Source organism: Paenibacillus sp. J53TS2 (genome assembly GCF_018403305.1).
Lineage (GTDB): Bacteria > Bacillota > Bacilli > Paenibacillales > Paenibacillaceae > Fontibacillus > Fontibacillus rhizolycopersici.
On the sequence record NZ_BOSK01000007.1, the window covers coordinates 171,837 to 229,507 of the forward strand.

Consider the following 57,671-nt stretch of genomic DNA (forward strand, 5'->3'; position numbering starts at 1 on the left):
CCGTGGATTAGCATTCTTCAGATCATAGATCAGCTCCGCCAAGTCTTCGATCGAATAGATGTCATGGTGCGGCGGCGGCGAGATCAGGCCGACACCCGGCGTCGATCCGCGCACTTCCGCCACCCAAGGATACACCTTGCGGCCTGGCAGTTGGCCGCCTTCGCCCGGCTTAGCCCCCTGGGCCATTTTGATCTGGATTTCGTCGGCATTCACCAAATAGTTGGACGTAACGCCAAAGCGCCCCGAAGCAACCTGCTTGATCGCGCTACGGCGCAGATCGCCGTTCGCGTCCGGCACATAGCGCGCGGGATCTTCGCCGCCTTCGCCGGTGTTGCTCTTCCCGCCGATCCGGTTCATCGCAATCGCAATCGTCTCGTGCGCTTCCTTACTGATCGAACCAAAGGACATGGCCCCTGTCTTGAAACGGCGCATGATCGATGCCGCCGATTCCACTTCTTCCAGCGGAACTTTCGGCCCGACCGGTTTTAGCTCCAGCAAGGAACGCAAGGTCAAATGCTTCTTATTCTCCCCCTGCACCAGTGCGGCGAACTTCTTATACAGCGGGTAGTCGCCCGTCCGGACTGCCTGTTGAAGCAAATGCACCGTCTGTGGGTTGAACAGATGCTCTTCCCCGCCGCTGCGCCATTGATATTCCCCGATGGAATCCAGCACCTTGTCGCCGCCGTCTTTATCGGTGAACGCCCGGTAATGATGGGCCAGCGTCTCGGCCGCCACTTCCTTCAAGCCGATGCCCCCAATCCGCGACGGCGTCCAGGTAAAATAACGGTCTACGAACGAGGGTTCCAGGCCAACCGCTTCGAAAATTTGCGCCCCACGGTACGATTGGATCGTTGAAATCCCCATTTTGGACAACGTTTTGACGACCCCTTTGGTAGCCGCCTTGATGAAGTTGTACACCGCTTTGTCATGCGAAACTCCCTGCAGCATACGTTGACCGATCATATCCTTCAGCGTCTCGAACGCAAGATACGGATTCACCGCACTAACGCCATAGCCGAGCAGTAACGCGAAATGATGCACCTCGCGTGGTTCGCCCGACTCCAGCAGCAGGCTAACCTTGGTCCGCGTCTCCTCACGGATGAGATGATGATGCAGGCAGGACACCGCAAGCAGTGCCGGAATGGCCGCGTTCTCCGCATCCGCATCACGGTCGGACAAGATTAGTATATTGTGGCCTTTGGCAATAACTCGATCCGCCGCTTCGCATAATGTATCCAGCGCTTTGCGCAGCCCCTCCGCCCCTTCAGCGGCCGGGAACAGAATCGGAATCGTGATCGCCTTGAAGCCTGGCCGATGCAGATGGCGGATCTTCGCGAAATCCTCATTGGACAAGATTGGCGAATCCAGCCGGATTTGCCGACAGCTCTCCGGTTCCGGCTGAAGCAGGTTGCGCTCCGGCCCGATCGTTGTTGCGGTTGAGGTGACCAACTCCTCGCGGATCGCATCGATCGGCGGGTTCGTGACCTGTGCGAACATCTGCTTGAAGTAGTTGTACAACCGCTGGGGCTGCTCCGACAATACGGCGAGCGGCGCGTCATAGCCCATCGAAGCGATATTTTCCTGACCCGTTAAGGCCATCGGTTCAAGCACTTTCCGAAGATCTTCATACGTATAGCCAAACGCCATTTGGCGTCGCGCAATGTCTTCATGGCTTTCCAGCGGCAGCTCTTTGGCTTCCGGCAGGTCTTCCAGCTCGACGAGGTGCTCATTCAACCATTCGCGGTACGGATTCTCGCGAGCGATCGCCGATTTCACTTCCTCATCGGAAATGATTCTTCCTTCCCTCGTATCGACTAGCAGCATCCGCCCTGGACGCAGACGGTCCTTGTAAAGCACATCCTCCGCGGGAATATCGAGGACGCCGACCTCCGAGGAGAGGACGATCAGATCGTCCTTCGTCACGTAATAACGCGACGGACGTAAGCCGTTCCGGTCCAGGATGGCTCCGATCTGGATCCCGTCGGTAAAGCCCATCGCCGCAGGCCCGTCCCATGGTTCCATCATCGTGCTGTGATATTCGTAGAACGCCTTTTTATCCGGGTCAATATCCTCCCGGCCGACCCACGGTTCAGGCACCATCATCATGGCCACATGCGGCAAGGAGCGTCCACTTAGATACAAGAACTCAAAGGTGTTGTCGAACATTGCGGTATCTGAACCGTCCGGATTGATAATCGGCTTAACCTTCTCCAAATCGGTTCCAAATGCCTCACTCTTAAACATTGACTGACGAGCATGCATCCAGTTCACGTTGCCGCGCAGCGTGTTGATCTCGCCATTGTGAATCATAAAGCGGTACGGGTGCGCCCGCTCCCAGCTTGGGAACGTATTCGTGCTGAAGCGTGAATGCACCATCGCGATCGCCGATTCCAGTGTCTCGTCCCGCAAATCCAAGTAAAACTGCCCCACTTGCTCTGTCGTCAGCATCCCCTTGTACACGACCTTGCGGCAAGACAGGCTGGATACGTAAAAAGCATCCCCATGTTCTCCGCCGCTGTAGCGGATCGCAAGTTCAGCCCGGCGACGGATCACATAGAGCTTGCGTTCAAAGTCCAAATCGTCCTGGAGATCCGCGGAACGCCCGATGAATACCTGACGAACGAACGGCTTCGCCGCTTTGGCCGAATGCCCCAGCGTCTCGTCGCTAGTAGGCACCGTCCGGAAACCGAGGACCCGTTGCCCTTCCGCTTCGGCGATCCGCACGAGCTCCTCCTCCTGTTTGGCCCGAGCCGCTTCGTCATAGGGCAGGAACAGCATGCCAACGCCATACTGTCCCGCATCCGGCAAAGAGAATCCAAGTGTTGTCGCTTCGGCGGCAAAAAAACGGTGCGGGATTTGCAGTAAAATACCTGCTCCATCCCCCGAGTTTGGTTCGCTGCCTTGCCCCCCCCGGTGTTCCATATTCGCTAGCATGGTCAGCGCCTGGCTGACGATATCATGGGAGGCTTTCCCTTTGATATGGGCCACGAAGCCCATGCCGCAAGCGTCCTTTTCGAAAGCGGGATCATAAAGTCCTTGCTTGGGAGGTATAACGGTATGTTTCATCATCTGACGCAACCTTTCTATTTAGAGGTAGTTCAAACATCATAAGCGAATATATATAGATCATTCTTCATGCCACGACACAGTGCCGGATAAGCCCGGATCAATCTTTCTTACTATTCTAACGGAAAATGTCACGTCTGTTTTTGCATTATATTCTCTTTATTTTGCACTATTGATTAGAACTTTCAGGCCATGACAGGGCGATTTTGCCTCGAAAGCGTCACCAAATGAAGCCGGATTGTTGTCCTGCTTGGCTGTTTGCACCATTATCCCTTTCATTAAGGGGGGAGACGTGAAATCCTGTGAAGGGAAAGTGTTGCTTTTTCCCCCTCGCATGTTCTCCCCTTAGGGGGGGGCGGTGACCCTGTGTCCTGATCATTCGGGATAATCGTGCAAAGCGTTCGATAAAGACCATCAACCTGACGGCAGCGCATGCCCAATGCAAAAAGATCCGCCCACCGGATATCCGGAGAGCGGATCTTTTATTTCGATATAATTACGATTAATGCGATTGGACGCTCAGATTGGCTTCGGGACTAACGTCCGCACTGCGTTCATGGCGCATGAAGTACACCAGCGTAATCGCCAGGAATACGACGCCAAATGCGGCCAGCAAGCCGATGTTCTCCCAAGCGATCGGCATATCGCCGGTTGAGATGACCGCTTTGAAGCCTTTGACGCTGTACGTCATCGGCAGGATCGGGTTGAAGGCTTTCATCCAGTTCGGAATCAGTTCGAGCGGGAATGTCCCGGCGCTGGTCGTCAATTGGAAGATCAGCATGAGGATAGCCAAGAACCGTCCCGGGTTCTCCAACCAGGTCACCAGCGCTTGAATGATGAACATGTAACACAAGCTGGTGATAAAGGCGAACAAATAGAAGAGCGGAACACTCTTCACCTCAAGCCCCAGTCCGTACAAGACCAGGACGACGGCCAGTAGGGACTGAATAAGGCTCATCCCTGCAAAAGCCATCGAACGGCTCACGAATCGGTTCCAGCCGCTGGCTTCCGCCACCGAGGTTCCCCGTACCGGTACGACCAGCGTCGAAATCAACGCCCCGACGAACAGACCGAGCGACAGGAAGTATGGAGCAAATCCGGTCCCGTAGTTTGGCACTTCGTTGACCTTCTGCTCGTTGATTTCAATCGGCTCAGCATACATGTTCACAAGCGCGTCGGTTTTCTTCACGCCGGACGTTTGTTCTGCCGCATCGGTCAGCTTCGAAGCCAACTCGCCCGAACCTTCCGTCAGTTGATCCATGCCGTTCTTCAACTCGCCGGCACCCGCGTCCAACTGCTTGGAGCCGTCAGCCAGCGTGCCTACGCCACCGGACAATTGCTCGACGCCGCCAAGCAATTGTTTCGCGCCAGCGCTAAGTTGTCCGGCACCGCTCGCGAGTTTCTGTCCACCGGCCTTCGCTTCTGAAAGCTTGCTGCCAAACAGTTCAAGGCCGCTTGCCAACTGCTCTTGTCCTGCATTCAACCGCGTCGCGCCTTGCAGCAGTTGCTCTTGGCCCGCCGCCAATTGTTGACCGCCTTGGGCCAGTTGTTGCTGGGCGCTATGCAGATTTTGGCTGCCTTGCAGCAGCTGTTGGTTGCCTTGGTGCAGCTGTTCACTGCCTTGGGCCACTGCCTTGCTGGCCGCGACCAGCTGTTGCACCGCAGCGCTCTTCGCTAGTTCTGGATTCGATTGGGCGAGCTGCTCCAGGCCTTGCGCAACGCTGTTAGCGCCCGCAGCCACTTTCGCGCTGCCTTGAACCGACGATTCCAAACCGGTCTGCAGTTGGGCGCTGCCTTGCTCGGACGCTTCTAGGCCAGCTTGCAGCTTCTTCGCGCCTTCAAGTGACGACTGAAGCCCTGCTTGCAGCTGCGTGCCGCCTTGATGCGCCTCTTTGGCCCCATTCTCCAACTGCTGATTTGCCGCTTCCAACTGCGTCAAACCGCTAGCCAAGCCGCTGGCCCCGGTTTTGACCTCATTGATGCCTTGGTACAGTGACTGCGTGCCTTTCTCCAATGGTGCAACGCCATTCTCCAGTTTCATCGTGCCATCAACCAGTTTGGCTAGATTCTCCTTCAGCTTCTTCGTGCCGTCGTCAAGCTTGGCCGCCCCATCGTTCAGGGTGCTGGCACCGCTGCCGGCGTCGCTGAGTCCGCCGGAAATCTTCTCCACTTGGTCGAACAAGGTTTCCGTATAAGCTTCCGTCACCTTGGCGGAAACTTTCGATTTGATTTCCTTGACTGCCGTGCCGCCGATTTGCGCCGCGAGGAAGTTATAGCCCTCATTCGGTTCGAAGATCAGCTGTGCCGGCGTTGGATTCTCATCCATCAGCGTGGTCGCTTGCGACGAGAAATTGTCCGGAATCACGATGGTCATGTAGTAGTCGTTGTTCTTCATTCCGGTTTCTGCTTGCTCGTGAGTGACGAATTCCCACTGAAAATCGTCGCTTTTCTTCAGCTCGGTTACAAGATCCTCACCGGCTTTGAGTTCTTTTCCCTCGTATTGTGCCCCTTGGTCTTCGTTCACCACCGCAACCGGCAGCTCGTTCATCTTCCCGTATGGATCCCAGAAGGCCGTCAGGAACATGCCGCTGTACAGAACGGGAATGAACAGCACAACAAGAATCGGGATGAACACTTTAGGATTCTTGAAGGTGGCTCCCATATCCTTGAAAAATACGCTTAATGATTTCATTTTTGCTTTCTCTCCCCTTGGTGGCTTCTTTCTCTAATAGTTGATCGGTTCCTTTATGCTCTCGCCGGCAGAAGTAAGCCTCCTGCTAGAAAGTCGCGGATAAACTCCTTGATTTGTTCTTTACTCAAAGGCTCATTGTTTTTGTTCCAGTCCGATGTTATCGCGATATACAGCTTAAACACGACAAAAGCGACCAGCTTAGGATCAAACGGGCGAATCTCCTCCCGTCTGGCGGCCCGAGACAGATGACGCTCCAGATACTCCAGAATCGCGTTCTCGATCTGCTCCAAACCCTCCCGGGCCTTCGGAGTTCCGAAATCGCGCACCTCTTGGGATAACTTGATTAGGAGCTCATGCTCGCTGCGGAATTCCAGCAGCGCATCCATCGCTCGGTGCAAGTTCTCGAAGAAAGTCTTCTCCTCGTCAATCTCCGGTTCGATGACCCGCTTCATTTCCGTGATGACGGAACGCAAAATTTCATCGAACAGCTCCTCCTTGTTCGTGAAGAAGGTGTAGATCGTTCCTTTGGCCACATTTGCAATTTTCGCCACATGGTCCATCGTCGTTGCTTTGTAGCCGAATAAAGCAAAGGACTTCTCTGCCGCTTCGATTACGAGTTTACGGCGATCTACCACAGCCATCCTTGTCACCTCCCTGCGTTGGAATTGTCGATTCTCATTATATCGGCCGAAAATGACTAAAATTCAATTCCGGTCATTTGGTCATTCCCTACTTTACTCCTCCCGTATCCGAAATGCAAGCTGTTTTTTCAGTTTTTTTCATTTGTTTTCATTTGCTTGTCCCACGCCTCGACTCCCCCTGCCGTCCCCCCGACCTAAGTCCAGTCGGCTCACCCGTCCGGAGCCTCTTTAATCCAGCATATAAACAACATAAACTTAGTATCAGAGGCAATGAAACGGAACTATCTTGGAAGCAGGTGAAATGAAGATGCGAAAAAGAAGAGTGTTGATCTTATCGGAAGGCTTCGGAAGCGGGCATACACAAGCCGGACATGCGCTGGCAGCAGGGCTAAAACGAATGGATCCGCAAATCCGGACGAAGGTGTTGGAGTTAGGTTCGTTTTTGAATCCAACCGTGGCGCCATTGATTCTCTCCGCCTATCGGATGACGGTAAATACCAGCCCCGCGTTAGTTGGCTTATTTTATAAACACAAGTACGAGAAACCGGTAAGCCGGTTTACCCGTTTGGCTCTGCACAAAATGTTCTATCAGCACGCAGCCGACGTCATCGCGCAGCTTCAGCCCGACCTGATCGTTTGCACGCATCCGATCCCGAGCGCCATCGTTTCCTACCTTAAGCTGGCCGCCGGCCTGGACGTGCCGCTTTGCACGCTGATCACAGACTATGATGCCCACGGCTCCTGGATGAGTCCCGGCGTGGACCAGTATCTCGTCTCCGCGCCCGAAGTCAAGGCACTGCTCGTCCAGCGCGGCGTGGCTCCTTACAAGATACAGGTCACGGGCATTCCCGTGCACCCGGATTTTTGGAGCAAGCAAGAGAAGGCGTCCGCCCGGGAGGATTTGGGGTTGAAAAATATGCCGACCGCCCTCGTGATGGGTGGCGGGTGGGGATTGCTGTTTAGTGAGGAGCTATTAGCGAAACTGGCTGCCTGGCGCGAGGAAATCCAGATCGTCTGCTGCATGGGCAGTAACGAGAAGCTCGCCGCGAAACTGCGAGCCCACCCCGCTCTTCAGCACCCGAATATCAAGGTGATCGGATTTACGCGGGAGATCGGCAAATGGATGGACGCCTCCGATCTTCTCATTACGAAACCTGGCGGAATGACCTGTACCGAGGGGATGGCCAAAGGCATTCCGATGTTGTTCTTCGAATCGATCCCCGGCCAGGAGGAAAAGAACCGCGAATATTTTGTTAAGCGCGGGTTTGGCGCCGAGCTGGATTCTCCGAACGTTTTGGACGTCTGGTTTGAAGCCATCTGTGACCGGCACGCCGCAGGCGACCGGACCGTGCCGGAATCGGCAGCGCGGCAAAGCGGCTATCGACCTGACCTCTGCGCGGGAGCCGTCATCAACTTGCTCCGTCCGATCGTCGCCCCGGCCCGCGTACGTCTGCAAACGGCCGGCCCTGCTGAACAGCGGGCCAACTAACCCAACTCCGCCGTCCCGACCACTTCGTACATCGGGCGCTCATGCATATGCGTCCGATAGATGACCAACCGATCAGCCGTCCAGTGGCCGAAATCCGCTGATAAGGCCTGCAGACTCTGCGGGTCTATTTGGGTTTCCTCCCGAAACTTCCGAGCCAGCGTAATATGCGGGCTGAATCGCCGTTCTTCCGGCTCAAAGCCGAGAGAACGATTCTCCGAAGTAACCTTGCTATGCAGGCTTTCCAGCTCAGTTATCTCTCCGCGTACGCCGGCCCAAAGCACGCTGGGACTTGACGGCCGTCCAAAGGTGCCGATCCCCATCGCTTGCAAGCCAAATGGAGTCGCCCCCTTTGCCGCCCGCTCGATTGAAGCCGTTAATTCATCTAGACGTTTCGGCGAAGTGTCACCCAGAAACTGAACAGTAATGTGATAGTCCCCGGCATGCACCCATTTTTTGAATGGAAGGAATGCCTGTTGCTCTCTACACCATGCCTCGAGTTTTTGTTTTACCTCCAGTGGAAGGGGCACCGCGATAAACAATCTCCATTTTTCATCATTTCCTGACATCGATTGTCACCTACTGTGATATTTTTCTCAATTTATTCATTTTTTTCGACAAACTGAAGTGCGATTGATTACATCCCGCAAATTTATTCTCTATATAATGTGTCTTAGTGCTACTTACATATACAGTCATCAAGCCTTATTGACGGGAGATGGAATATGAGCTTTGCACAAAAAATTACCTCTGTACTGATTGGACTTCTTATCCTGATCGGTTCGCTGATCGGGTTATTTGGGTATCAGATGACGTACCGCCAGGTGGAAAAATCGGTCGGAATCGAAACCGTGGGCTGTGCCAATATCACGACCGGGCTCGTCGATCCAGAAGCGATCGCACAGCTCGCTGAAGGAGACCGTACCAGCCTTGCGGAGCTCGAAAAGCGGCTAAACTGGACGGTCGAACATAAACCGCTATTCAAAGAAGTGTTCCTGATGTCACTCGACGGTACCATTCTCGCCGCCGATCAGAACCTCCAAAGCCGGGGATACAAAGCCGGAGATGCTTTTTATTTCAGCGCGCAGGATAGGGACATGATTCTCCAGATGAAACATTCCGTATATACGAAGGTGTATTCTTATGACGGTGTGAAGCTGCTTAGCGGCTATGGTCCCATCTACAAAAATCACGATCCGAATCAAGAGATCGTCGGATTAATGGTCATCAACTTTGACGCGTCCATCATTGGGGAACGAACGCGCGACATCCTGCTCCTTCCGTTCCTTATCGGAGGGGGCGTCCTGCTTGCCGCGGTTATATTCGTGTATTTCTTTATCCACCGAATGATTCGTCCGCTCGAAACGCTATCCCGGCATGTGGAACAAGTGGCTAACGGAGATTTGACCGTTCAGACGCACCTTCTTAGCAGCCAAGACGAGATCGGCAAATTGACGCGCAATTTCGCGATGATGGTTGGCAGCTTGCGACAGTTGATCACCGAAGTCAACGATACATCGATGCAGGTCGCTTCCTCCTCGCAGGAGCTATCTGCCAGCGCACAACAAACCGGGAAGGCTAGCGAGCAAACTGTAGGGATCACCTTGTCTCTTGCCGAAGGCGCAGAACTGCAGCAGCAAAACCTGGAATCCGGGTCGGCGATGCTTCGCGCGATGTCCGAACAGATCAAGCATATCGCACGTCATGCCGAAGGGGTCTCTGAATCAGCCGAGCAGGTCTCCGCTGCATCCAACCACGGAGGACAGGCTATTGAGTTAGGCGTGAAGCAGATGGCGACGATGGAAGCCCAAATCGTTCACCTCTCCGCAATCATCGAAGAGCTGGGCACCCATTCCAAAGAGGTGCAGAGTATACTCGATATTATGACCGATATTGCAGCTGAGACGAATTTGCTTGCGTTAAACGCTTCGATTGAAGCGGCCCGAGCTGGAGAATACGGCAGCGGATTTGCCGTCGTTGCTTCCTCGGTCCGTAAACTGGCTGAGCGTTCCGCCGTTTCGGCGCAGCAAATTGCCGAACTCATCGCCCATATCGTCAGACGGGTGGAACTCACCGGAGAAGCGATGGATGTGACCGTACGCGAAACGAAACGCAGCTCCGAGCTGGTGCGAAGCGCCGGAGCCTCCTTTGCAGACATCCAAACCTCAGCACAGTACACCGCGGAGTCGATTGCCGATGTCAGTGAAGGCGTTCGCCACTTGTCCGATCACTCGCAAAGACTGGTGCAATCCATTGAAGAAATTGTTCGTTTTGCGGGCGATACGGCAATCAGCGCACAGAACATGTCGGCAGCCTCTGAGGAGCAATTGGCCGCCATGCAGGAGGTTGACGCTTCAGCCAGCTTCCTTTCCGGCTTGTCGGACAAGCTACACACCTTGATCGAACGCTTCAAAGTGATTTGACCCAACAATAGCAAAAAGACCTTGCCCAACAAGCCTTCATTCGCTTGGGCAAGGTCTTTCTATAACCATCAAGTCTTATTTGCCAAGATAAGCATTCAGCATCCAGCGGTGTTTCTCGAGCGCGGATACAATGCCGAGCAGCAGGTCACTGGTCGCTTCGTCTTCCGATCTTGCCGCTGCTTCCATGCCATCCTTCAGTTCGCTGCCCAATTTCTCAAAATCAGCGATCACGGCAGCCACCATCTCATCCGCGGACTCCTTGCCGCTCGCTTCGGAAATGCTGGCAAGTGCAAGGGATTCGCGCAGGGTTGCCACGGGTGTGCCGCCAATTGCCAGCAGGCGTTCGGCGATATCGTCGATATAACCTGCCGTTTCGTTGTAGAAGGATTCAAATTTCTCATGGAGCGTAAAGAAGTTCGGGCCTTTCACGAACCAGTGGAAATTGTGCAGTTTCGTGTACATTACCGTCCAGTTTGCGATTTGCAGGTTCAGTTGTTTTTGCAGTTCTTGATCCGCTTGTGTCATTGTTTGGTTTGCCATCGTTATTTCCTCCATTCACCATATCAAAATTTGAAGTGCAATCCGTCTAATGGGTCTCCTGATTGAAATGCTTTAAATTTAGACTAAATCTAAATCTTGTTTATATCATACCACTCCGCTTTCAGAGATGCAACCACTTGCTTCATGAACATCACATGAAATTCCAAAAACCATCAGGTCTATTCTGTACCTCTTTCATCCTTGATATGCAAAGGACCGAACCGGAAAAAATCGTCCGATTCGGTCCTTTGGTATTATCTTTCGCTGCGGATATGCAGCTTAAACTGCTCCAAGCTTCTTTCCATTTGGCGAATGCCATCCTCCACCAGTCTGCGGTCCACCGCATTCTCCAGATCAAACTGTGGTTTGCGGGCAGCCATCGCCTTCTTTTCCTCTTCCCAATAGGCTTGCCGACGCTGGATTTCTTTATATTTGTCCAGCAGATCGGTAATGATATCGTAGAAGCGCTCGTAATCGACGATAATGTCATCCAGGAATCGGTCGACTTCCTCCTTATCGTAGCCCCGCATCTTGGCGTCGAAATCTTTTTCATGAATGGAGAGCGCATCCAGTTTGATCCCTAGTTGCCGAAACAGGCTTTTTTGATCTTCCAGTTTGCGCGCGTATTCGTCTTGCATTCCAAATCCCTCCGTACCTGCCTAAAAAGGTTATAAAACGCGTTTTCCTTGCAAAAGCAATCGTATCTTTTATAATGTACCACATTTTTGGCCTTCCGTTCATCTTCACGGTATGCAGCGAGTGATACAAGTATTCGACAATGTCCGAATTTCTTTCTATAATAGTCATTAGCTGAGTCTAACATCTGGTGGTGAGTAACGATTTTATACTTATTAACTTTTTTGTTATCGTTTCTGATTGTGTATTTTCTGATTCCGCCGCTCGGTAAGCTGGCTTTCCGCCTCGATTTCGTGGACAAACCCCGTGCGGACGTCGAGCGCAAAATCCATCGCCAGCCGATCCCGCTAACGGCAAGCTATGCCATATTTGCCGGGTTCTTCGCCTCGTATCTGTTGTTTACGCGCAACTTCTCCTGGGAGACAGGCGCGTTGTTTGCTGGCGGCGTGCTGCTGCTGGCCATCGGTACGATCGATGACTGGTACAAGACAAAAGGCAAGGATTTTCCCGCGCTGCCCAAGCTGATCGTGCAAGTATCTGCGGCTGTCTTGGTTTATGCGGCAGGTATCACCTTTAGCGGCTTCGTTAATCCATTTAGCGGCGACTACGTCCTGCTTCCCGCATGGCTCCAGTTCGTATTGACCATCCTGTGGATCTTTGGGGTCACTACGGTGATCAACTTCTCTGACGGATTGGATGGCTTGGCCGGGGGATTGTCCGCCATTTCTGCAGTAACGCTGTTTGTGGTGGCGTTGACCAAAGGACAAACCAACTCCGCCATGCTATCGATCGCCCTCATCGGGGTGACGCTTGCTTACCTGCGGTATAACAAGCCGCCGGCGAAAGTATTTATGGGGGATGCCGGAGCGACCTTCCTTGGGTTTATGCTGGCAGTGATCGCACTGGACGGTGCCTTTAAACAAGCGACGATCTTGTCTTTGTTTATCCCGGTGCTCGCCCTCGGCGTACCGATATTCGATAATCTGTTCGTTGTCATCAAACGGATGCTGCAGGGGAAATCGCCTTATGTGGCGGATGCCAGCCAAGTGCATTACCGGCTGCTCCGGGCAGGGCTAAATCAGAAGCAGGTCGTCATGTTCCTGTACCTCATCAGTACTTGTCTGGGACTATCCTCCATCATTCTTCTCCTGCTCCAGGTATAACGATCGGCACTTAAGCCGTTCAAGCAACAAACGCGTGCTCGGGTTTCTTCCCGTAGGCACGCGTTTTTTTGCTTTGGAACCTCAAAAAAAAAAGACCCCCGAAGGCGTCCTATCTACTGGCGTTAAGAAGATTTATTCGTTTCCGCGGCTGATTGAATTTCCGCGGCTTGCGGCTTCTCGTCTTCGAGGATATCTCCGCGTGCGCCTCTCTTAAATTCCTTGAGCATCGTGCCGAAACTACGGCCCAGTTCCGGAAGCTTGCTGGGACCAAATAGTAAAAGCGCCGCGATCACTAGAAGCAACAGATGGGACGGACGCAACAAATTTTCAAGCACATTTATCACTCCCAAACATTATCTTTGTGGTCATTATACTACTTTATTGGAGGTAATGGAAACCCTTTATCGCCAGTATCGGCTTTATCTGCGGACAAGAGGATCGCTCGCCCCATAAACCAATTCCCTTCTCTGGGCATATGCTGTGTCATCATGTATTGCAAAGGAGCGAACATCATGGGTTCTTACAGTCTGTTGGCTGTCATCGCCATTGGACTCGCGTCCAACCTGGATAATGCGGGAGTCGGAATTGCCTACGGGGTACGTAAAATCCGCATTCCATGGTACTCCAATCTGGCCATCGCCATCATCTCTTTTTTGGCCACTCTGGTGTCGGGTTTTTTCGGAAGCTGGTTATCCTCGTGGATCCATCCCTGGATCGGGCAATTATTGGGAACGGTCGTGATCGTTGGTGTGGGCGTTTGGGTATTGCTGCAGCCGTTTCTGGAGAAGAAGATCACTTCCGTTCAGGAGGAGGATGTGAATCCGCTGACCCGCCTGCTGCGCAATCCTGAAGAAGCGGACAAGGACAGCTCCAAATCCATCAGCTTGGGGGAATCCGTTGTTCTCGGGATTGCTTTGGCCATGAATGCGTTAGCCGGTGGTTTCAACGCCGGAATTACCCATCTGAACGTTTGGTATACCTCGATATCCGTCGGTTTGTTCAGCTACTTGCTGCTGGCTGCATGCGCTGGCTTTGGCGAGAAGGTCGCCGCGGAGAAGTTCGGAAACCGGGCCACCGTCATCTCCGGATTGTTGTTAATCCTGATCGGCATTCATCAACTCTTCTGACAACCTACCTTATCTACAAATTCTCCTATATAATGAAGAGGATGGTGCCAGAAAAAGGAGGTCATCCTACGTGAATTGGTTAACCCGCTTTGAGCAGGATTTAGGTATAGCATTCGATGATGCAGAACACCTCTTATCAGAGCTGCCGGAGGAATTCCGGAACCAGGCAATCAACTACCTGGAAAGATTTCGCATCTTAAACAAAGCGGGATCTACAAACTATATTTGCTACTTGTTAGCGTATTGGCTGCAAGAGGCCTCAAATTCCAAACTAGAAGATTGCCGACGACTTACCGTAGCCATGATTTTCGTTATGATGTATTATCATCTGATCGACGAGGTCATGGACGATCCGGAAGTGAGCGATAAACGGAAACTACCGCTAGCGAATCTGCTGCAATTTGAGTTTTGGAAGATTTACAGCAGTTACTATCCGGCAGCATCTCCATTCTGGCATAGTTACCGCAAGTATACTGCTGAATGGGCAGAGGCGGTGGCACTTGAGAACCAAAACGACTTTTTTCAGGAGGACCCCGTACGGATTGCCCATAAGGCTTCTCCGGTGAAGTTGACGGTAGCCGGCCTCCTGATCCTGAACGGCCAAGAAGCCCGGTTGCCTGCATTCGAAAAAGCGGTTGACGTTGTATTAGTTACGTTGCAAATGTTGGACGACTGGGAGGATTGGGAGAAGGATCTCCGCGAAGGCAGCTATAATGCGCTTATTTCCGAAGTGCAACGCGAGCTGCAAATTCCCCGGGACCGTAGACCGAATCAGGAGGAGATCAAACACGCTTTATTTGTGCGGGACATTCTTTTCTCCTATGCCGAGCGGACAGATCATAACGCAGCCGTACTCGATCAGACCGCACCGACCCTTACACATTTGATAGACTTTCACGAGTATCTCCGACAGAGTCTCAAGCAGGGGGCACAAAGCCTGAGAGAAGAGAGAGAACTGTTGGCTCAGGGTGGTTTATTGTATTGGCTGTCGAAAAATCAAACACACGCCTAGCGTTATGTCGAATAACATGTTATAGTAATAGGGAAATTATACTATTTTTAGAAAGGGTGATCTTATGACATCAGGAGCTCTCCTTCAATCGCAAGTCGTTGAGAAAGCATGGCAAGACCCAAGCTTTAAAGCTAAGTTGCTCGCCGACCCCAAAGCTGCTATCCAGGAGGCACTGGGTGTAATTCTCCCGGATCACATCAAAATCAAAACCGTGGAAGAAAGCTCTGACGAGTTCTACGTTGTACTTCCACCTCAGCCGGAAAAAGCAGTGAAAAGTGAAGTAAAACCAGCTGGAGCTTGGTTCTAACCTTTGAAGACGACCTCAACATCGCGAAGAGGTTAAAGCCGAAAGGGCAGGACACGAGGAGCAATGGAACCGGACAACTTCCTCCTATTTGGAGGAAGGAAACCGGATGACCGCTTCCGTTCCTGCCCCTTTTTTACTGGTAAAATGGATCTCGCCGTTCATCACTTCGATGATTCGAAATGTCACCATCAACCCCAAACCGGTCCCCTTCGTTTTGTTTGAGAAGTAAGGTTCACCTAGCCGGGCCAGCACGTCTTCATCCATCCCTTCCCCGTCATCTTTAATATGAATGACCACTTGGTTATCTTTCTCGTAACTCCAGATTTGGATATCCCCTTCGCCTTTCAGCGCTTCAATGCTGTTCTTGATAATGTTGATGAAAGCTTGTTTGAATTTGGACGAATTCCCTTTTACGTAAAGATCTTTGGGGATATGCGTCGTAATTTTCCCGCCTTGCAAATTGGCGAGCGGAACCAAAATGCCCTCAATATGAATAAACTCATCAAGCACGTTCAATTCCGTAATTTTTCCGCCTTCCGGCTTTGCAAAGGTTAGGAAGTCCGTAATAATCGCAGAGGCGCGATCAAGCTCCTCCAAAGCCATACTTAGATATACTTTATCGGCTTGCTGCTGCTTCTCGACTAGCAACTGTAAAAATCCACGAGTGACCTGCAAGGGGTTGCGCACCTCATGGGCTACAGAAGCGGCAAGCTCACTTATGATCTCCATCTTCTCCGAACGCTGCAGCTCATTGTTGAACATCTCTAATTGCTTGGAATACTCTACTACCTGTTCGTGGTTTGCGACAAATCTCCGGCTTAGAATAATGATCAACGAGCCGAGGAAGCCGATAATTCCCAACTTCCATAAGAATAGAGTATAATACCCGTCATTATAGTAATACCAAAGCAACTCACCTACGCAGAGGAAAGCAAAAATTAAGAACCCGCATAATAGAATGACGGCTTCTTTGTTCCCCTTAATCACATTGATCGTTAAAGTCCCTGCCAGAATGATGAATTGGGCCACCATGATATAGCCCATGAATTGAACGGTAACGATGGTGTAAAGTGTATTGAACATGTCGGGTGAAATCTCATTTAGGATCAACATAAAGGCGCAAAGAATCGAATACGCAAACACAACTTTGCGCGAACGTCTTATCAAGCCTTTATATCCTGAACCGAAGGTTTGTTCAAAGAAATAAGTAAGCGCCGGAAGCAAACTAAACAAGGCCAAGTCAAACAATACCATCAGTAGCCTACCCGCGATCACAAAGTCAAACAGCCAATAGACAAACGACGTGTACGTGAGCACAAGCAGTCCGCTGGAAAAGATGACTCCGCATAACGAAAACCACATGGGGATATGTACATGCTTTAAGAAAAGCGCGCAGATGAGCATGATTGCAGCGATAAAAATCAATGTACTTCCCAATACGAGGTCCGGAACGTTATCCCTAACGAATTTTTTCATCAAACCTTGATAATCGCCGATTTTGATTGGAGCAAACAGGCCGATTTTATACGTCGCCGAGGTTGACCCAATATAGACGGTTTGCTTGGAGTTCTCCGCAGTGATCGGAATGACAATATTGTTGATGGCATAATTGAATAACCGATTGGATTCGTAAACGCGTTTCCCGTTAATCATGACGATCACATGACTTGCATTAATCTTATCGATAAACATAATTTGGGAATTATCTGACAATTCGGGGAGCTGAAACTTGATCCATTGGGACATCCCATTACGGGGCTTCTCTGGGATCACCTCATCTGCTTTCACATCTGTCCAGCCATCCAGCGACTTTACGTTATCCATACTCGTTTCTGGATCGAATCGATCCGTCCATGTGATTTGCCAATGATCTATTTGAATGGTATCTGACCCAGGATCATCGTAACCTTTAAATAAAAAGAAGCAAAGCGTAGCCAAGAGCAGTAGGAAAAACACAATAACGCTTTTTGTCAAAGCCTTCATATAACACCTCTGCAGTTATGATTAAGAGAAAGCCTGTTGTTGAATTTCTAGAACAATACATCATTCGATACAATTACCGCAAAAACCTTCAATTATATGGAAATAGTGATAAATATTTTTAAGATTCGGGCACCACAGTTATTTTACCGTGTCTAAGTTGTTTTATCTATGAATAGTTTGCATTTTCTATCAAAAAAAACGCAGGAGCCATCTCCTGCGTTTCATCTCGTTAACCTTTCAGACGGACAGATCTATACTCCCTCCGTCGTTCGTTTCACATCGTTTCGCACAACGGACGCTGCTTCCGCCCGCCACAGTACTTTCCCCAGCGCAAGCACCAACAAGCCAAGCGCTCCGATTACTCCACCTAAATATACAAAAGTCGTCCCCGGTCCAATCCTTTCCACCAGAAGTCCACCGAACAACGGGGCTACGAACATCACAGCTCCCAAGAGAGAGGTTTGGATACCAAAGACACGGCCGACCATGGCCGATGGCGTTTCTTTTTGCAGGCAGTAATTGAAGGTTACGACCACCAATCCATTGCCGACGCCTAATCCGAATCCCAACAACAGGATGGGAACTGCCGCACTCCCCGCGGGGAGCAAGCCCAGACCGCCGACAGCTATACCTATCAACCCGTATCCGGCGCCGAATTTCCAAGCGTAACCTGCTGCCCCTCTATTCCAGCGGTTAAGCACTGCAATCACCAACACGGCCCCAATCCCCGCCGCGGCTACCATCCAACTGAGATAAGCCTCCTTCAGAGGGGCAATTTCCCGAAACAGGCTGGTGAATTGAAAATCGATCATTTGGATGGCTGTCGTCGCGACAAAACCAAACAGCAGAGTTACCATTAATACCCGGGTTTTCAGGATAAACCTTAAGCCTTCGATCCACATGGTACGCAAGGATGTATCGACAGCAGTTTCCGGAGAGGAGGAAGAACTAGCTAGATTTAGTCCTACCTTCTTGAATTCAACTTCCGCCTTTTTGATCGTGAGCAGAATCAACAATGAAGACAAACGAAAGCAAGCATTCAGCAGGATGCACCACTCTGGTGTTAATAAGGCCAGTGCAAAGCCGCCGAGCAGCGGACCGGCGATCTTGGAGCCCTGGTTGACGAAGCCATTCAACGAGGTTGCTTGAAATAGCTGGTCTTCCCGAACGATGCTGCGCGTCAACGCTTGTTGAGCGGGAATCATGAACGTTGAGAGGGTTGCTCTCAGTGTCAGCACCGGAAGCAACCAGAGCATATTCGGAGCCAGCAGAATCAGCAAGGTCAGCGCGGCTGTCAGCAAATCGCAAAGGCGCATCAACTTCAACTGGTTGATTCGGTCCGCGACCACGCCCGCAAGGGAACCGAGCAGGACACTAGGTAGAGCGTTGGTTACGGGAATCAGCGCCAGCATGAGCGGCCCGGCTTCCCAGCGGTATCCCACCAGCACCTGGATGGCCAGCATATCGAACCAATCACCAAATGTCGCCGCTGTGTAGGCTGTATAGATACGTGTGAATATCTTGTTACGAAGCAAGCTGGCAACCCCGGCTTGTACATTGCCCGTCATTTACACTCCCCCAAATAAAGCTAGTTTCGAATGACCTAAGCTCAATGTAACGGAGGAATGTCAGAGAATCATCAGAGCGATTGCACAGATCAACCTAACTCGCCGCGGATAACGGCTTCGAGCGCGTCCGACAACCGGGTTACCCCTATCCGATCCAGTTCCATGTCAAATAATGCCTTGTATTTTCGATCCAACGCTAATGGGGGAGGGAACAGGATAAAATAATTAACGATTCGGTACAAGGAAAGTAAGCGTAGCGGCACGAAGCCAGACCGTTCCAGTACAGCCAGCCCTTCATCCAGTAGTTTTTCCGCTCCCGTCCCTTCCCCTCTCCGCTGCAGCCATAATCCTTTTACCACTTTATAGCTGCCAATCTCTCTTAAAAAGGGTTTCTCGGTTAACATCCCATTTTCTATGGCATCCGCCAACTTCTCGATTTTGCGCTCCGGTGATCCTGCCACCAGATGAGCCAACAGCTCAGCGATCGCGGTTTGCGGGATGAAGTTGTCGTAACTCAACTCCGCGATGATGCGATAGCTAAGGCGTAAGCGTTCCACCGCTTTTATCGGCTCACCGGCCAGGGTATAAATATCCAGGATCGTCAGAATCTCCATCTCCCTGTGATGAGGGGGCGGCAGCAATTCCAGGGCAAACATACGCTCGCATACCGGCAAGGCACGCTCCGGACTTCCCGACAGGCAGAAGAACAGCAGCAAGTAATACAAGCGGTCCCGCAAAGGAGCATCGTTCTTATTCAAGAGCCCGTCCAGATCGCCTTGCACAAACGGGATGTATACCGCGTAGAACGGATCCAGTTTATAGCCAAGCACATCCTGCTGGCGTGCCAGCGTCAGCATCGAGCGCCCTTGGCCGTAGAGTTGATATTTGCCGAGCAGAGCTCGCATGGTCTCATGCAGCTCCGGGTCTGCTAGGGTTGGAATGGTTCCCTCCGAATGATCGGAAATCGGGAGCACCAGGTTGTAGCCTAAGCCCCGAATCGTCCTGATCTCCAGCCCGTGGATAGGCTTTAGCTTCTTGCGAAGCCGATAGATATGGTCGTCCACCGTACGCTCGACCGGGTATTCCAGCGGCCACACCTTGTCCAGCAACTGCTCTCGGCTGAATGTCCGACCGGCGTTGCGGTGCAAGAACTGAAACAGCGCGAACTCCTTCGGCAACAACTCAACCGTAAGGCCCTCTGCGGTAACTTCGTATCGTTCGCTGTTGATTTCCATATGCATCGGTGTTCCTTCCTTCCCCGCAAATGTTCCCCATATTATAACATCTACGCGCAAAAAAAGACTCCAGACGGGTGCCAGGCATCGCTGTCTGGCACCCGTCTGGAGTAAATTTCCTCGCTTTTCGTTTCTGTTAAGCCAACTCCGCTTCGATCCGCCACACGGTACCGTTGCGGATCTCTTCGGCCAGCAAACCCTCGATAGCGGAGCCGTCGACGACTTGCTCCGTCCCATCCTGCTTCTGTACCGCCAACCGACGGATTACCGCCGCATCAGAGCCGAAGGTGTCTTTCTTCTGCGGATTCCGATATACGACCTCCGTCGTACCCAAGAAGCGGAATGACACTTCACCCCGCTCGTCAAAGAGCCATCCCGGCAGGAGGGGTTGGAGCGTAAGCCGAAGCTTGCCTTCGTGTATGCGGAAGACTCGTTTCCCGGCCATCATCATCATCCACATGCTGAGGAACTCGGCGGTGGATCCGCTGAGCCGAGCGACATAACCGCGACCATGGGTATCCGGATCCGGGTTCACGCTCGTGGCGATAAAGGACGAGTTCTCCAATGTACTGCGGCCATATACGGCCGGATCGAGGAACGGAATCAACGAGGCGCGAAGCTCCGCGAAGAACTCCTCCGTCAAGCCGCTCTTGAGCAGCGCCAGCAAATACTTGTAGCTCATATGCAGGAAGACCGATTCCCGCTCCAGCCACCCCGCTGTAAAGGCGCGAATCCGTCCGATTTCATGGGTTTCCGCATCCAGACTAACCGAGGTTTTGTACATTTGAAGCCGGGTGTCGAACAGGTCGCTGCGGCGGATTTGCTCGTACGTCCGCTTAGCTTCGCCCTGATCCTCTACCGTCTTCAACCAACGGGCTGGACCTTCCAGGAAATGCGGCAGCGGCCGAACGGTAAATTTCTTCACCACCGCCTTGGGCAAGCCGTAACTGCTGATGACCGGCGCGCCTTGAGCATCCGTCACCGGCTCAAATTCCACCGCTTCGAAGGCGAAATACGTTGGCGTCACGCCGTCGCCCAGCCGGATGGCTTCCTGAATGCCGCGCTCGATTTGCTCCAACATCCGAGACGCCAGGATTCCGATCGCACTTAACGGTAGACGGACTTCCGTCCCGCTGATCCCGAAACGAATGGCTTCCCGGTACTTCTCGCGGGCAGCGGCCACCCGGTCCCAATAACCAAATGGCTCCAAACTCCCCGCCAAACGGACTTCCAGCAGGTCGCTCACTTCACCAAGCAAAGCGGCGAGCTCTTCCGGCACAGACACTTCATGGCCATCGTCGCCAGCTTCGGCACAAGCCACCTGAACGAACCGCAGAAGCCGCTTCAACTCGAACGTCTCACTCATTCCCGAGCCAAACAGTCCAGGCAGTCCGTTCATTGCATCGTTCCAGCCTGGTTTATTCGCCTCCATCTCTACGCCCATTCCGAAGGGATCCAACGTGGCGAACTTGATCAATCCCAGAGACAACAGCTTTACGAACAAGGTAGTGCGATAGATTTCTCCGTTGCCATACCCCGTTTTGAGCCAGTTGGTGCTCTTCAGCGTCAGCCCTTGCTTCGCCATCTTCTCTTCATCATGGACCAACGAGCCGTATTGGCGAACGTGACCGCCGCTCAGTACGTACTTCTCACTGCGCGGCAGTACCCGGGCCGGACTGTCGAAGAACGTGTATTCCTGCTCCCCGAACAACAACCGCTCTTTACGATCCGGGAAAATATTCAGATAACTGTCGATCAGGTCCATATTGTAGGTCCAGTGATCCGACCAATAACCTTCGCCGAAGGAAGCTTCGATTTGCTGCTCGGCGAGAGATAACACGCCGGTCAACAGCTCATTCTCCCCAACAAGAAGCTGAGCACCGCGGTTGATGATCAGCGAGATCACCTTTCCCGGGGTAAAAGAACCCAGACAAAGCGCCGCGAGTTCATCCCGGTGATCAACTACCGCCTTCTGCAGGAAGGCAGACAGCTCGTTGGCCCGCTCCGCAGGGACCCGGAACGTCGTCCCTTCTACGCCAAGCGGATTGTAACCATCGGCTTGAATCAGGCTGAAAAACGTGCGGATATTAAACGTCCCCACCCGCGGATTGAAATAGACATCGCTTCGCCGGTTTTGGTTGGCGTCACGGAAGTTGCCGTTGCCCTGTGAATAATATTCCGGGGCGATGGAGAAGAAATTGTAGTCCCGCTCCAGATCTCCGTGTTTACGGGAATACAGATGAACCACAAACCCTTCCCGGCCGTTCTCGAAGATAAACGGATATCCGCCGCGCAGGAAATTGTCCAGATAGCTTTGTCGGCAATAAGCGTCAAACAGCGGCAGGGCTGTCTTCGTAGCGATGTCAGCGGTGAGCTCGTCGGTCAGTTGACCGGCTTCCGCATTTTTACGGGCGATGTAGTCTGGGCTGGCGATATCAGCGGCTTTGGTATTCAGCCGTTCGACGCTGTCGATATGCCCGATCAAGGTATAGATGTGCCGGCTTTCTCCTGGGGCCAACTCGGCGGTCAAGGCCGAAAAACCACAAGGGACCTTGTTGGTGCAATACTGCGGCTCTGCGGTTAACGTGGACAGCGGCTGCTCGGCAAAGCGGTCCGGATAAGCCAGCGAAGTATTGTCGCCAAAAATGACGGCAAAGTCGGCGATCGTCTTCAGCAGTTTGCCGTCCTCGCCGAAGGTCAAGTAAAAATGGCCGCTTTGTACCTCGCTCACTTCAGCCTCATCATGCGTGCTGGATCGGACCCGGTAAAACGGAATCCCCTTCTCCAGATTGTCGACCTCCATCCAGCTGCGCAGAAGATTGCCGATCTCCTTATAACCGGCGTTCTCTACCCCGTACGGCAGAATCTCCGGCATGCCATCCAACATTTCCAGTTGCAGCGGTGCCCCGGAAATATTCGTGATCTCCACTTGGCGCACCAAGGCTGCATAATCGTCGTTAGGCATTTGAAAATATCGAACCTTCACCCGAAGCCCCTGTGCTTCGTTGGTTTCCTCAATCGTCAACTCATTCGCTAGAATATGCATGCGGCGAACGGCGGAAGGGTCGGGGAAGGCGCTTTGGAAGGGCTCGTAGATCCCCGTTTTTCCAGCGGCCTTGATGAACGTCCGGAAGCCCTTCATCGCTACCGATTGGTACGTAATGCTCGCCGGGGAGAATTCCATGATCGGGCTGTTTTTATCCCGGATCCCGAAACTGCAAACCGCCTGTCCCCGGTTGACGTAAAATGTCCACATCGGAATCCCCTTCAGGCCGGCAAGTCCGGGGAGGAAGCTCGAGAACGGCTTCGCCCGGTCAAATTGTTCAATGACGAACGCATTTTCCTCAAAAGCATATTTAGGCATAGGGCGTATCCCTCCGTTAAGTAAAATTAGGTTTAAGCTTGGATGATGTACGTTGCGATCGAATGGGCCGGCAGCGTTTCGCTGGCGGCTTCGCCGCCCAGTTCTAAAGCAAACGGCTGCGCTTCATCGCTTTCGTTCTGCACAACCACCGCGAAGCTGCCGTCCGGATTGCGGAACGCCGTAGCCAGCAGGGATGGAATTTCGGTATCCATTCCGATGCGAACAGCCCCAGGTTGGATATATTTACTGAAATGGCCAATGTAGTAATAAGAACTGTTGTAATGAACCGTATCGGCCTTCGTATCGGCGATAATCGGCGCGTCGCATAGGTTGCCCACATGGTTCGGGCCTCCCGTTTCGTCAAGCACTAGGTTCCAATCCAGGAAGCCTTCGTTCCAATTGTTTAGGTCACCGATGATATTGCGGCCATAACGTTCGCCGGTAAACCATGCGCCAAGCTTCACGCCGCCTTCCTGACAGCCTTCCGTAAACAGGAGGTGCTTGTCGGGGAACAGTTCATGCACTTTGCCAACGTTCTCGAACGCTTCGCTGACATACCAGTGAAAGCCGGTTCCCCAAACGTATTGGGCCGCCTCGGGATCGCTCAGGACGGCGGAGGCGCGCTCGATCATAATATCCCGGTTGTGGTCCCAGATCAGGATGTTGACGTCTGCCAGCCCTTCCTGATGCATCGTCGGCCCCAGGTGATCGCGAACGAAATCGCGCTCTTCCTCGCCGCTGTAAATACAGGAATCCCAGGTTTGCACCGCCGCCGGTTCATTCTGTACCGAGATCCCCCAGATGGGAATTCCCGCTTCGCGGTAAGCTTTAATGAACTTCGTATAGTATTTCGACCAAGCCTCGCGGTATTCCGGCTTTAGCTGGCCGCCGTGGTTCATGTCCCCGTTCGTCTTCATCCAGGCCGGCGGGCTCCAAGGAGAGGCTAGCATGGTGATGTCCTTCCCAGCCGTTTTCGCCGCATCATGAATCAGCGGAATCACCCACTTGTGATCACGGGAGATATCGAACGTCTTCAGCTCAACATCGCCGTCTTCGATGTACGTGTAGTTTTCGAGTGCGAAGTCGCAGCTATGGATGTGCACGCGACCTAAGGTATACCCCAGCCCCTCTTGCGGATCGAAATACCGGCGGATGACTTCATCTCGTTTCTGCGGACTGATCCGGGATAACGTATAAGCGGTCGCTTCCGTAAAAGCTCCGCCGAAACCCATCACCGTTTGGAAGGTTTGCTCCGGCAGGACCTTCAACCTCTGCCCCGCTCCGACACCCGCACCGGATTGAACCTCCAGTTCCCCTTGGGGCTGCAGACGGTCAGCAGAATCGCGTGAAGTGAGTACCTTTAACCATTTTGCCATCGTGAATCCTCTCCTTGAGTTTCAAAATTAGCGTCCCTGAAATCGATTACATTTCATAAAGGAACAGTGTCGGCGGAATGAGCTGAGCCATCAACTTTCGAAGTATGACGGGCATCGAAACCGGTTTCGATATCTTGTAAAAAAATAGAGGCAAGCCAGCTACAGCGATCGGCAAGACTCTCGAACGACCAGCTCCACCGGGATAACGCCCTTTTGCACGTCTTCCCCGCCTTCTATCGAATAGATTAACATGTCAGCCGCCCTGCTGCCAAGTACATATGTATTTTGTCGTACCGTCGTTAAGGCCGGCGATAAAAATTTCGCCATTTCAATGTCGTCGAAGCCGACCAACGAGATGTCCTCAGGAACGCGTAGTCCATGCCGTTTCATCGCCATCATGGCCCCGACCGCTAAATTATCGCCGGCCGCAAATACAGCCGTTGGCCGTTCGTCCGCTTTCAAGAGTTCTTCCATCGCTCTGCTGCCGCTCTCTATGGTGTAATCGTAGCTCCCTTGCACGACATGCTGCGGGTTGATCGTGAGTCCTAGCTCCTCCATCGCCTGTATATAGCCGTTTAACCGCTGTTCTCCGGCGAACGTTGGACCGCCGCCGATATGTGCGATTTTCCGGTGGCCGATGGAATGCAAATAGGATACAGCCTTCCGCACACCTTCCGCATTATCCGAGTACACGGTACTCTTGACGGTAGACTTCTGATCTAGCAGTACGCATGGGATTTTAGACTCCAGCAGCTCTTGGAAATAGGGATCGGATGCATCCGGCAAGACCACCACCACACCGTCGATGCCACGGATCTTGCAATGCTCCAGATAGCCACTTCGCTTGCCGCCGATATCCTTGGAAATAAACATCAAGTCATAACCCTTGGAGGTGGCAACTTGCTTGAAGCCCTCGATGACGCCGCCGAAATAGGGATGCAGGATACCCGCGCCGGAAGGCTCGATAAACAGCACGCCAATCATCCAAGACCGTTTGGTTGTCAGCGAACGCGCGTGAGCATTCGGCACATAACCAAGTTCATCGGCTGCGTCCAGGATTTTACGGCGCGTCTTCTCACTGACGTCGGAGTATCCGTTAAACACCTTGGATACCGTGGTCGGCGAAAAGCCGGTAAATTGCGCGATATCGTAGATCGTAATCAACATCTCATCTCCTCTGCCCCGGTCCAAGCAAGCGGCTCGTACCAGGATTCACAGGCCATTGTAGCCGCTGGTTTACCGGAAGTCAACCGGATTCTGCAAAGCGCTTGAATAACCGACCCGATGCTTGCGTCAAAAAAATCGCAAGGCCCGGGTGATTTCCCTGAACCTTGCGATTGGAGGTTGCGTTTACAGTGTCCCAACAATCAACTGAACATTTTTATCTTCGCTAAAGGGATACGGATCCAACCCATCGGCCGGAGGATAAACCCAGCTTAACCCGATCTCATACGTTCCAGGTTCGGCTGCAAAGGGCTCCCATGCCAGCGTTAAATCACTGCCCGCTGCCAACAGTGCGGCTAAAACGCCTGCTTCACCTGTCAGGTAAGCCGTTCCATTCCCGTCAACGATCCCCGAGGCAACCGGCGCACCGTTATGATAAAGTGTGACCGGTACGTCAGCATACGGAGCTTCACCGTATATCGTAGCCTTCAACGCCAGTCGATACGATGGTTGGATATTCTCACCTTTGGCGCTAAACGCATAAGTCAGTTGTTCCTCTGGAGCCAGATTTACCGATGACTCTCCGCCCGTAAGGCCGATCGTCGGCTTTTCGGACACCTTAAACTGGAACGATTGTTTGCCTAATGAAACCAGAGTATCCCCCTCACTTTGGAAAGCCTCTGCGGTAACGGTATAATTGCCGATTTGCCCCCAGTTAGCCGATATAACGGCCGGCCAACCGTCGCCTAAGGCTCCAATGCCGTAACCCGCATCCTCCTCGGAAGGAAGCCACGCCTCTCCACAGCTCGCCGCCGTCGACGTTCCGCATGCCTCTAGGTTCAGCTCGGTCGGCGGCAACGAATCATATTCGAAGTCGTAACCGATCGCGGCATATACCGCCTCCGGCACATTCGAGCTAAGCGTTACTTTGACCTTAAGCTTGTCCGACTTCGGCTCCACTCCCTCTTTTAGCGTCAGGCCGAAAGCCAAGGTGTGCTGTACACCCAACGGTACGGACGTTTCATCGGCGTACCGCCAGTTCAAAGTAAACGATGCCGGGGGTTCCGGATTTGGATTTGGATTCGGATTCGGATTTGGATTTGGATTCGATGGCGCTGAAGTCCCGCCGCTCGGCGCCGTCGGTACTGCAGGCGCCGGAGACGGAGGAGTGGAACCCCCTCGCTGGATCTTTTCTTGCTCCAGCTTCCGCTTATCGGCCAAGAATTGTTCCCGATCCTGCGGTGGGAGTTTATTCGTGAATTGCTCCTGTGCCCTGGCACGGGCTTCCTCTTGTGCCTTCCGGTTCTCCTCCTGCAGCTTTGCTTGTTGCTCTAGAATGCGTTGAATCAGTGCCTGGTGCGCATTCTGTTTCTCCAGTTGCTGTCGATTCAATTCCTCCTGCTTTTCCTTGAGCAGTTGTTCCATTTTCGCGAGTTCTGGATTTACCCCAGCCGTTGGATCCAGCGGTTGAACCTTGTCCAAATCGATTTTCCCGTTCCCTCCCAGGGAGCGGTTGGCCTCGTCAATCAACTGCTGCACTTGCCCGGAAGACAGCTTTTGTTGTTTTACGGCTTCTTGCGCCAGGTTCCCGACCAGGTTGGACAAATTCTGGCTTATCTTGTTGAGATCAGCTAACTGCTGCGCGAGATTCGGGTTTGCAGGCTGCTTAGGCGTATTCGCCTGTTCTTCAAAACTCTTTTTCGTTTGCTCGTTTTCCTGCTGAATTTTCTCAGCGTTTTTGAGCAGGCTTTCGATGACTCCGGGCGGCGCGTTTTGGATCAGGCGGGTCGGATCGACCACACTGGGTCCGCCGGGTTCACTGCCCCCAAGATAGATTTGCTGCGCTGGATAGATGATGATTGGAGGCTGCTGGTTAAGAGATCCCCCAGAAGCAGGTCTTGAACTACCTGTGCTCACCGCCCCCGCAACCACGCTTAAGCTGCTCGCTCCCGTGACCGGGTCCGTTACAACCAGAAAGTGAGTTCCTTTTACGTCCAAGGTATGATTCCCGTTCACCACCTGGAACGTATCCGGCTTCCCGTGCAAGTCGGTCACGGCAAAATAGGCCATACCGGAAAGCATCGTCAGCTTTGTTGTTTTCCCCTGCGGTCCGCCGGCCAGGCGGCTGATGTCCAGCAAGCTATACTCCCCAAGATTCACTTCATCTCCGGTATCTTTGATCCGCAGCTGCGCGCCGCCTTGACCGACGATGAGCCGATCCCCTTGCTGCAGGGTCATCCCCTCAAACGCATCATACTGTAAGCTTGATCCAGCGGGCTGAACCTTGGCCTCCCCCTGTAAGGCTACAATGACGGCGGTTCGCACGCTGATCTCTGACGCTGCAACCATAGCTGATTGGCCAATGGCCATCCAGATCAGTAACGCAGCGATCCCCCCGCATAGGTTTCTTATCCATTTGTTCATGTCCTTCACCTCCTATTTATCCCTCATGATGGCCAGTCGAGCTTCCGACAGCCAAGTGATTTCCTTATTCAACAAGGCACCGGCATCCCGCAATGGGATATACACTTTGCCGCCGCTGACATAAGGAGCGGCAGCCAAAGTGAACTGTGATACCTCTCCCGTCGAGCTGTCGGTAACCGTCACTTCAGAATTTCCGGTACTTAAAGATAAGGATCGCCCCTCTCCTTGGATGACAATGCCCCCCGCTGAATTTAAGGCGATAGTGTAACCTGCGGCCTCCGCGAGAAGACGAAGGGGAACATCCAATCGACCTTGCTTGAGAATGAGTTGCTCCTCCCTTGCCAACCAGCGTTGCTCGAACAATAATGCCGGTCCCTTAAAGTCCACAGCTGAATCTGGTAACCGATAGGGATGCAGCATACGGACTTGCCGATTCATCGCGTCAGCTACCCAAACTTCACCGGTATCCCCATCAACCACAACATCCACCGGCAATGAAAGGTGCGCGTTAGCCTCCGTATGCCCCGTGTTGCCCGGCGCTCCATCCCGGTTGCCGACCAGCGTCGAGACTGTCTGATGTTGAAGCAACCGGATCGCATGATTCAAGGAGTCGGCGATCAGCAACCCTTCTTTCGTCCAGGCGAGACCGGCTGGCCCATTAAACCGCGCTGCCGCCGCATCGCCATCCTGATAACCACCAGCTGCCAGCAGAGCCTGCTCCGATGCCGAATTCATTGATTCGGGCACTTTACCGGCCACCGTCGTTACCGTCTTCGTTGTAAAATCGATATAGCGAATGAGATGATTCCCGCGATCGCTGACATACAGATTCCCTTGATCATCTAGGGCCAATCCGGACGGTTCGTTAAACCGTGCCTGCGTCAAACGGCCGTCAAGGTAATCCCCTGCAAGAACGACGAGTCCCGGATACACCTCGACGACGCGTTCCGAAGTTGCGTTCAGCGTGGTGACCTCACCGTCCGGGGTGATTCTGCGTATGGCATGATTCAGCGTATCCGCCACGTAAACCGTCCCGTCTCCGGTGACCGCGATATCCTGAGGCGAGTGAAACCGGGCTTTATCCCCTTTGCCGTCTCGAAACCCTAAGATACCGTCACCGGCCAGGGTATGCACCTGCCCGTCCGAGGTGATCTTTCGAATGGCATGATTGCCCGCATCTGCAACATAGATATTCCCGGATGCGTCCATTGCCAGCCCTGATGGAGCCCGGAACGCAGATTCCCCTAATGGACCGTCAAGGAACCCGCCGATCGGTTCATTCCATTCATCCAGCTTTGCCGGGAAAGGAAGACCCGCAAAAGTGCTCACGACCCCGTCTTTGATTTGCCGGATCACCTGATTGGCCGTATCGGCCACCAATAAACTTCCGTCAGGTAATCGCAGAAGACCTCCGGGAGTTCGAAAATCAGCCTCCCCCAATGCTCCTTCCGTCCACCCTGCTTGTCCTGTCCCGGCATAAACGTCCACCTGCAGCAAAGGTCTGCCGGCATCGTTGACAAGTCCGCCGGACCAAGCCGCCGAAGCTGGCGTTTGTACAGCGACAACACCACTCAACCCGAGAAGGGCTGCCAGCAGCAACCTCCCTTTAAGTTTCATGTACCTTTTATTTTGCAATCGACTCTCCCCTTATCCTTTAGTTCCTGAACAGCCCGACAAATTCTCCAACAACCAACTATGATATTTATCACACAGTTATAATATCGGAAATTTCTTCCTCTGTATAATATTTTACAGTCGAATTCCGAGGTTTTTTTGGGGTACACTTTTGGAGATTCGCAATTTCCAGGAAAGGAGACCGTTCGTCATGGACGTATTAGATGACAGAACCTCTGCCGACTTCGAATATGAGCGGTACGAGCTACTTAAGGAGTATCGCCCCGAGAACGACATCCCCAGCGATGATCTGCTGCCTCACGATACACGGGTCGCTCAAGGAATCAGTGAGGAAGAGACCGCGGCAGTAGGACAAGAGGCTCCGCTTCCCGATGTGCCGGATGCGGACGTGATCCAGAAAGACAGTCCCATTGATCCTGTCGCTCCCGATCCGGATGTCATGTACGGTACCGATTTGCTCAACGGTTTTGACGGTGACGAAACCGAATAGATCCTTACGAAAAAAAGAAGCCTCCCGCGCCCGATTGCGCGGAAGGCTTTTCAAATTGAAAACCATTAGTCCTTATACACTTTAAACTTACCAACCAGGGTTTGCAGTTGCTCAGCCAGCCGGCTTAAATCGGCCGAGGACGAAGCGATCTCTTCCACGGAAGCAAGCTGTTCCTCCGCTGCGGCCGATATCGTTTGCGTGTTGCCGGCCGTCTCCTCGGAGAGCTGGCGAATTCGTTCGATCGCCTCTCGTGCCGTTCCGGTTTCTTCCGTCACTTCCTGCATGGTCCCGGCAGCCGTTTCAATCGCACCCGCCGCTTCCACGACCGAACGGCTAATGGCAACAAACGATTGACCGGATAAATCAACGGCCTCCCTACCTTCCGACACTTTGGACTGAACGTCTTCCATCGTGGTCGCCGCCCGATTCATTTCTCCCCGGATCTGAGCGATTAAATCGCGGATTTGGTCTGCGGATTGCCCAGAGCCCTCTGCCAGCTTCCGAATCTCGCCGGCAACTACCGCGAATCCGCGCCCTTCCTCGCCGGCTCGGGACGCCTCGATCGCCGCGTTCAACGACAACATGTTCGTCTTCTGAGCGACCCCTGCCATCAATGCGGCAATGCCGCCGATTTGCTCTGCACGCTGATGCAGCGAACGGATCACGGATGCCAACTCCGCAACGGTCTCTTCGACACCGCGGATCTTCTCTTCAGCGCCAGCCACCAGTTCTGTACCTTGCTGGGCGGAGTCCGCCGTCCCCGACATCGTCCGGGTAATGAGCTGCATGTTGCCGGAAACGTATTCCACTTGCCGGGCCATCGCATCCACGCTGGCTGCACCGCTTTCCACACTGTTCAGCTGCTGCTCGCTACCGACAGCAACATCCTGGATGGCCACCGTCACGTGTTCGATCGCTTTCGTCGTCTGTTCGGATCCGGCGGATAGCTGCTCGGCCGATGCCGAGACATTCTCGGTCATTTCTCGAACCCCTTCGATCATCACTCGCAAATTATCGACCATCAGCTGGAAATTAGCGGCCAGTTCGCCGATTTCATCGCGCTTGAAGCCATCCAGCTTCTCCGTTAGATCGCCTTGACCGAGGATCGCGGTAGCTCGCTTTAATCTGCGGATCGGAACGAGGATCGAACGGATATTAAAGATGATTAGAATGGCTCCTCCAGCTATCGACAGCAATACTACAAAGATCGCGGTATTGCGGATTTTCACCGTTTCGCGCGACACCTCGCTTTGACTCATCGTCCCACCGATCCGCCAACCGGTTAATTCATTCTTGTGGATCGCCATCTTATATTTCTGGCCGTTCATGACGTAATCAAACGTTCCTCCGTCCTCCGCAAACATCTGGGACACGTAACTGTCTTTCGCCTCTTCGCCGACGCCGCCTGCCGGATTTACGACCGTCTTCTTGGTATTGTCGAGAATCAGGATATATCCCTCTTCTCCCACTTTCATGTTCGTCATTTTCGAAATGCCGGATAAGTTCAAGTCGAGGGCAATGACTCCCTTTCCATCCTTAAGTATCTTAGAAATGGAAACGACCGGACTTCCGTCAACGGACAAATAAACCGGGGAAACGACCGCATTGGGGGTCTTCAGCGCCTGCACATACCAATCCCGTACTCTCGGGTCGAAGTCAGGCGGCAGTTCCTGGTCCACCCCAAGCAATGTTCCCCCTTTACTTGTGCCGACATAAATATTTAACACATCCTTATGTAAGGCCAGGTATTGATTCAGTCGGTTTTTCACCGCCGTTCCCCCCGACGCTAACTCCGCATCGACTGTCGGCGTGTCCAATTGGCCGGCAAAATAATCCAGATCGGACGTCATGTTCTCAAAATTGCTTGTAATCACCGTATCTGCGGTGTCCACACTCTCTTGCGCACTGGACATCAGTTCCGCTTCAATCCCGTTGCTCGCCGTCAAATAGGTCGTACCGGCGATAATCAGGCTGGGAATCAGCAAAACAGCGGCAAACGAAAAAATAAGCTTTTGACGAATGGAAAATGAAAATTTACGAAGCATGATAGTCCTCCCCAATAATGTTTACCCTCACGGAAAACGGTAGATGCTTTTTTGAATCGTCTCTTCATAAAACAGGTCCGCGGCACGATACACTCGGTTTCGGCCCGCTTCCTTCGCTTGATAGAGCGCCTGATCCGCCTTGACGATCAGCTCCTCCTCATGTTCGTTGGGGTACGTCGCACTCCCCGCCGAAATGGTCAGCCTAAGCTCGCCTCCATCCGGTAGAAGGAAAACGTGGTTCTCCACGTTACTGCGCAAGCGCTCGGCAATCATCTTGATCTGTTCGGCATCGCAACGATCGACCAGGATCACGAACTCCTCTCCGCCCTTACGAGCAATGTGATCGCCTGGCCGGAACGTTTCCCTCATGACATCGGCGATCTGCAGCAGGACCGCGTCACCTGCCAGGTGGCCGTACCTATCGTTAACCTGCTTGAAATGGTCGATGTCGACGAAGAGCAGAGTGAACGGAATTTTGTCGCGCTGGGCGGCGGCGATCTTATGCTCCATTTTTACTTCGAACGCTCGGGAATTGTATAGGCTCGTCAAAAAGTCGCGGTTCGCCGCTTCCCTCATCATGCGTATGGAATCGTCCTTATTGCGCAAATAACGAAGCATGGAAAACGTAAACATCCCAGCAAGTATGAACAGAGGAAAATAGAGCCCAATCGCCTTGAATGGAAGTCCATTGCTTAGAATCGAAATTAGGATCACGGTACTCGAAGCGCTTAGAGCTAAAGTGAGGATCAGGCGCTCCATCGTCGTTTTCCGCCCGCGCAGGAACATGAGTCCGATCAGAAACGTCACGGGCGCATTGATCGCGGCAATCACGGAATGCATCCCGAAACCATACAGGAACAGCAAACGGTAGATCGCGATAAATAAGGTGGTGATGACGCCCGAAATCCCCCCTCCCATGTAGACAGAAATCAAGATTGGCAGTTGTCTGAAATCGGCCACGGCATGCCCGGAGATAGGGAAGTTGTAATACATCAGCACCACGCCCAGCAATCCCAGCGAGATGCCAAGAAGAATTCGGGTACACAGCGCCGTCTCCAGGCGGTCGGGCATTTTGTTCTTGATCATATATCCAAAAAAGATCACCGTCGTTAGCAGCGTAAAATTGTTGAATAAGCTTTGCAGCATCGAATGTCCCTCTCTGATGTATGGTGCAATGGTAAGTAGTGCTAGCATAACATAATAGAAGGGCAAAAATAAGATATTTTTGCTAATTTTCGATTATATTCGACATATTGTGACATGTTATGTCGAACGTCCTGTCGAATCGATTTCTCTGCCCTCCCAACGTGATATAATGGCGTCAGATTCATGAAAGGGTGACGGTGATGGACAGCGCGGCTGCGTTCCAAGGAGAGGAGCCTGTACGGGTATGCCTATTGGCGGGAAAAATCATGCTGCAAAGCGGTGCGGAAACGTACCGTGTGGAAGATACGATGACCCGAATGGCCGATGCGCTGGGGCTCTCCGGCTCGCATAGTTATGTGACGCCGACGGGGATCGTCTTTCAATCGGGCGACGCGGAATCAGCCAAGTTGATCCGTATCGTGGAGCGGACAACCGATCTGCAGAAGGTATCCGCGGTGAACGATATTTCCCGGAAGCTGGGCAGCGGAAATTTGACGGCCGCCGAGGCGTATGCCTTGCTGCTCGGGATCGAGACGGTAAAGCACGCTTATCCGATGCCGCTGCAAATCGCGGCTGCAGCCTTGTCGAGCGGCTGCTTCACGCTGATGTTCCGCGGGTCATTAACCGATTTTTTGCCCGGCTTGATGTGCGGCGGCTTGGGGTTTGCCGCATACTTGCTTTTCCACCGGCTGGTGAAGGTGAAATTCTTCGCTGAATTTACTGCGGCGCTGCTGATCGGGCTGCTCGCTTTAGGTTTCGTGCAAATCAGCTTGGGCCGGGAGCTGGATAAGATCATTATCGGTTCCGTGATGCCCCTGGTGCCGGGTCTTCTGATTACGAATGCGGTCAGGGACTTGATGGCAGGTCATCTCGTATCCGGGTTGTCGCGCGGGGCGGAAGCCTTTCTCACCGCCTTTGCCATCGGAGCCGGGATCGCCGTCGTATTTACCGTGATATAACTAGAGCCAGAAGGAGACGAAGCGATCCCATGTATCTATTCGTTCATCTGCTTGCCAGCTTCATTGCTTCAGGAGCCTTTGGCATCCTCTTTAATGCCCCGAAACGTACGTTGCTTCAATGCGGCCTGTCCGGTATGGTCGGCTGGATGGTCTACATCCTGCTGGAGTCGCAGATGGGAGGCGTATTTGCGACCGTTGCTGCGACTTTTCTGGTTGGTGCCCTAAGCCAGCTGTTTGCCCGGATCTACAAGAAACCCGTCATTATCTTTAGTGTGGCCGGCATCATTCCATTGGTCCCCGGCGGTCTGGCGTATGACGCCATGCGTCGATTCGTGGAGAACCAATACGACTTGGCTGTCGAGCTCGCCGCCAAAGCTTTTCTTCTATCCGGTTCGATCGCAATCGGTCTCGTTTTGTCCGAAGTGCTGGGCCAGCTCCTGATTCGTCGTGTTCCGCGGCGGCGTCTGCGCAGGCGGGCGGACAAATAAGAAATCGGCGCCGACCGCTTAATGCGGCAGCGCCGATTTCATCCAGAACGAGTTCATATATACAAGCTCAAATCCGCATTTCAACATGTTCCCATGGCTGGCCGTAGCAAACTCGACATCGGTATAAACCCGATTCAGTCCTCGTTCCGACGCCATTCGCAGCCGGTGATAGATCAATGCCGTTTGCACGCCTCTGCTCCGATGATCCGGGAAGGTAAAGTCGTTGGCTAAATACCCGGTATCGCCGCGAATAAATAAAGATCCCATCCCTGCAGGCTCTCCGCCGACGTAGGCGACGAAATTGTGAAAATCGTCCCGGTAAAAATAGCGACTTTTCGACTGTACCCTTACCTCATCCAGCTCGGTACCATCACCGCCACGCGACAGCTCAATCAATCGGATAAAAGAAACAGCCTCGTGCTCGTCAGAGACGCGGGAGATCTCGATTTCTGCGCGGGAGGGCGGCCTTCCCGTTTGACCTACCTCCAAGTCTTCCCCAAAGCGTTCATGCTTGAGAAAAGCGAGCTGCAGCCTCGGTATGAACCCCTGCATTGCCAAAGCCTCCGCCACCTCGCTGGTTTGCCGGTCCGGGCTCATATCAAAGCATGGGTCGATGCCTGCTGCCGCATAATGTTCGAGGATTGCGGATAGCCGCTCCAAATCCGACGGTCCAAAGCCGATCACCCGATTATAATAGCTCGACTGCGGGGACAGCTCGTCCGTCAGCAGCGTCGTCTCACCGGTTTGTGTTACCGTCAGGCGGGATTCCGCCAAATACAAGGAACGCTCATGATTGAATTGAGTCAGTTCCCTCTCCAGGTTAATCATCCGCTCCACATCGCCAAGGACGAGATGATCTTGCTTTGAGGTTTTTTTCATGGCTTTCGCTCCTTTTCTGTACTTCATTCAATGATTGTATCTTCACGAGTCTCGCTTCATCCTGTTATGCATTGTAACACACCTGGTTGCTTCGGCATTTTGCGTCTTCAATGCTTCGGCGGACGTGATATAATAACAAGCGACTGCCTGCCTGCGGGTATCCATATATGCGAATGAGAAAGAAGTGAACAACAAGAGATGATCGGCGATATTATTTTGGACGTCGTTTTGCCCATTTTTGTTTTGATTGGACTAGGCGCACTCATGCAGCGCGCCTTTAAGCTTGATTTGTACACACTGGCCAAGATCAATTTCTACTTCGTGACGCCCGCGGTCGTATTCGTCAGCATGTACGAATCGGAAATGTCGGCGGAACTGCTGGGCAGCGTTACGGGATTTTACGTTTTGTACGTCCTGCTGCTCTATGGGGTCAGCTTGTTCGTCAGCCGGCGCCTGAAGTTTGGACCGGGCATGCGGGCCGCCTTCACCAACAGTCTGATCCTCGACAACTCCGGCAATTATGGACTACCGATCAATCAATTAGCCTTTAAGGGAGATCCGTTGGCCGCCTCGGTTCAAGCGCTGGTCATGACCTTTCAGAGCTTAGTCACGTTCACTTACGGAGTGATGTCCGTTTCGCGGGCTAAATCCGGCGGCACGCTGAAAGCTGCCCTGATCGGATTTCTGAAGATGCCCGTGCCTTACGCCTTGGTGTTAGGGATGGCGCTGCACATGCTCAAGTGGCCGCTTCCTTATTTCGTAGCAAAACCGCTAGGTTATATCGCCGACTCGATGGTCGCCATCGCTTTGCTGACGCTAGGCGCTCAAATCATCAAATATCCACTGCGTCTCGACCGAATCGATGTTTACGTCAGCGTAGCCCTGCGCCTGCTGATCGGACCGGCCATCGGGTTCGCGTTGGTCTGGGCGCTTGGCCTTAAGGGAATCCCAGCTCAAGCCCTGCTGATCGCATCCGGCATGCCTACCGGCGTGAACAGCACGATTCTTGCTGAAGAATACGACAATGAACCGGATTTCGCTTCGCAAACCGTACTGATCTCCACGCTGCTAAACATTATCACGATGACAGCCCTGATCTCCATATCCCAATACGTTGGATAACACCAAAGAACCTTCCGCGAAATGAAGCGGAAGGTTCTTGTTTTGCGACGCGATTAATCGCCTTGCTGCAGCGCGGCTTCGTGCTCTTTCACGAATTGTTCCGGTGTCACCGCTTTGCCGAACAGGGCCTGAATCATGTTCAGGTGTGTTTGCGCCGCGTTCCATTTCATTTGCACGTCGGCAAACAGCGTCAGGTTGCTGGCGTGGTTCAACTCATCCAGTAAATCGATGTAGAGCTGCGGCAAGTCCGAGGACGACGTGTCCACCTTTGTCGCCGGAATAACCCCTGCCGTGCTAACCGACTCGGCACCCCACTTGCTGATGAAATACTCCACGAATTGCTTCGCTTCGTCTTTGACTTTAGAGTTTTCTGCGACGAATAGGCCAACGCCAGGCCCGCCCACCCAACTATTAATGTCGCCTTTGCCGCCAGCGAAGGTCGGGAATTTAAAGAAGCCGACTTTGTCTTTGAACTCCTGGGGCACGTCCGGGTTGCTCGTGAAGTTAGGAACCTCCCAAGTGCCCGCCAGGAACATGGCCGCTTGTTCACGCATAAACACGGATTTGCCTTCTTCATTGGACAAACCGTTAAAACCTTTGTTAAACGCGTTCATATCCACCAGCCTTTGAATTTCGGCAGCCGCTTGAATTAACGCCGGATCCTCGAATGTGCCGGAACGGTCGATCGCCTTCTTCAACGTTTCCGGTCCGCCGAGGCGGTCAGCCAGGTACATATACCAAATCGATCCCGTCCAGCGGTCTCTGTTCCCCAGTGCGACGGGGGTTACTCCTTTGCTGTTCAGCGTACGGACCACGTTCAAAAATTGATCGTAGGTTTGCGGCACTTCCAAATGGTATTCTTTAAAAATGGCTTTATTATAATATATCGGCGAAATGTTCAGCTCGATCGGCAAGCCGTAGGTTCTCCCTTGTACAGCGTAAGCGTCGGTTGCGCCCGGAACGAATTGATCCTTTAAACCACGGTCCAGCAAATCGTCCAGCGGAGCGAACAGGTCGCCTTTCACGTAAGGATCCATGAAGCCGGCAGCCCAAGTGACACCTACGTCGGGAAGCTCGTTCGCGGCGGACAAAATTTTCAATTTATTCTTATATTGCTCGTTCTCCATCACTTCCTGTTGAATCGTTACATTCGGATGTTCGGAATGATACTGGTCGATGATTTCATTCACCAGCTTATTTTGCTGCGGAGAAGCGCCCACTGGCCACAGATGCATAAATTGAATCGTCACCTGCTCGCCCGCTGCCGATGCCGCTTGGCCTTCCGTCGTGCCGCCGCCCGCTGTCTTATCCCCTGTGCAGCCTGCGAGTCCTAACAGCAGGAGCAGCGAAATCAACACAATGGACGTAGTTTTATGATTGGACATGCCTTTATCCCCCTAGATATCACGGTTCTTCTTGTAACCGTTTCATCCTAAGTTTATCACGTTGATGATTCCGCTTCCATCTCCCGTGGATGGCGGGAACCCGTTCACGGCAGACCTGGTCGAAACCGCCCTACGCGTTCTCCTCCGTCTCTTTCGTCTGGCTGCGGTATTTACTGGGACTCATCCCTTCGTAGCCTTTGAATACCTTGATGAAGTATTTATCGCTCTGATAGCCCACGCGTTCCGCGATCTCCCCAACGGACAGCGTGGTCCGCAGCAGCAGTTCTTTGGCGCGGAGCACCCGCAGTCGGCTGATATATTCGCTGAAGGTCAGTTCCGTCTGCTCTTTGAACAACACGCTGAAGTAGCTGGGATTCAAATGCAGCCGATCGGCAACTTGCCGCATCGTGATGGGCTCATGCAAATGTTCGTCCAGGAAGCTAAGCGCCTCGCGCACCTGCGGTGTGTACTGGGTATCCGTCTCTTTCGTCTCCAACAGCCGAGGATCGACCAGCTTCTCCATCGTTTCGATCCGGTGTCGGTCGTCCTCCACTAGAAGCGCCTGCTCCACGGCTTGGACCAGCTTATGCTTGTCCACCGGCTTCAGCAAATAATTGACGACTCCCAGTTGCATCGCCTTTTGCGCATATTCGAACTCCGCGTATCCCGATATGATGATGGCGACCGGCTTGAATTGTTTGTGGCGCTGCTGCATTTCAATCAGTTCCAGACCGCTAATGCCGGGCATGCGGATATCCGTAATCAGCAGATGTGCGACATGATCCTCGAGCCATGCCAGCGCAGCTTGCCCGCTATCCGCCCATTCGATTTTGTATCGTCCGGCAGACCAGGCTTCCAGCGTTTTCGTAAAACCTTGTCTCGTTCTTGGTTCATCCTCAACCACAAGAATCGTTTTTGTCTGCTTCATACCGTTCCCCCGTATTCACTAGGTATATCAAAGCTTACGGACGTTCCTTCACCCGGATGGCTCGTCACTTGAAGCCCGTGTTTATCTCCATGTTCTCCGTCAAAATATAATCTCAGCCGTCGCTGCACATTGACGATCCCGACCCCCATACCTTTGGAGGAAATGGAGGGCCCTCCTTCCATTGCCCGCAACAAGCCGAGCAGCGTCTCCTCGTCCATCCCGGGACCGTTATCGCGCACGGTAATTTTCACATACCCCTCCCGCTCCGACGGCTCGACGCTTACGCTGACTTTGCCCTGACCCATTTGCTTTTCAACCCCGTGCAAAATCGCATTTTCCACCAACGGCTGAATCAGCAACTTCGGAATTTTGACATGACGGAATTCACCGGCGTCGATAGACCAGGTTAACCGTTCCGCAAGGCGGATATCCATCAGTTGCAGATAACGCTCCACATGCTCAAGCTCGTCCTCCATCGTCACCCATTCGTCCTGGTTCGGGCTGCTGATGATGTACCGGAACAAGCTGGACATACCTACGACCAGATTCGCTAACTCTTCTTCGCCTTTCTCCTCCAGCGACCAATAGAAGGCCTCCAGCGTATTAAACAGGAAATGCGGGTTGATTTGCGCTTGAAGCGCCTTTAGCTCGGTTCGGCTTTGCAGGAGCTCTTTCTCGTAAACGACGCGGATCAATTCGTTCATATTGTCGACCATTTGGTTGTACGAATTGTTCAACTCGTTGATTTCCAAGGTCTTCGAGAACATCGGATTGCGCTGCAGCACCCCGAATCTTGCCCCGCGCATCGCTTTGATCAGCCGGAAGATCGGCCGGGTGATCATCGTGGACAGCGACAGCGACATAATCAGGAATAAGAGGATCCCAATCGCTCCCGAGGCTACAACCGCCGTTCGCAGCGCAGAAATCCCGCTAGTCACATAGTTGATCGGCGTGAAGAAGACCAGCGTCCAGCCGGTTGCCTTGGAGGCTTGCTTGACCTCAATAAAATCTTGACCGCCGATCGTGATATTTTTCCCCACGTTGCCGAGCAGTTCCTTCAGGTTTAAATCCTCTGCGGGAAAGCTGAAATTCGTCGCGACCGGCCGTTGATTTCCATCGACCAGCAGAATGTATTCCCCGCCATCCCCGCCGATCTGTTCATGAATTTGAAAATAAGTTCGATCGATCCGCACCATTAAATATCCCCCGGACGAAAACCAACGGTCAAGCAAACTGACCCGTCGCAACGCCAGTACGGTAGAGGGGTCGCGCGGATCAACGCCGATCCATACGAGCGCCCCCTTCCCCCAATTCGCCGCATTAATCCATTGCGAGTCAATCGTGTCGATCAATTGGGTTTCATTCAGCGGAAACAAACGGCGGTAATCATTCGTGTATAACTCCAGGGATTTAATACCGGTTACATAGGCTTGATAATCACTAAACAAAGGCAACAGCGATTGACGCGAACTGAACGGCGTCTCCTGTCCTTGCACTTCGGCCAGCAACAGCTGCTGTACGTATTCATCGGTGGCGACCTGAGTCGTCAGCGTGTTGATTTGGGCGATCAGCGCATCCAGGCGCCCGTTGGCCTGCAGGGCGGTTTGGCTGATATGCTTCTCGGCATTGGTCTCCAGCAGCGCGGACACCCGAGAATACGTCAATACGCTGGCGATCCCCAGAACAAAAATCATCAGCAGCATAAAACTGATGAAAATTTGATTTCTTAAAGTAAACCATCGCTTCGGTTTTTTCACGTCCGGTCCTAACCTTTCCGTCCAAAGTGTACAACCTTATCCCATCATATAACGAATCGGCCGGATGAAACTATGTATTTTTCGAACCTGTCACGTATAATGAGAAGGCAGCGGTACCCGCAGCAAGTAACAATACATAAGCATTTTAAAGGAAAAGACCGAGGTTTTCTACTTCGGTGCCTAGAGGGAGAAGAAGATCAATACAATGAGGCCAATTACAGCAAACCACGCGGTTTTTTTCGACGTCGACGATACGCTATACGACCATCTGCAGCCTTTTCGCGAAGCGCTGGAAGAGACATTAGACACTGGGCCGGACTTCCCGTATGAACCTGCCTATCACCGGATGCGCTACTACAGCGACTATCTTTCTGCCGAGGCCGGCGGCACGCCAACGCACGGTCAGGTGCTCGCATCGATGCGGACCGAGCGCTTCATGCGTTCGCTGGGGGAGTTCGACCTCACGCTCACAGCCGAGCAGGCCGAAGCGGTCCAGTCCGCTTACCTGAATCGTCAATTTGATATTCGCCCGTTCCCCGGCGTGTTCGAACTGATCGGCAAGCTACAGGAGTTAGGTGTCGTCGTCGGGGTGATTACAAACGGGCCGCCGGACCACCAATGGCGAAAAATCCGAGCGCTGGGAGTAGATCGGCTGATCCCCGCCGAGCTGGTGTTCATTTCGGGTGCGGTAGGCTTGACCAAACCGGACGTACGACTGTTTGAACTAATCGCCGGGAAGCTGGGCAAGACCGCGGAACAGTGTTGTTACATCGGAGATTCCTGGCGCAACGACGTCGTTGGAGCCGCCGGTGCCGGCTGGCGCGCGATATGGTTTAACCATCGCGGCGTCCGGCCGGAGGCGGACCCGCACCTCCCTCATACCCCGGTCACGAACTATGTCGAGCTTGCCCAGTTGCTGCTGAACGAATCCAAATAAAATGAATTCAATGAATACTGCCTTTCTTGCAGCATTCATTTTTTTCAAATCCGATTCCTGACTCTCCCCTTCCTGCATAGTTCTTCCAATGCTACACACAATAGAAGAAAATACCTCAGCTGGAGGAAATAAACCTTGTTCTCCCGATTGATGAAATCCATCCTGACGATGGCCAGACAAAAACCACAGCAGCAAACGTCCCATGTCTCCGAACCCCAGGCTCCCGGCCCGTTATCGCTAAATCGCGTGCTGGATGAGTTCCAAGGGTGCTCCGATCTTTCGCATCGAACTTATCCGGTGATCCAAGCCGATATCCTTTTCTTCGATCACCTGGTCGACAAACAGAAGTTCATCAACAATGTGATCATTCCGTTGGAAAACATTCGCCGGGAAGAACTGGGCGGGCTTCTGCATCAATCCCAATTCAAGCTTGAGGACGAAACTACGAAGGTCGTGCGCGGCATTTTGGATGGGGATGCCGCCTTGTTCGTGCCGCAAGGGGTTTACTTGATTTCCGTTTACGGTCCCGAAAAGCGGGCCATTGAATCTTCGCAGACGGAATCCACGATTGTCGGCCCGCATGACTCCTTTAACGAATCACTCGATACCAACCTGTCTATCATCCGCCGGAGGGTGAAGAGCAGTCGGTTAAAAGCCAAACAATTCGAGGTAGGAGAAATTTTCAAGACCAAGGTGTCTTTGCTGTACCTCGATGAAATCGCCAATATGGACTTCGTCAACCGGATGTCAGAACGGATTCAAAGCATCGAATACAGTGGGGTTTTCGACGGTAGCATGTTGTTGCAATTGATTGAGGATTTCCCATCCACGATCTTCCCGCTGTTCCTGACTTCGGAGCGTCCCGACGTCGCCGTTTCCAAGCTGAACGAAGGCCGGGTGGTCGTCATTATGGACCAAAGCCCGTCGGTGATCGTGGGACCCACGACGGTATTCGAGTTCTTCTCCTCGCCCGACGATTATTACAGCCGCTGGGCGGTTGGCACATCTCTTCGGCTCCTCCGGTATATTGCCTTTGTGCTTACGTTGACGTTGACTTCGATGTACGTGTCCATCACAACGTACCATTACGAGATGATCCCGATAAATTTGCTGGCTTCGATGTCTGAATCGCGCAGCCGCGTGCCTTTCCCTCCGGTTCTGGAAGCCTTGTTAATGGAAACTACGCTGGAATTGCTGCGAGAAGCCGGCGCTCGCCTGCCGTCCAAAATCGGGCAAACCATCGGGATCGTTGGCGGGATTGTCATCGGCACCGCTGCGGTGGATGCCGGGTTTACCAGTAACATCCTGATTATCGCAGTAGCGATGTCCGCCATCGCTTCCTTTGTCATTCCCAGCTATACGATGAGCGGTTCGATTCGGCTCATTCGGTTTGCTCTCATCATCTTGTCGGGGATGCTCGGAAACTTTGGCTTCATCTTCGGGTTAGGCCTGGTGATCATCCATCTGTCCAAACTGACCAGCCTCGGAGCGCCGTACACCCTCCCGCTGGCACCGATCAAACCAAGCGACTGGAAGGATACTTTTATCCGGGGGCCTTTCTGGATGTTCTCCAAGCGACCAAAGCAATCCCGCAGCCCTAACGAAACCACCAACAAAATGAAGAAATAGGTGACCCCATGGATCGGGAAAAACTGAATCGCTTCCACATCGCTCTTATGGTGTTCAACACCCAAAGCGGGATTATCCTGTTCACTTTGCCGCGGATTACGGCACATTACTTTGGGACCAACGGTTGGCTGATACTCGTCCCGATGTTTGTGCTCGTGTCGCTAAACATTATGCTGATTTCGGCAGTATACCGAATGGGCGGGGGGAAATCCGTCTTTGAGATTCTTAGCGCCTCGCTGCCGCGGTTCATTCTGGTTCCGCTGTATTTGCTGCTATGGGGATTATTCAGCATGATCGGCTGCCTGGTCGTCAAACAATATGCATTGATCTATCAAATGCTCATTTTTCCGTCGACCTCGGACATGGTTCTCAAAATCTACGTGGATGTGCTTCTGTTCCTCTATGTCACCAAGGGGATCTACACCATGTCTAAGGCGAATGTCATCTTCTCGTTACTGTTGCTGCTGCAAGTTCCGCTCGCCTTTTTCTTCGTCAAGGACTTCGATCTATCACTGTTGACTTCCTTTCTGTTTCGGGAGGGAGCGGATATGAAAGAAGGCTTGATCCGGATATATGGCGCGTATTTGGGGTACGAGTTAAGCCTGTTTCTGTTTCCCTATGCGGAAAACAACAAAAGATGGCTAAAATACGTTCATCTCGGAAACGGAATCACCCTGTTCGTTTACTTGTTGGTCACGTTGTTGGCTTACGGCTTCTTTAGCCATAAAGCGCTAATCCATTCCTCTTTTCCGATCCTCGACATGTATGCCTATTTACGGTTTCCATTTGTCGAACGCATCCAGAATTTCCTGTTCAGCCTGTTCATGTTCTCGATCGTGCATACGGCAGGCATGTACTATTGGTCAAGCCAAACGGTGATGTCCCAGATCTTTCACCGAATCCCCTGGAGAGTGATCGTGTTTTTGTCTATGGTTGCGACGATCTCCGTGGGGATGATTCCTAATTCCTTAATCAAGGTAGAGTCCTGGTTCCGTTATTTAACGATGGCACAGCTGAGCTTCTCCTTCGGATTCCCCTTGCTGCTGATCCTACTGCTCTTGCTGCAAAGGAGGTTCAAGAAACATGCATAGACGCCTATTCCTGGCCGCGACTCTCTGCCTTATTCTCGCTGGCTGCAATCAGGATCAGCGCATCCTGGAGCGGATCGGCTACATTGAAACCGCCGCTTTTGACGCTGCCCCTCAGAACAAGATCAAGGCCACGATCAGCATGCCGCTGGTCACGCAATTTGCCAGAGACGGGAAAACGACCGATGAATTACTGGAAACGATCTCCACCAGCCCCAAGGATGCGAAATCGGTGTTGTCCTTACGAACGAGCCGAATCATCGTCAGCGGACAGATCCGTACGTTCATGTACGGTGAAGCTTTGGCCCGTCAGGGGCTTTGGAAAGATATGGATACATTTCTCCGTGATCCGAGCATTTCACTTCGAACCGCCATGGCCGTCGTCGAAGGCGAAGCAGGAGCGATCATCAGCCAAGAATATCCTCGACATACCAAAACGGCCAACTACATCAACAAGCTGCTGCAAAAGGAATTTAACAAACAATCGGTGCCTCGAACCGCCCTGTATCAATTTACCCGCGATTATTACGACGATGGAATGGATCCGATTGCCGTCATGGTCAAGGAACAGAAGAAGGACATCACCATCAGCGGTATCGCTACGTTCCGAGACGACAAAATGATCGATAAGATCCCCTGGAAGGATGTTTACTTGTTTTCGCTCCTGTACCAAGATCTATCGCAAGGCGAATTCAGTCTGACGTCGGAGGATCCTGCCCTTAAGGCCATCTCCTTCCGGGCCGTTCGAAGCAAACGCCGGATTAAGGTCTCGAAAGGCCCGTCCGGCGAATACGAAGCGTATATTTATCTGAAGGTTGAAGGGGGGGTGGATGAATACCTTGGTAACCTAAAATTAAGTACTTCCGAACGGGCCAAGGTCGAAAAGCTGGTTAGTGAACACATCGTCATGGAATCACTGCGGATCATCAAGACGTTGCAGCAGAATCGCACGGACAGCTTGGGGCTGGGAAAATATGTGCGAAACAAAATGAGCTATGAGGAATGGAAAGGGACCGACTGGCGTGAACGATACAGCCAAATGCCGGTCCGCGTCCATTGTTCTTTCTACATGAAAAATTTCGGAGCTTATTTCGACTAAGGCGTATGGCATGTCGGCTTAGCCTTGCAGCGCTTTCCGCACGCTGAGGATATACTTCGCCTGGTCCAGCGGATTAACGCCCCTCCGGGTCCGTTCGGCCTGAACGTCCGACGGGCACGGTTCATAGCCGGCGAAGGAGGAAGCAAACGTACTCCGTCCCTTCGTATATGAGCTCAGTTCAATCGGGTAATGAAGCGACGTCGAGAGCGGTACATGCCCTTCGATTAACACGCGCTCCCCTTGTAGCTGCGGCGGCTCGAAGCGACCGCGCATCTGCACGAGATCATTCATCACCCGGCCGGCGTTCTCTTCGGGAACGACTAACCGGACATGCAAGATCGGTTCCAGCAGCATCGTGCCGACATTCGCCAGTCCGTCCATGATTCCCATTGGCGTAGCGACGGCAAAATCAAGGGGATGGGTATGCCAAACATGATGCTGACCATAGGTCAGCGTGACTTTCAGATCGGTAACCTCCCAGCCATACAGCCCTTGTTGCAGAGCCTCGGGAACGCGGCGAGCGACCTCATTCTGATATTGCGGCAGCAAATCTTCGTCCCGCACGTACACTTCATAGATCAAACCGCTCCCCCGTGGGCCAGGTTCGATCTTAAACCTCAGGATCGCCCAGCAAGGCTTCGGCATCGTGTAAGCGATATAGCCCTCACCCGCCTGCTTAGGTGTTTCTTTATAAATAACCGATGGCTTGCCGAAGGTCACCTTCAGTCCGTAACGCGTTGCCATTACGCTGCTTAGGACCTCCAGCTGGATCGGGCCCATCACCTTCACGTGCAGCTCCCTCTCCTCTTGCAGCCATTGTACGTCCAGCAGCGGATCTTCGTCGGACAGCTCCTGTAAGGCATCTGCCACGGCCCGGTAATCCGCCTCGTTGGCTGGGTGCGCCCGCACGGTAAGCAACGGGACCGCCAGCTTGGCTTCGGCAGGGACCGCCTCCGGCCGCCCCAGCACGTCGCCGATGCGGACATGGGACAAGCCGCAGACGGCAGCAATGTCCCCCGCCCGCAGCACGCCGATATCCTCGGACCGGGTACCGTCGATTTTACGAATCTGCGTCACCTTCTCGCTCAGGTTCTGCGTGTGGTTCAACACGGCATCGCGATTGTGGAGGCTGCCTTCATAAAGTCGTACATACGCCATCCGTCCCATCGTCTTGTCGCGTTCGATCTTGAAGACGACGCCGGACAACGGGGCCTCCGGATCACCTCCAGCCGTAGGGAAATAGCGTAGCATCGCATCCAGCAGCGGAGCGATGCCGATTCCCTTGGCCGCCGCCCCGTACAACAGCGGGTACATCCGGGCAGACCGGGCCAACTTCTCTGCACAGCACGCCCAACGTTCCTGCGCAACGTTCTCTCCGCTAACGTACGACTCGAGCAGCGCGTCATCGCGCTCGGCTAAGAACTCGATCAAACGGTTCCGGGCCGATGCGTATGCTTCCAGGCCGCCTGCCTCGGCAGCGGCTTCCTCCAAATCGGTCTGCCACAAATCCACAGCTCCGCTGTAATCCTGCCAAGCCCCAAGCGGATGTTGGACAGGAACGATGTCCGGAGACAGATAATTGCGTGCCTGAGCGAGCACCGCATCGGGATCCGCGCCAACGCGGTCCATCTTGTTGATGAACAAGAGCGTGGGAATCTGCAGCTTCTTAAGCGCGTTCCAAATCATTTCCGTCTGCGCCTGAACGCCTTCTACCGCGGAGAGAACCAGCACCGCGCAATCCAGCACGCGCAGCGACCGCTCCACTTCGGACAGAAAATCGACATGGCCCGGCGTATCGATCAAATTGACCTGCGTGCCCTTCCAGGTGAACGTCGTCATGGCCGCGCGCACAGAAATGCCGCGCTGACGCTCCACTTCCAGCGAATCGGTAAGCGCCGTGCCGTCATCCACGCTGCCCAGCATGCGAATCCGTCCGCTTTCGTACAAAATATGCTCAGTCGTCGTTGTCTTTCCGGCGTCGACATGGGCGAAAATCCCCACGTTCAGACGAACCGGTTCAATTCTCTCCGTTATCCCGCTCATCGTTCACCGAAATACCACGCTAAGAACGCATCGGCAACCACCTTGCCGGCCGCTCCATTCGGATGAGGGTCGTCCGCCGAGCTCATGAACTCTCGGCGCAGGCGATGCTCGAGCGGTGCGGGCTGGGACAGCAAAGCCGCCATATCAAACACGCGGTCTACGCCCGGAAGCGAGGCAGAGCGGATTTGTTCGTTAACGTAACGCCATACCTGCTCCCGCTCTTCGCTGAAGTTAAAGGGCGGTACGGTGAACAGGATGATTTCCGCGGAGGGGTCGTTTTGACGTAATACGGTGATGATGGTGTTCAGATCGGCTAACAACTGCTCGGAAGTGCGTGCTCCGATGTCGATATCGTTCACCCCAAGCGCCAAAACGATCTGCGTACCCGTCCCCGGAACTTGGCCGAGCTTTACCTTGCTCAGCCAAGCGCCCTCCGCCGCGGCATCGTAGGCCCTCGCCCAGCCGGAACCCAGATTCCACGCGGCGTAATCGCTCCCCAGTCCATCGGCAATCCGCGCCGCCCAATACTCGTAACCGTCCCTGCGGGTTCTCACGCCTTGCGTAATCGAATCGCCTAGGAATACCAAACGTTGCCGAACCGGTTTGGCGCTGGCGATTAACGCAGGCATCACCAGCAAATTTTCCGAAAGGGAAAAGCCTTCGGCATCTGACGCATCAGCGCGTACGCCCGGCGCGTCATAAGCCGTGACCAGCATCTGCTCGGTATTGTACGGCACCGTTTTGCCACCCGCATCGGTAGAAATCGTCCAAGTAAACGCCAGCAAATGCCCTTCTGGCAGGTCCAGCTTGACCGGATCGCTCCAGAACTTCTCCCCGGGGGCAACGGATCGGGCCCCGCTGCCTCCGTCAAACGTGACGCGTACCTGCGAGTTAGGCTCGACGGAACCGTCCGGCGCCGTGCCTCCGTCCGCAACGTAAGCGGCTTCGATCCGCCACTGTCCACCGAGGGCTCCGCCGCGGGCAACCGACCCGGTATCCCAGGTAGAGTCAATCGCGTTACTATGCCAGAATCGGAGCTCCAGCTTTCCATGTTCTCTTAACTTCACATAGGTCCGAAAAGTATGCGTGAACTTGTCCGGACGCTCCATAATATAGTTGCATGCCGCCGATACGACGGTGGCAGAAGCGTACTGATTCATCATCTGTTTATCCTCCATCCTGCCTGATGTAAACGACTTCTTTTTTGATTCTACCATGGGGAGTCCCTCCGAAAACAGAAACTTTTGCGACTGTGGAAGCGTCTAGTTGCTATAGAACTTATTGGGATTTGTCATGGAAGGGAGCGTTTCGATTTGAAAAAGAAATTCATCCTGCTGCTTTTGACGGCCTGCCTTGGGCTAGGAACAGCCGGAGTTCATGCCGCGGAGGCGGCTGACCCCGTAGGAAACGGCAGCCAATCGCTGGAGGAAGCGTTCAGCGAGCTGGCGATCATTCCTTTTGATTATCAAGGAAAAGCGTTCATTCAAGGCCGCAAGACGGATGTTGGTGGGGATTACGAAGTCGTTCAACGAAACGGACGTGTCCTCGTGCCCATTCGTTTGATGGGATATCTGGCCGAGCATACGACTCATGCGGATCAAGGGTATTGGGATGTCGTCTGGAACGCGAAGACGCCAAACGATGTGCTTCTTCAGAACCTCCCGCTAAAGAGAACGGTAAAGTTCAAGGTCAACAGCACGACAATGCTCATTAACGGCAAATCGGTGAAGCTCGATGTTCCGCCGCAAAAGATCGGCGGCCGGGTCATGCTGCCCCTAAGGGACGCCGCAACGGCGCTTGGCAAACAGATCGATTGGCTGGATGGGCTGATTCTGATCGGAGATGCGGCACTTGACCTGAAACACCCGCAAACGCTGGCGACCAAAGATTCCATCCGAACGCAGCTGACTGATCGGCGCAAACGGATCGATTACGAGAACGTATCTACCCCACTGACCCAATTCGGAACCGATGTGTATTACCTAAAAACGGTTTACCGGAACAACGGCGCTTCCTTGGATGAACAGCTTTTCCGGCAAACGGAAGGGAACAAGGCAACTCGGATTCAAGTTCCCGGTAAGCCGGTGTTTCATTCGGGCAAACGGATTGGCGATGTTTTCTATTACGTGTCCACGGTAAACAATCAAGCTTACCTTTACGCCTATGACCTGGGAAAACAACAGCCGCAGCAAATCGCCGCGCTGGGAGACTGGCGGCCCGAGGACGGATGGCTGACGGATGTGCGTAAGTTGGATAACGATTTATTCGTTAACCTCCATGTTGGGGATTTGACGATGGGGCGTGACACGCTATATCAGGTGAAGAATGGGACATTGCAGGAGATATTGTCGGCCAAGGACCTGGTTGGCCTCGCTAGTGACCAAGGGGCTTTGTATTATACGGATTTCCGTTTTATGAGCGGATTTGCGGACAACTTGAACCGACTCGACCTAAACACTGGGGAGGAGTCGTTGCTCGGAGAGCCCGGATATGCCTATGGCGTGGTCCGATCCGTCGAGGATAACGGCGGAATCGGGTTTAAGTCCGATCCCACGCTGCCGCTGAAGGACGGTGCGCTCTTCGCGATTGGCTTCAATGATAGCGATTCGAAGGATCCTAACGCCTTATACCGGATTGACATAACAGGCCGGACGCACAACAAGCTGGCCACGGACGTAAGTCGATTCTGGCTGATCGGCGAAGGAATTTATTATCTGGATGATCGCTCGGGTCGCTTGATGCATACAGGGTTGGATGGCGGAGAGAGCGCTGTCGCCGTGTCGTCCCGGAAAATTGCCCAAATCCGTATGTACGGGAACGTATTCTATTATACGACCGCCAATGGCAAAGGGATGGATTTATACCGGTTTGACCCGGCCGCAGGGCAGGAGAAGAAGCTGGCCTCTCTAGCGGCCGGAGCGTCGTCTGAAACAACCTTTGAAATCAACAAGTCCGGCGCCTATTACGTATCCTACGGCTACGAGCCCGGTATCTATCACATCGCTGCCGATGGCAAGCAACGCCGTTTAACCAAAGACGACGTTGACCAGACCTTATTAACCGACACTGGCATGCTCTATACGCTGGTTTACAAAACAGGGGTTTACTCGGTGAAATAAATATCAGTAACAGCAGAAAACGGCGGCAGTCCCAGAACTTCACCAACGAAGTCTGAGGCTGCCGCCGCTTTGAATTTATACGTTACAGTACCCGCTGCAAAAAAGACCGGGTCCGCTCATGCTGCGGAGCTCCAAACAACTGCTCCGGACGACCTGACTCGATAATCTCGCCGTCCGCCATAAACATCACGCGGTCGGCCACCTCCCGCGCAAAGCCCATCTCATGCGTGACGACGATCATCGTCATCCGCTCTTCGGCGAGCTGCTTCATGACCTGCAGCACCTCGCCCGTCAGTTCGGGATCGAGCGCCGAGGTTGGCTCGTCGAACAGCAGGATCTCCGGACTCATCATCAACGCCCGGGCGATGGCGACCCGCTGTTTTTGCCCGCCGGACAGGTTGGAGGGATAAACATCGGCTTTGTCCGATAGCCCCACCTTCTCCAGCAGCTCCGAGGCATTGGCACGGATGTCCGTGGCTGGCAATCCCTTGACCAGCTTGGGAGCGAGCTCCAGGTTGCCTCGTACCGTAAGGTGCGGAAACAGGTTGAAATGCTGGAACACCATGCCCATGCGGGCAGTGATTCCCTTGAGCTTGGCGCTGCCGGCATACCGTCCGTCCTTCGCCAGCGTCTCGCCGCCGATGCGGATGCTGCCCCCGTCGATTTCCTCAAGATGAGCCAATGCGCGCAGCATCGTGCTTTTGCCAGACCCGGACGGTCCGATTACCGCCAGCACCTCACTAGCAGCGACGGAAAAGGTGACGTCCTTCAACACCTCCAGGTCGTCAAACGATTTTCGTAAATGCTCGACTTCTACGATTGCTTGATCCATAACTCCAGCCCTCTACTCGAATTTGAACTTCCGCTCCAGTGCCTTGAACAGCACGGTAAGCACCAACGTCATCAACAGATACAGCACGCCCGCAAGCACGAACGGCATGATCGTAAAATCCCGGTTGACCGCCGTTTGCGCAAAATGCAGCAGTTCGGGTACGGCGACCGCATAAAGCAGCGCTGTATCCTTGACCAACGTGATCGACTCGTTGGAGACGGCAGGCAGCGCGATTCGCAGCATTTGCGGCAGCACGATCCGCGTCGTCGTCTGCCAGCGGCTGAGGCCCAGCACTTTCGCCGCCTCGTATTGGCCTTTGTCTATCGCCAGCAGACCGCCGCGGAAGATCTCCGCGAAGTAGGCTGCGTAATTCAGCGTAAAAGCCAAGCATGCGGCCGCGAATCGGTCCATGACGAGATACTCGCCAATGACCGGAATCACCGGCAGCCCGAAGCAGACGAACAGCATTTGCAGCAACAGCGGCGTGCCGCGCATGACATAAATGTACGCGCCGGCAAACCAAGCGACCGGTTTGATTCGGCTGCGAACCATAAAGGTAAAGGCAAATCCCAGCGGAATCGACGTCACAATCGCCAGCACAAACAGCAGAATCGTGGTTTCCATCCCTTCCAGCATCGGCCCCAGGATACTCAATAAATACTCCATACTCATGGTCGTTCTCCTCGATTTATACTTGTACGATGCCCCGCGGGCTAGCCGCAGCCAGCAAAAAACCGGATTCCGAAGCAATCCGGTTTGAGCGGGTTCGTTTCTACTTCAGCACTTTATCTTCGCCGAACCATTTCTGCGAAATTTCGGACGCGGTACCGTCCTGGTTCAGTTCATCAAGCGCCTGCTGCAACTTGTTGAGCAGCTCTTCGTTGCCTTTCTTCACGCCGATGCCGTATTCTTCAGGCGCCAGCGATTCGTCCAGCAGCTTAAACGTCCCTTCTTCTTTGGACATATAATATCTCGCCACGACCTCGTCGATGACAACCGCGTCAAGACGCTTCGTCTTGAGATCGCTGAGCGCCAGCACGTTGTCTGGAAATTCGGAAATGGTTTTGATCTCGCTCTTGATCGGTGCCGCGTTAAGCGCGTCCGCCGCGGAAGACAATGACTGCAGTCCCACCGCTTTGCCAGCCAGATCGCTTAATTGGGCGATTTCCGAATCGGCTAGCGTGACAACCACCTGGCTATTTTTCAAGTAAGGCTTCGTGAACAATACCTTACCTTGACGTTCTTCCGTAATCGTATATCCGTTCCAGATCAAATCGATCCGACCGCTATTCAGTTCGGATTCCTTAGCCGACCAGTCGATGGGCTGGAAGGTGGCCTCCTTTCCCATTTTCTCCGCTGCCGCTTTGGCATAATCAATGTCGAAGCCCACAATTTCGTTCTTTTCGTCGCGGAAGCCCATCGGTGCGAATTTATCGTCAATCCCGATCACCAGCTTGTTGTCATCTTTCCCGGCTCCCGAGCCCGAACAACCGGCCAGCATCGTCAATACCAGAGCCATCACAAGACCCATCATGATCATTTTTTGGTTCGTTTTCATCTGTCTCTCTCCCCCTGAAGTTGACCTCTGTGTACGCTTCATTTGTGCTCTTTCCTGTGTTTGCTTCGACAGAAGGTCTTACGCTTTAGTTCGCTAATACGTTATCAGACTATCATGATACCATACTACCAAAAAAGAGTCGATAGGATCCCTGTCGTTTGTCAGAATCTCCCGGTTATTGTGACAGATCTCCGAACGATCCGATAACGATAAAATTATAACGATCGATCATTAAATTTCGAGTCTTGTTATTCGAATCGGAACATGCAAGGATAGAAGAGTGAGCTAGAGGTAGGGTTAGTAATTCGCGAAACGAAGAAATGCCTATTTTTGAAAACGTTTACTTTAACGATCGAAAAGAGGGATACGCATGAACCAAACATCCAACACCCCTGTACCACTGCGTCGAAGCATCTCTGTCAATCAGCTCGGCTACCCGGCCGAAGCCGCTAAATCCTTTGTTTACGCCGGCTCGGGCGGTGAATTCGAAATGATCGATACCGTCTCAGGAGAAGTGGTTTACCGGAGCGCAACCGGTCCTGCACAGCAGGATGAAGCATCGGGGACAACGGTCTGCCGGGGCGATTTCGGGGAACTAAGAACACCGGGAACATACCGGGTTAGCCTGAACGGCGAAAGCTCGGCAGCGTTTGTGATCGCCGGCAATCCCTATGCCGACTTGCAACAGGGCTTGCTGAAGGCATTTTATTATTTACGTTGCGGCATGGAGCTGGAGGAGAGCATCGCCGGCCCCTGGAAGCATCACGCTTGCCATACTTCCGAGGGCATCGTGTACGATGATCCTTCCCTCCGCCTGGACAGCCGAGGCGGTTGGCACGATGCTGGCGATTATGGGAAATACACCGGCCCGGGAGCCAAAGCGGTTACCGACTTGCTGTTAGCTTACGAGGGGAACCCCAAGGCGTTTCAACGGCCGATTCCGTTGCCGGAAAGCGATGATCGGATACCGGATGTGTTGCACGAATGCCGGTACGAGCTGGAATGGTTGTTTAAAATGCAGGACCCGCGCTCGGGCGGCGCCTTTCACAAGTTGACGACGAAGCAATTCCCTCCGCTCGACATCATGCCTGAAGATGACCGGGACGACCTTTACTTTCTGCCCGTCTCCGCCACCGCTACCGCCTGTCTAGCCGGCGTGATGGCGATGGCAGCGCGGGTCTATCGACCGTTTGACGAAGCTTTTGCTACGCGCTGCCTGCAAACGGCCGAACGCGCTTGGGCTTGGCTGGACCAAACGCCGCCTCATCCGGACGGTCCCGGCTTCAAGAATCCGGCCGATGTCGGCACGGGCGAATACGGGGATGCAAGCGACTTGGACGAACGGTATTGGGCCGCAGCCGAACTGTTCCGTACGACCGGCGAAGGGAAATATCACGAAGCATTCCGCGGGCTAGCTGCCCTCCCCTTCGCCAAATACGAGCTGGGCTGGACCAATATGAGCGGCTATGGGACAATCGCATACCTGTTCGGCGCGGAGGCAGGTGCCGATACAGATCCCGCATTGCGCACCGCGTTACAGGAAGGGCTGCTCGCGGAAGCCAAACGATTAGCCGACCGTTGTGCAGAAGACGGTTATCTCACCTCCCTGCGCCCGGAGGATTATATCTGGGGCAGCAACATGGTGCTGATGAATAACGCGATGCTCCTCCTGATCGCCAACCGCCTTGGCGGTGAGGAACGTTACCGGGAGCTGGCGCTCGAGCATATTCACTATCTCCTGGGCCGCAACGTACTGGATCTCAGCTACGTGTCCGGCTTTGGCGACCGCTCGGTCAACCATCTGCATTATCGCCCGTCTGTAGCGGACGACGTGGAAGCGTCCGTTCCCGGCCTCGTGTCCGGGGGACCGAACCGCAACCTGAACGACGACTATATGCAGGAGCATCTGCAAGGACTGCCTCCGGCACAATGCTTCGTCGACCATGAGCTAAGCTATGCCGGCAATGAAGTGACGATCTATTGGAACTCGCCGGCCGTGTTCGCCGTATCGCAGTTTGTAAAGTAACTTTTCTCGGATCAAAGGACGCCGCGGGGAATGCGCCTGCGTGCGTCCTTTTTCAGTGGCTCAACCAGTTATGGTCGGTACCGCTGCCCTCCATCCGTCCTCGTTCGCGTCCTCGACTAGCGTGGGCGTCGGCGAGAGTATGCGCGAACTTGGGGGTATTAGGTTAGGACGTTCGGTCATTGGGATTATATATGAAATTTCGAATATAATTGCCGGATTCACGCTCAAATAGGGAGTTATATATGAAATTTCATACAGATTGGCTGTTGGAGAGCCGAATGCGGAGATTATATATGATATTTCGAACATAACTGCTCATTCCATCATCAAACCTCGAATTCTATATGGAATTTCATATAGAATGTCCTGTTAAAAGGTTAGCTGCAGCAGCGAACTGTTATGTAGATCTAAGTTTTGCGCAAAAAGACCGGGGTGCGATCCAGCTAACCCATCCAGGCGTACGTGAGAAGCCACTAATTCCCCCCAACGTGCAGCGCAAACGAAATACTAGATACATGCTGGAAATGGTGTGTTGCAAATCATGAGTTACTAGTTACCCGTTCGCAAATTTCGAGATCCGGGTTGTGCGTTATGAGTTATGAGTTATGAGTTATGAGTTATGAGTTGCGAGTTGCGAGTTGTGAGTTGTGTGCTACGAGTTGTGAGCTACGAGTTGTGAGCTACGAGTGTGATGATCCAAGGTACGGGCTACAAGTTACAAGCTTTGGGCTGCCAGCTACCGGCTACCGGCCACTAACCCGCTTACTCCTTCCACGCCCCTCTTCCTCATCCGTACTTCCCCACCGCTTAACGCAACGAACCACCGTCCAAATCGCATCGGACGGTGGTTCACGGTTGTTATCGGCTGTGGTTCGCAGCCGCTGTGAGGACAAACTCCACGATGGGCGTGACGTCGGGCAAGCTGTGCGGGTGATGCCCGCCACCCGGCTTGAGGATCGCCGTCACCGTGCCGCCATGGGCTTGGTAGACGCGCTCCAGCACCGCGCCGTTCTCCTCGAACGGCACGTCGAGGTCGGCGTCGCCGGAGACGAGCAGCACCGGCACGCCGGCGCGGGCCGGCGCGACCAGCACCGCCAGCAGGCGCTCCGTCTCCTCGCCGGCACGCCGGGCGCCCTCCGCCGGAGAAGACGCGGCTTGGGCGATGCCGTACGCCGCCAAGCAGTCGCGCCACTCCTCCGGCTCGCCCCGACCCGCCCCCTGGCCCCCCGGCCAGCTGCGGATGTCCACCACCGGCGCGTCGAGGTACAACGCCGCGACGCGATCCGGGTACAGCGCGGCGTACCGCAGCGCGTACAGGCCGCCCCGGCTGAAGCCGAACAACACCGGCTTCGGGGCGAGTCCGTATTTCGCGGCCACCTCGGCGCGAAAGGCTTCCATCTGCCCGGCAGCGTACGGGCAGCCGTAAAGATGGCTCAGCCGGCAATAGGCGAGATGCCAGCCTTGCTTGAGCAGGGCGAGGTCGGCGTCCGCGAACGCGCCGAAGAACTCGCTCCGCCACACCCACGGCCGACCAGGCGCGGCATCCTGAGGAGCGACCACCACGCATTCGCGGCCGCCGAAGTAAAAGTCGGTGCGCGCAAAGCCCATCCATTCGCTCACCTCAGCACTCTCCGCGCCGCCCTCCTCCAAGGCGGCCCGCTTGATCGCCGGCAGCAACGCCTCAGCCTGCAGCAACGCCTCAGCGAGCGGCGGCGTCTCCATCTTGTTCGGGTTCGTATGCCCGACATGCTCCCGCCATGCCGCATTCAGCACGGCTCGGCGCTCGCCGACGAGCCGGATGAACGCGCTGTCTCCGCCATCCGCCCAATCTGGCATCCGCTCCAGCTCCAGATGGAACACACGGCTCAGAATCGTCCGAGCGATCACCCAATGCCCGTCTTCGTTCGGGTGGATGCCATCGCCATAGCGATAGCCGGGGTCCGCCTCCCGCCGAGCGCGAATCAATTCGCCAAGCGAACCGCGGAGATCCACGACCGTCAGCCCTTCGGCCTCGCCGTACTCGCGCACCCAGTCCCCATAACGGTCCAAGACGGCGTTATAATCGATGAAAGGACGCTCAAACGAGTAGTCGTCCATTCCTCCCGGCAATGCCTCCCCGCCGGCTGAAGCAACGTCAAACGGCGGCGGCGTCATCAGGATGACGCGGGCTCCCTCGCCGCGCACCCGGTCCACGGCCCGGCGCACTCCGTCGCGATAAGCTTCAAAACGCTGCTCTCCAAGCGGATGGTAGATGCCGTCGTTCATTCCGTAGCAAATAAACGCCCAATCCGGCTGCACT

43 protein-coding genes (2 of these 43 cut by a window edge) are annotated in these 57,671 nt (G+C 53.5%); 16 read left to right on the forward strand and 27 right to left on the reverse strand.

What is annotated here, in order from left to right; all coding sequences use genetic code 11:
* From gltB to KJS42_RS16510, 3 genes are all read right to left on the reverse strand, one after another.
* Nucleotides 1-3,066, reverse strand: the 5' portion of a protein-coding gene (gltB, locus tag KJS42_RS16500) for a glutamate synthase large subunit (protein WP_213623536.1). Its footprint begins 1,533 nt before the window's first position; only the first 3,066 of its 4,599 coding nucleotides appear in the window; its start codon is at nt 3,064-3,066; the stop codon falls past the left edge of the window.
* Nucleotides 3,067-3,568: 502 nt separating this feature from the next.
* Entirely contained in the window at nt 3,569-5,758 is a 2,190-nt protein-coding gene (locus KJS42_RS16505) for a YhgE/Pip domain-containing protein (RefSeq protein WP_213623493.1), read from the reverse strand.
* A gap of 53 nt (nt 5,759-5,811) precedes the next feature.
* The gene (locus tag KJS42_RS16510) at nt 5,812-6,399 is read right to left on the reverse strand and encodes a TetR/AcrR family transcriptional regulator (protein WP_155606417.1); all 588 of its coding nucleotides are present in this window, start codon (nt 6,397-6,399) and stop codon (nt 5,812-5,814) included.
* 307 nt (nt 6,400-6,706) lie between these two features.
* On the opposite strand from KJS42_RS16510, the gene KJS42_RS16515 reads away from it, so the two are divergent.
* Nucleotides 6,707-7,888 (forward strand): MGDG synthase family glycosyltransferase, encoded by a 1,182-nt coding sequence (locus tag KJS42_RS16515; RefSeq protein ID WP_213623494.1) that lies wholly within the window; start codon nt 6,707-6,709, stop codon nt 7,886-7,888.
* Here the strand turns inward: KJS42_RS16515 and thpR are convergent.
* Nucleotides 7,885-8,454, reverse strand: a complete 570-nt coding sequence (thpR, locus tag KJS42_RS16520; RefSeq protein ID WP_213623495.1) for an RNA 2',3'-cyclic phosphodiesterase — start codon at nt 8,452-8,454, stop codon at nt 7,885-7,887. The genes KJS42_RS16515 and thpR overlap by 4 nt on opposite strands.
* Before the next feature lie 156 nt (nt 8,455-8,610).
* Here thpR and KJS42_RS16525 point away from each other — a divergent pair, with 156 nt between their 5' ends.
* Nucleotides 8,611-10,308 (forward strand): methyl-accepting chemotaxis protein, encoded by a 1,698-nt coding sequence (locus KJS42_RS16525; RefSeq protein ID WP_155606414.1) that lies wholly within the window; start codon nt 8,611-8,613, stop codon nt 10,306-10,308.
* A gap of 75 nt (nt 10,309-10,383) precedes the next feature.
* On the opposite strand, the gene KJS42_RS16530 is transcribed toward KJS42_RS16525, so the two are convergent.
* On the reverse strand, nt 10,384-10,848 hold the full coding sequence (locus KJS42_RS16530) for a Dps family protein (protein WP_155606413.1): 465 nt from the start codon (nt 10,846-10,848) through the stop codon (nt 10,384-10,386).
* A 254-nt stretch (nt 10,849-11,102) separates the two neighbouring features.
* Nucleotides 11,103-11,486, reverse strand: a complete 384-nt coding sequence (locus KJS42_RS16535; protein ID WP_155606412.1) for a DivIVA domain-containing protein — start codon at nt 11,484-11,486, stop codon at nt 11,103-11,105.
* Between the two features lie 201 nt (nt 11,487-11,687).
* Here KJS42_RS16535 and KJS42_RS16540 point away from each other — a divergent pair, with 201 nt between their 5' ends.
* On the forward strand, nt 11,688-12,647 hold the full coding sequence (locus KJS42_RS16540) for an MraY family glycosyltransferase (RefSeq protein ID WP_193415846.1): 960 nt from the start codon (nt 11,688-11,690) through the stop codon (nt 12,645-12,647).
* Nucleotides 12,648-12,769: 122 nt separating this feature from the next.
* Here the strand turns inward: KJS42_RS16540 and KJS42_RS16545 are convergent, their stop codons facing one another.
* The gene (locus KJS42_RS16545) at nt 12,770-12,982 is read right to left on the reverse strand and encodes a twin-arginine translocase TatA/TatE family subunit (protein ID WP_280516410.1); all 213 of its coding nucleotides are present in this window, start codon (nt 12,980-12,982) and stop codon (nt 12,770-12,772) included.
* Nucleotides 12,983-13,159: 177 nt separating this feature from the next.
* Between KJS42_RS16545 and ytaF the strand changes: the two genes are divergently transcribed.
* The 3 genes from ytaF (at nt 13,160) to KJS42_RS16560 (ending at nt 15,093) form a co-directional block, all read left to right on the forward strand.
* Entirely contained in the window at nt 13,160-13,774 is a 615-nt protein-coding gene (gene ytaF / locus KJS42_RS16550) for a sporulation membrane protein YtaF (RefSeq protein ID WP_155606409.1), read from the forward strand.
* A 70-nt stretch (nt 13,775-13,844) separates the two neighbouring features.
* The gene (locus KJS42_RS16555; protein ID WP_206106912.1) at nt 13,845-14,786 is read left to right on the forward strand and encodes a hypothetical protein; all 942 of its coding nucleotides are present in this window, start codon (nt 13,845-13,847) and stop codon (nt 14,784-14,786) included.
* Nucleotides 14,787-14,850: 64 nt separating this feature from the next.
* The gene (locus KJS42_RS16560; protein ID WP_155606408.1) at nt 14,851-15,093 is read left to right on the forward strand and encodes an NHLP leader peptide family RiPP precursor; all 243 of its coding nucleotides are present in this window, start codon (nt 14,851-14,853) and stop codon (nt 15,091-15,093) included.
* An 84-nt stretch (nt 15,094-15,177) separates the two neighbouring features.
* Here the strand turns inward: KJS42_RS16560 and KJS42_RS16565 are convergent, their stop codons facing one another.
* The 8 genes from KJS42_RS16565 to KJS42_RS16600 form a co-directional block, all read right to left on the reverse strand.
* Nucleotides 15,178-16,917: a sensor histidine kinase gene (locus tag KJS42_RS16565; RefSeq protein WP_239483485.1), complete on the reverse strand. Its 1,740-nt coding sequence runs from the start codon at nt 16,915-16,917 to the stop codon at nt 15,178-15,180.
* 410 nt (nt 16,918-17,327) lie between these two features.
* Nucleotides 17,328-18,644, reverse strand: a complete 1,317-nt coding sequence (locus KJS42_RS16570) for an MFS transporter (protein ID WP_213623496.1) — start codon at nt 18,642-18,644, stop codon at nt 17,328-17,330.
* Between the two features lie 89 nt (nt 18,645-18,733).
* Nucleotides 18,734-19,885 (reverse strand): winged helix-turn-helix domain-containing protein, encoded by a 1,152-nt coding sequence (locus tag KJS42_RS23300; RefSeq protein WP_213623497.1) that lies wholly within the window; start codon nt 19,883-19,885, stop codon nt 18,734-18,736.
* Nucleotides 19,886-20,015: 130 nt separating this feature from the next.
* Nucleotides 20,016-23,243, reverse strand: coding sequence for a cellobiose phosphorylase (locus KJS42_RS16580; RefSeq protein WP_213623498.1), 3,228 nt, complete (start codon nt 23,241-23,243; stop codon nt 20,016-20,018).
* A 32-nt stretch (nt 23,244-23,275) separates the two neighbouring features.
* Entirely contained in the window at nt 23,276-24,619 is a 1,344-nt protein-coding gene (locus tag KJS42_RS16585) for a glycoside hydrolase family 30 protein (RefSeq protein ID WP_193415580.1), read from the reverse strand.
* A 159-nt stretch (nt 24,620-24,778) separates the two neighbouring features.
* Entirely contained in the window at nt 24,779-25,783 is a 1,005-nt protein-coding gene (locus KJS42_RS16590; protein ID WP_213623538.1) for a LacI family DNA-binding transcriptional regulator, read from the reverse strand.
* Nucleotides 25,784-25,969: 186 nt separating this feature from the next.
* Nucleotides 25,970-28,207 carry a FecR family protein gene (locus KJS42_RS16595; RefSeq protein WP_213623499.1) on the reverse strand — a complete coding sequence of 746 codons (2,238 nt, stop codon included), beginning with the start codon at nt 28,205-28,207 and terminating at the stop codon, nt 25,970-25,972.
* Nucleotides 28,208-28,219: 12 nt separating this feature from the next.
* Complete coding sequence (locus KJS42_RS16600) at nt 28,220-29,842, reverse strand: stalk domain-containing protein (protein ID WP_213623500.1); 1,623 nt, start codon at nt 29,840-29,842, stop codon at nt 28,220-28,222.
* A 190-nt stretch (nt 29,843-30,032) separates the two neighbouring features.
* Between KJS42_RS16600 and KJS42_RS16605 the strand changes: the two genes are divergently transcribed.
* Nucleotides 30,033-30,332, forward strand: a complete 300-nt coding sequence (locus KJS42_RS16605) for a hypothetical protein (protein WP_213623501.1) — start codon at nt 30,033-30,035, stop codon at nt 30,330-30,332.
* 65 nt (nt 30,333-30,397) lie between these two features.
* On the opposite strand, the gene KJS42_RS16610 is transcribed toward KJS42_RS16605, so the two are convergent.
* A complete protein-coding gene (locus KJS42_RS16610) occupies nt 30,398-32,377 on the reverse strand; it encodes a methyl-accepting chemotaxis protein (protein WP_213623502.1) in 1,980 nt (659 codons plus the stop codon).
* A gap of 27 nt (nt 32,378-32,404) precedes the next feature.
* Nucleotides 32,405-33,523, reverse strand: coding sequence for a GGDEF domain-containing protein (locus tag KJS42_RS16615; RefSeq protein ID WP_213623503.1), 1,119 nt, complete (start codon nt 33,521-33,523; stop codon nt 32,405-32,407).
* A 200-nt stretch (nt 33,524-33,723) separates the two neighbouring features.
* On the opposite strand from KJS42_RS16615, the gene KJS42_RS16620 reads away from it, so the two are divergent.
* Nucleotides 33,724-34,482 carry a threonine/serine exporter family protein gene (locus tag KJS42_RS16620; protein WP_213623504.1) on the forward strand — a complete coding sequence of 253 codons (759 nt, stop codon included), beginning with the start codon at nt 33,724-33,726 and terminating at the stop codon, nt 34,480-34,482.
* Nucleotides 34,467-34,970: a threonine/serine exporter family protein gene (locus KJS42_RS16625; RefSeq protein ID WP_244868530.1), complete on the forward strand. Its 504-nt coding sequence runs from the start codon at nt 34,467-34,469 to the stop codon at nt 34,968-34,970. The genes KJS42_RS16620 and KJS42_RS16625 overlap by 16 nt, the downstream gene beginning before the upstream one ends.
* Before the next feature lie 18 nt (nt 34,971-34,988).
* Here the strand turns inward: KJS42_RS16625 and KJS42_RS16630 are convergent, their stop codons facing one another.
* On the reverse strand, nt 34,989-35,849 hold the full coding sequence (locus KJS42_RS16630; RefSeq protein ID WP_213623505.1) for a GNAT family N-acetyltransferase: 861 nt from the start codon (nt 35,847-35,849) through the stop codon (nt 34,989-34,991).
* A 198-nt stretch (nt 35,850-36,047) separates the two neighbouring features.
* On the opposite strand from KJS42_RS16630, the gene KJS42_RS16635 reads away from it, so the two are divergent.
* Nucleotides 36,048-36,971: an AEC family transporter gene (locus KJS42_RS16635; protein WP_155606395.1), complete on the forward strand. Its 924-nt coding sequence runs from the start codon at nt 36,048-36,050 to the stop codon at nt 36,969-36,971.
* Nucleotides 36,972-37,024: 53 nt separating this feature from the next.
* Here the strand turns inward: KJS42_RS16635 and KJS42_RS16640 are convergent, their stop codons facing one another.
* The 3 genes from KJS42_RS16640 to KJS42_RS16650 form a co-directional block, all read right to left on the reverse strand.
* Complete coding sequence (locus KJS42_RS16640; RefSeq protein WP_155606394.1) at nt 37,025-38,356, reverse strand: extracellular solute-binding protein; 1,332 nt, start codon at nt 38,354-38,356, stop codon at nt 37,025-37,027.
* 130 nt (nt 38,357-38,486) lie between these two features.
* Complete coding sequence (locus KJS42_RS16645) at nt 38,487-39,284, reverse strand: response regulator transcription factor (RefSeq protein ID WP_155606393.1); 798 nt, start codon at nt 39,282-39,284, stop codon at nt 38,487-38,489.
* On the reverse strand, nt 39,281-41,041 hold the full coding sequence (locus KJS42_RS16650; protein WP_244868523.1) for a sensor histidine kinase: 1,761 nt from the start codon (nt 41,039-41,041) through the stop codon (nt 39,281-39,283). The genes KJS42_RS16645 and KJS42_RS16650 overlap by 4 nt, the downstream gene beginning before the upstream one ends.
* Nucleotides 41,042-41,246: 205 nt before the next feature.
* Here KJS42_RS16650 and KJS42_RS16655 point away from each other — a divergent pair, with 205 nt between their 5' ends.
* The 4 genes from KJS42_RS16655 to KJS42_RS16670 all read left to right on the forward strand — a co-directional run bounded on the left by KJS42_RS16655 (nt 41,247) and on the right by KJS42_RS16670 (nt 45,794).
* Nucleotides 41,247-41,978: an HAD family hydrolase gene (locus KJS42_RS16655; protein WP_213623506.1), complete on the forward strand. Its 732-nt coding sequence runs from the start codon at nt 41,247-41,249 to the stop codon at nt 41,976-41,978.
* 135 nt (nt 41,979-42,113) lie between these two features.
* Nucleotides 42,114-43,607, forward strand: a complete 1,494-nt coding sequence (locus KJS42_RS16660) for a spore germination protein (RefSeq protein WP_244868524.1) — start codon at nt 42,114-42,116, stop codon at nt 43,605-43,607.
* An 8-nt stretch (nt 43,608-43,615) separates the two neighbouring features.
* Entirely contained in the window at nt 43,616-44,698 is a 1,083-nt protein-coding gene (locus KJS42_RS16665) for a GerAB/ArcD/ProY family transporter (RefSeq protein WP_213623507.1), read from the forward strand.
* On the forward strand, nt 44,691-45,794 hold the full coding sequence (locus tag KJS42_RS16670; protein WP_213623508.1) for a Ger(x)C family spore germination protein: 1,104 nt from the start codon (nt 44,691-44,693) through the stop codon (nt 45,792-45,794). Before KJS42_RS16665 ends, KJS42_RS16670 begins: the two co-directional genes overlap by 8 nt.
* A gap of 18 nt (nt 45,795-45,812) precedes the next feature.
* Here the strand turns inward: KJS42_RS16670 and KJS42_RS16675 are convergent, their stop codons facing one another.
* Complete coding sequence (locus tag KJS42_RS16675; RefSeq protein WP_213623509.1) at nt 45,813-47,837, reverse strand: GTP-binding protein; 2,025 nt, start codon at nt 47,835-47,837, stop codon at nt 45,813-45,815.
* Nucleotides 47,834-49,054, reverse strand: a complete 1,221-nt coding sequence (locus KJS42_RS16680) for an SGNH/GDSL hydrolase family protein (protein WP_244868525.1) — start codon at nt 49,052-49,054, stop codon at nt 47,834-47,836. The genes KJS42_RS16675 and KJS42_RS16680 overlap by 4 nt, the downstream gene beginning before the upstream one ends.
* Before the next feature lie 96 nt (nt 49,055-49,150).
* Here KJS42_RS16680 and KJS42_RS16685 point away from each other — a divergent pair, with 96 nt between their 5' ends.
* On the forward strand, nt 49,151-50,956 hold the full coding sequence (locus KJS42_RS16685; RefSeq protein WP_213623510.1) for a DUF5050 domain-containing protein: 1,806 nt from the start codon (nt 49,151-49,153) through the stop codon (nt 50,954-50,956).
* Between the two features lie 82 nt (nt 50,957-51,038).
* Here KJS42_RS16685 and KJS42_RS16690 read toward each other — a convergent pair whose 3' ends face one another.
* The 3 genes from KJS42_RS16690 to KJS42_RS16700 form a co-directional block, all read right to left on the reverse strand.
* Nucleotides 51,039-51,788 (reverse strand): amino acid ABC transporter ATP-binding protein, encoded by a 750-nt coding sequence (locus tag KJS42_RS16690; RefSeq protein ID WP_280516411.1) that lies wholly within the window; start codon nt 51,786-51,788, stop codon nt 51,039-51,041.
* A gap of 12 nt (nt 51,789-51,800) precedes the next feature.
* Entirely contained in the window at nt 51,801-52,460 is a 660-nt protein-coding gene (locus KJS42_RS16695) for an amino acid ABC transporter permease (protein WP_155606385.1), read from the reverse strand.
* Nucleotides 52,461-52,560: 100 nt separating this feature from the next.
* Complete coding sequence (locus KJS42_RS16700) at nt 52,561-53,346, reverse strand: amino acid ABC transporter substrate-binding protein (RefSeq protein ID WP_193415593.1); 786 nt, start codon at nt 53,344-53,346, stop codon at nt 52,561-52,563.
* 370 nt (nt 53,347-53,716) lie between these two features.
* Between KJS42_RS16700 and KJS42_RS16705 the strand changes: the two genes are divergently transcribed.
* A complete protein-coding gene (locus KJS42_RS16705; RefSeq protein WP_193415594.1) occupies nt 53,717-55,372 on the forward strand; it encodes a glycoside hydrolase family 9 protein in 1,656 nt (551 codons plus the stop codon).
* 858 nt (nt 55,373-56,230) lie between these two features.
* On the opposite strand, the gene KJS42_RS16710 is transcribed toward KJS42_RS16705, so the two are convergent.
* On the reverse strand, nt 56,231-57,671 hold the 3' portion of the coding sequence (locus KJS42_RS16710; protein WP_213623511.1) for an SGNH/GDSL hydrolase family protein. Its footprint extends 251 nt past the window's final position; only the last 1,441 of its 1,692 coding nucleotides appear in the window; its start codon lies beyond the right edge, outside the window; it ends in the stop codon at nt 56,231-56,233.

What these genes read in the sequence shown, in the direction of transcription:
- KJS42_RS16695 (WP_155606385.1), bottom strand. Translation starts at nt 52,460, where the DNA reads ATGAGTATGGAGTATTTATTGAGTATCCTGGGGCCGATGCTGGAAGGG.
- KJS42_RS16610 (WP_213623502.1), bottom strand. Translation starts at nt 32,377, where the DNA reads ATGCTTCGTAAATTTTCATTTTCCATTCGTCAAAAGCTTATTTTTTCG.
- ytaF (WP_155606409.1), top strand. Translation starts at nt 13,160, where the DNA reads ATGGGTTCTTACAGTCTGTTGGCTGTCATCGCCATTGGACTCGCGTCC.
- KJS42_RS16635 (WP_155606395.1), top strand. Translation starts at nt 36,048, where the DNA reads ATGATCGGCGATATTATTTTGGACGTCGTTTTGCCCATTTTTGTTTTG.
- KJS42_RS16615 (WP_213623503.1), bottom strand. Translation starts at nt 33,523, where the DNA reads ATGCTGCAAAGCTTATTCAACAATTTTACGCTGCTAACGACGGTGATC.
- KJS42_RS16560 (WP_155606408.1), top strand. Translation starts at nt 14,851, where the DNA reads ATGACATCAGGAGCTCTCCTTCAATCGCAAGTCGTTGAGAAAGCATGG.
- KJS42_RS16530 (WP_155606413.1), bottom strand. Translation starts at nt 10,848, where the DNA reads ATGGCAAACCAAACAATGACACAAGCGGATCAAGAACTGCAAAAACAA.
- KJS42_RS16510 (WP_155606417.1), bottom strand. Translation starts at nt 6,399, where the DNA reads ATGGCTGTGGTAGATCGCCGTAAACTCGTAATCGAAGCGGCAGAGAAG.
- KJS42_RS16585 (WP_193415580.1), bottom strand. Translation starts at nt 24,619, where the DNA reads ATGGCAAAATGGTTAAAGGTACTCACTTCACGCGATTCTGCTGACCGT.
- KJS42_RS16515 (WP_213623494.1), top strand. Translation starts at nt 6,707, where the DNA reads ATGCGAAAAAGAAGAGTGTTGATCTTATCGGAAGGCTTCGGAAGCGGG.
- KJS42_RS16705 (WP_193415594.1), top strand. Translation starts at nt 53,717, where the DNA reads ATGAACCAAACATCCAACACCCCTGTACCACTGCGTCGAAGCATCTCT.
- KJS42_RS16620 (WP_213623504.1), top strand. Translation starts at nt 33,724, where the DNA reads ATGGACAGCGCGGCTGCGTTCCAAGGAGAGGAGCCTGTACGGGTATGC.
- KJS42_RS16680 (WP_244868525.1), bottom strand. Translation starts at nt 49,054, where the DNA reads ATGGTAGAATCAAAAAAGAAGTCGTTTACATCAGGCAGGATGGAGGAT.
- KJS42_RS16670 (WP_213623508.1), top strand. Translation starts at nt 44,691, where the DNA reads ATGCATAGACGCCTATTCCTGGCCGCGACTCTCTGCCTTATTCTCGCT.
- KJS42_RS16535 (WP_155606412.1), bottom strand. Translation starts at nt 11,486, where the DNA reads ATGCAAGACGAATACGCGCGCAAACTGGAAGATCAAAAAAGCCTGTTT.
- thpR (WP_213623495.1), bottom strand. Translation starts at nt 8,454, where the DNA reads ATGTCAGGAAATGATGAAAAATGGAGATTGTTTATCGCGGTGCCCCTT.
- KJS42_RS16640 (WP_155606394.1), bottom strand. Translation starts at nt 38,356, where the DNA reads ATGTCCAATCATAAAACTACGTCCATTGTGTTGATTTCGCTGCTCCTG.
- KJS42_RS16675 (WP_213623509.1), bottom strand. Translation starts at nt 47,837, where the DNA reads ATGAGCGGGATAACGGAGAGAATTGAACCGGTTCGTCTGAACGTGGGG.
- KJS42_RS16655 (WP_213623506.1), top strand. Translation starts at nt 41,247, where the DNA reads ATGAGGCCAATTACAGCAAACCACGCGGTTTTTTTCGACGTCGACGAT.
- KJS42_RS16690 (WP_280516411.1), bottom strand. Translation starts at nt 51,788, where the DNA reads ATGGATCAAGCAATCGTAGAAGTCGAGCATTTACGAAAATCGTTTGAC.
- KJS42_RS16665 (WP_213623507.1), top strand. Translation starts at nt 43,616, where the DNA reads ATGGATCGGGAAAAACTGAATCGCTTCCACATCGCTCTTATGGTGTTC.
- KJS42_RS16570 (WP_213623496.1), bottom strand. Translation starts at nt 18,644, where the DNA reads ATGACGGGCAATGTACAAGCCGGGGTTGCCAGCTTGCTTCGTAACAAG.
- KJS42_RS16580 (WP_213623498.1), bottom strand. Translation starts at nt 23,243, where the DNA reads ATGCCTAAATATGCTTTTGAGGAAAATGCGTTCGTCATTGAACAATTT.
- KJS42_RS16605 (WP_213623501.1), top strand. Translation starts at nt 30,033, where the DNA reads ATGGACGTATTAGATGACAGAACCTCTGCCGACTTCGAATATGAGCGG.
- KJS42_RS23300 (WP_213623497.1), bottom strand. Translation starts at nt 19,885, where the DNA reads ATGCATATGGAAATCAACAGCGAACGATACGAAGTTACCGCAGAGGGC.
- KJS42_RS16630 (WP_213623505.1), bottom strand. Translation starts at nt 35,849, where the DNA reads ATGAAAAAAACCTCAAAGCAAGATCATCTCGTCCTTGGCGATGTGGAG.
- KJS42_RS16645 (WP_155606393.1), bottom strand. Translation starts at nt 39,284, where the DNA reads ATGAAGCAGACAAAAACGATTCTTGTGGTTGAGGATGAACCAAGAACG.
- KJS42_RS16525 (WP_155606414.1), top strand. Translation starts at nt 8,611, where the DNA reads ATGAGCTTTGCACAAAAAATTACCTCTGTACTGATTGGACTTCTTATC.
- KJS42_RS16565 (WP_239483485.1), bottom strand. Translation starts at nt 16,917, where the DNA reads ATGGATAACGTAAAGTCGCTGGATGGCTGGACAGATGTGAAAGCAGAT.
- KJS42_RS16595 (WP_213623499.1), bottom strand. Translation starts at nt 28,207, where the DNA reads ATGAACAAATGGATAAGAAACCTATGCGGGGGGATCGCTGCGTTACTG.
- KJS42_RS16700 (WP_193415593.1), bottom strand. Translation starts at nt 53,346, where the DNA reads ATGAAAACGAACCAAAAAATGATCATGATGGGTCTTGTGATGGCTCTG.
- KJS42_RS16505 (WP_213623493.1), bottom strand. Translation starts at nt 5,758, where the DNA reads ATGAAATCATTAAGCGTATTTTTCAAGGATATGGGAGCCACCTTCAAG.